Raw genomic sequence first — 57671 nt, 5'->3', positions numbered from 1 at the left:
CCGCGCAAAATCCACGCGGCTGCGCCAATAGAATTTCTACATCAGGCCGCATAATGGACATCACATCGTCAAAGAAAAAAATTTACTGTTAACACGTTCAGAGGATTCCAATAATTTGCACTTCAAATACAATCCTCTGACCAGCTAGTGGATGGTTGAAATCAAGCAAGCACGCTGTCTCACCAAATTCTCGCAAAATCCCAGTATATCTTACACCATTAGTGGCATTAAACTCCACGAGATCACCAACCGTACAATCCTCCAAAAAATTCCCATTGTCATTGTATTTCAACGCCTTCAACGATACCCATTGCAACAACTTCGGATTGCGCATGCCAAACGCAGCATCTGGCTCTAATTCGAAATGCACCGGCTCAGGGTAAATTGACAACCCCAACAACATTTTTTCAAGTGTCCATATCAATTGTCCAGTTCCAAGTTGGAGCGTCGCAGGTCTCCCTCCGAAGGTATTCACAATATCAGAACCATCAAATGTAGCGATCCGATAATGAAGTGTTAAATAAGAATTTTCTTGAATTATCGAGTTAACAATGGAATACATGAGATTCTCGCAACAGACCGAACTTAACATTGTAATGTAGGGTGCGTTCCTCTGCCTGAATACTCAATTCATACTCACTTCTAAATTTAAACGATTTAATATAACCTTATACAAACATTTAGTAACTAATGTCATAATGAATGAAAGTACATTTTCATACTATAATTTTGCTGGATAGATTCAGATAGTGCCGAATTAAGAAAAAAAGTTGATTTTCTTTTTTATTCCATTATAATTTCAGTTTATTTATTTGTTTGATTAAATTTTTTCAGACAGAATTCTGCGTTAGGAGTGCTTCATGGCACGCGTATGTCAAGTGACCGGTAAAGCGCCGATGGTCGGCAATAACGTTTCCCACGCCAATAATAAAACAAAGCGTCGTTTTCTTCCAAACTTGCAAAATCGCCGGTTCTGGGTTGAGAGCGAAAATCGCTGGGTGCGGCTACGCATCTCGAATGCAGGATTACGCCTTATCGACAAAGTTGGTATGGACTCAGTCCTTATCAACCTACGCGAACGCGGCGAGATCTAAGGGGAGCTATCATGGCAAAAGGCGCACGCGATAAAATTAAGTTGGAATCGACTGCAGGCACGGGTCATTTCTATACAACTACGAAAAACAAGCGTACCAAACCGGAAAAGATAGAAATGATGAAGTTCGATCCAGTTGCTCGAAAACACGTTTCATACAAAGAAACTAAGATTAAATGAAATTTTCTTCAGAAAATTTCATTCTCATAACCCTGCTTCGGTGGGGTTTTCCTTCTGAAAGGCTGCATCAACTGGTAACACGCCATAAAATCTCTATGCACTTTAGATAGTATAAATATCAGTGCTTATCATGCAGATATCACACCGATACATCCATAGCGTATTAACGCTTGGATATTAATAAAAAGATAATTGCCATTCTTAACTATGGTAAGCCAAGACCCCTCACTGAAACAAGCGCATCATGAATTTTGACGTTGTGATCGTAGGTAGCGGTTTGGCTGGTCAATCAGTAGCCCTGCATCTCGCTGACAGATGTCGTGTTGCTCTCATCGCCAAAAGACAGATCCAAGAAGGCGCAAGCAATTGGGCCCAAGGGGGCATCGCTGCAGTGCTCGATCCAACGGATAGTCATTCTCAACATATCACCGACACCCTGCTCGCCGGCGCAGGCCTGTGTGATGAGAGTAACTCACGATACATTATTGAGCATAGCCGAGATGTCATCGAATGGTTAATTAAACAGGGTGTCTCTTTTACGAGAGATTCTTCCTCAGAACTCGGCTTCCATCTGACACGTGAAGGAGGACACACACATCGCCGCATAATTCATGCAGCCGACGCAACCGGCCATGCAGTTATCACAACACTATCAGAACGGGTACGAAACCATCCAAATATTACTGTACTCGAAAATTACTTTGCGATTGATCTAATTATATCAAATCAATCGCAAAGTTTATCAAATACAGAATGTTATTGCCAAGGGTTATATGTACAAAATATCGAAAGCAGTCAAATACACGTGATTACAGCAAAGCAAACAGTATTGGCAACTGGTGGCGCAGGAAAAGTCTATCTTTACACGACCAATCCAGACACATCGACCGGTGACGGTATTGCAATGGCATGGCGTATTGGCTGTCGGATCGCGAATATGGAGTTCATCCAGTTTCATCCAACGTGTCTATATCATCCTTATGCTAAGTCTTTCTTGATCTCCGAAGCTGTCCGTGGTGAAGGAGGAGTTTTATTATTACCTGACGGCACACGCTTCATGCCTCTACATGATCCACGCGCAGAACTTGCACCTCGCGACATCGTAGCACGTGCCATCGATTTTGAAATGAAAAAGCATGGGTTAGATTGTGTTTATCTGGATATCAGTCATCAGTCATCCTCATTTCTAAATGAACACTTCCCCACGATCCTCTCTCGCTGTCATGAACTTGGTATCGACATCACAAAGCAAGGTATTCCGGTAGTGCCAGCTGCACACTACACATGCGGTGGCATCGTCACCGACATAAATGGTCGCACAGATCTGTCTAGATTATATGCAATTGGCGAAACTGCTTACACTGGTTTGCATGGCGCAAATCGTCTAGCAAGTAACTCTTTACTCGAGTGTCTAGTGCTCGGAAAAGCTACTGCGGAAGACATCCTTCGACAAAATAGCTTGAAAACAACCATTAAAATCAATGCACCCGAATGGGACGAAAGTCGCGTCTGTGATCCTGACGAAGAGGTGGTTGTTGCACACAACTGGGATGAACTTCGCCGTATGATGTGGAATTATGTCGGCATTGTCCGTACAACGAAACGACTAGAACGCGCACAACATCGTATACATCTACTGCGCGAAGAGATTGCAGAGTATTATGCCAATTTTCGTGTTAGCCGTGATTTATTGGAATTGCGTAACCTAGTCGATGTAGCTTCTCTCATAATTGAAAGTGCTTTGTCTCGCCGTGAAAGCCGAGGACTACACTTCTCGCGTGATTTTCCAAATACTCTGCCCAAAGCGCTACCAACGGTACTTTCTCCCAAAAAGCACCGTGAAAAAAACAAACCACGTTTGTAGCCTTTGATTGAGTAAATTTACATATATATAGGCTTTACATACAGCAAGGGCCGTCCATCCAGCGTAATTTACTTCATCGTATATATCTTTCTAAAATACGCATAGAGAAATCTATCGCACGAATGTTTTTAGTCAAGCTACCGATCGAAATACGATCAACTCCTGTCTCAGCAATCACCTTCACCATTTTTAAATTAATGTTACCAGATACCTCAAGCAAGGCTCGCCCCGCAGTTATGTGTACTGCTTCCTGCATCATTTCTAACGTAAAGTTATCGAGCAGCACTGACTTTGCTCCCGCAGCCAATGCTTCGTTAAGCTGACTCAAAGATTCGACTTCAATCTGCACAGATATACCAGTACCAACTACAGCGTTGACGACCTCCATCACCGCTCCTACACCTCCTGCAGCAGCAATATGATTCTCCTTAATCAAAATACCATCGTAGAGCCCAAACCGTTGATTTTCTCCCCCACCGACACGAACCGCATACTTTTGCGCGAGCCTCAACCCTGGCAAGGTCTTGCGTGTATCTAGCACTTTCGCACGGGTTCCTTCAACATTATTGGAATAATCGCGTACCGACGTAGCAACACCCGATAACGTTTGCAAGAAATTCATTGCAGTCCGCTCTGCTGTAAGCAAAGCACGTGCAGATCCCCAAAGATCTACAACAGACGTAGTCGCTTCCATGGATTCACCCTCACGGCGATGCCATTCAATACGGATTGATGGGCTGATGGCATGCATCGATGCTTCAAACCAGGCAATGCCACACAGAATTGCATTCTCGCGTACAATGACCCGCGCTTGCACTTCTTGATCATCAGGAACAAGTTCACTTGTCAAATCACCGTTGCCAATATCTTCCGCTAACGCTACTCGTACGTTATCGATCACTGCCTTACGCAAGGGCTGTCCAAAAATAGAAAAAAATGGGGAAATATTCGGATGCGTCATGCCGGGCCTATTCCTGAAAAGAGAGCTGCGTCGTTAACCAAATTACCACTTGCACGAAAAACCTGCTTACGAACTTCAGCAAACGCTAACATACGCTCAATACACACATGTGCCGCATGACCAATTTCTAAGTCAACATTGACCTCATTAACCCCAGTTTCTAGAACTTCAGCTAAATTTCTCAAACTATTCATCGCCATCCATGGGCAGTGCGCACAGCTCTTGCAGGTTGCGCTATTGCCCGCTGTCGGAGCTTCTATAAAACTTTTTCCAGGTGCCAAAGTGCGCATCTTGTGCAAAATTCCCTTGTCCGTCGCAACAATAAATTCCATCGCATCCAAAGTCTGTACAGACTCGATCATTTTCGAGGTAGAACCAACGACATCCGCTAGCTCAACAACCGATGCCGGAGACTCAGGATGTACAAGCACTTTGGCATTTGGATACTCCTTTTTCAATAATTCAAGTTCCAATCCTTTAAACTCGTCATGGACCAAACAAGCGCCTTGCCAAAGCAACATGTCGGCTCCAGTCTGCTTTTGGATGTAACTGCCTAAATGACGATCAGGCGCCCACAGAATTTTCTTACCTTGCTCGTGCAGATGAGCCACGATATCCAACCCGATAGATGAGGTCACCATCCAGTCAGCACGTGCTTTAACTGCCGCGCTAGTATTAGCATAGACAACGACAATACGATCTGGATGGGAATCACAAAAAGCACGGAACTCATCAGCAGGACATCCCAAATCGAGTGAACAGGTCGCCTCAATATCAGGCATCAACACTCGTTTTTCAGGGCTAAGAATCTTTGATGTTTCTCCCATAAAACGGACTCCTGCAACCACCAATGTCTTAGCAGGATGTGCACGCCCGAAACGAGCCATTTCTAATGAATCTGCAACACAGCCTCCTGTTTCTTCAGCTAGGTCCTGAATATCAGAATCAACATAATAGTGAGCGACGAGTACCGCATCACGCTCCACAAGTAAACGTTTAATATGGATTTTGAGTTCGGCACGCTCTGCTTTTGATAAGGCTCTAGGCACACGTGCCCAAGCCTGTTTAACACATGTAGTCTCTGAGAATGTAGGAAGTTCGAATTCGACGGATTTGAGTGAGGCATCAACCATAATCGTGGTAACTGCTCTAACTAGTAAGAATCAAAAAATGACAGTAATCGCATTACGCAATTTCGCCATCATAAAAAAACACGAAACCCCGCTACTGCGGGGTTTCGATTATGCGACAAAACTGAAATCTTAGCTGAGTCGCGATTACGCGTAACGGCACAAGCATAGAGCAAAATCTTTCAACGCATGAATACCACTTTGCTCTGCACGATAGCACCAATTCTGCAATTGTAAAAGCAGCTGTTCACGTGATGCATTCGAACGCTCCCAAATCACCTCTAACTCTTGACGCATATGATAATAAGTACTTACTGAGTGACTATGCGCAAAAATCTGGCCCAATTGCTGTTTTTGTTGATCTTTCAAAGAACTCTTATGTTCATACAACCATTTTCGCGCACCATGGAACAATTGATATTCCCCATACTGACGCTTCTCCTTCAACATAGCCAATTCAGCGCTGTAGGCACGCTTAAAGCTCTTAATATAAAGCGCCATTACTTCATAGCGATTAGACAATACAGCCTGGAGCGTAGCGTCATCACAAGCTTTCTTACTCTTCGCTAACTTAAGCATAGGAGCAATTTTCTTTACCTTAGCTAATCCAAGGATTGAAAATAAGGAAATATACATCCAGCCGATGTCAAACTCATACCATTTATTTGATAACTTAGCCGACGTAGCATACGTATGGTGGTTGTTATGTAACTCCTCACCGCCGATTATGATACCCAAAGGAAATAGATTGGTCGACGCATCGCTGCAGTTAAAATTCCGGTAACCCCAGTAATGACCTAAACCATTAACAACACCCGCTGCCCAAAATGGAATCCAAACCATCTGTACTGCCCAAACGGTTAATCCAATTGCACCGAATAGCATGATGTTGATTATCAACATCATGCTAACACCAAGGATTTGAAAACGCTTATAGAGATGGTTTTCAATCCAATCGTTAGGAGTCCCGTGGCTGAACCTACGAAGAGTTTCTAAATTCTTAGCTTCGGTACGATACAACTCAGCACCTTCTAGCAAAACCTTCAGTAAGCCTCGCGTTTGAGGGCTATGTGGATCTTCCGGTGTTTCACACTTGGCATGGTGTTTTCGATGAATGGCTGCCCACTCACTTGTGATCATACCTGTGGTCATCCACAACCAAAAACGGAAGAAATGTGAGACAATCGGATGCAAATCCAGCGCACGATGCGCTTGGCAACGATGCAAATAAATAGTTACGCCGGCAATGGTTACATGCGTAACAATCAAGGTAAAGAGTATGATTTTCCAAACACTCCAACCAAGAAGGCCTGCAGAAAGGAATCCTAAAAAGCTATCCAAAAAAAATCCCTCCAATTCAAAGAAGATCAAATTCGAAGTGAGAAATTAATAAAAATCTCAAAGAAGCTTTCTCTGAAAAAAGCAATCGAATGGCGATTTTTTCATTTTCTATAATTCGTTTTCCCCAACAAAAAGCGGCACTTGACCATTTTATAACTCTTCTTCGTTCTTCTCAAAGCTCATGAAAAAATCAAGTGCACTGATTAATATCATTCAAGATGAGTATCCACGCTGGACACATGGAATTTCAATTTGATGATCACGAAAACTGCGTAAAATACCTAAATTGATAGAAGAATTAATGCCCTTTGTACCTTCGGCTGGATTTTTAACCCAGAAATCCATCTCCAAATCTATTCCATACACACCAAAATTCAACAGCAATAAAGACGGAGGAGGATCCTGTAAAACACGCTCAATGCCTTCTGTCGCTCTCTTCATCAAAGCCATAGCCTTTTCGACGTCTGTACCATAAGCCACCTGAACACTTACCTTAGCACGACCAATTTTTGAACCCAAAGAATAATTTTGCACAACATCTGAGATGAGTTTCTCATTAGGCACCAGCACCTCCACACCATCGAAACCCGTGACAGTAGTATAACGCATATTTATCTGAGAAACAGTGCCGTGATAAGAGTTGACTGTCACGAGATCACCTATACGCAATGACCTATCAAGCAAAATAATAAATCCCGAAACGTAATTACTTGCCATTTTTTGCAAGCCAAATCCTAGACCAACACCTAGCGCACCCCCAAACACACCTAACACGGTGATATCTATACCAACAAATGATAACCCACCTAGTACAGCAATTAGAGTCAGTAAGGTTTTCACCACACGCGACATCACAACCTTCAAATTGTCGTCTAGCGTCTCCGAGCGCATAATGCGACCTTCCAGCAATGCCCCGAAACATAGTGCCAACAATACGGTCACACCGACCCATAACGTGCCATTCAACATTTTATAAAGCGATAATTCACTCTGTCCAACGGTAAACCGCACGCTGTTCAAGGAACGGAAGATATGACCCTCAACACCCAAGACATACATGACCATGCTCAGACCAGCCAACACCATGACAACACGCTCAACCATTTGAAGCAATCCGCTCGCCTGAGGTGAATTTGAAAAAAGACGCCGAGCAACGTAGAACACCAAGAAAATTAGGGTACTACCAAATAACGGAACTTGAGCTAAGCGTAACAATGATGTATGCATCCAATTATCAAGAACAAAGCGCACAATGCTAAGTATGATCCACCCAAGCAACGTAAAAATCGCGCGATGCAAACTTGGTGCCCAATCAAGATTGGTAGGTTGAGCGTCAGAAGAGGTAGGTTGAGCGTCAGAAGAGGTAGGTTGAGCGTCAGAAGAGCCTTTTTTTACACGAAAAAGTACACGGCGAGAAATGAAAAACGCCATCAGTAACGTCCCAGCTAACGCCAAAAATTGCCAAAAAATATGTGGGTCGCGAAAATCGTGCACAAGATCATGCACCATGTGAGCAAAAACTTGATTGTTTTCCATCAAAGTCCTCCACAATCCGGCTTTTTATAATGTGTCTACTGCCCTAAAAAACGAATGGTCATGCAGAGCTTTTCATCGTCATCTGCTCGTAGTCTGTCCCCTTACTTCACTTCTCTATCTAGAATCATTTGTTAATCTACGACGCTCGAACACCGCGGCAAAGAAACCATCTGTGCCATGTCGATGCGGATTTAGCTCTAAATATTTTCCTGTATCTAGATTAATTTTCTGAGCAGAAAGCACCATGTTAACCGGAATTTCCACGAAATCAAGATGAGTCGTTAAAAATGACTTCACAATCTCTTGATTCTCATCATGAAGAATGCTGCATGTTGCATAAACCAAACGACCGCCCAGCTTTACAAGACGGGAAGCGGAGGCAAGAATTGAAATCTGCTTTCCCGTCAATTCATCGACAGTTTCTGGAGATTGGCGCCATTTCATATCAGGATTACGGCGTAGCGTGCCAAGCCCACTACACGGCACATCTACCAATACACGGTCAATCTTACCCACCAAGCGCTCGATTTTAGTATCGTATTCGCTATCGATTACGACCGGATAAACATTCGACAAACCGCTACGCAATAAGCGCGGCTTAAGTTTGGACAAACGCTTCTCAGAAACATCGAAGGCATATAACCGGCCAGTCGAACGCATTGCCGCACCAATGGCAAGGGTCTTGCCACCAGCACCAGCACAAAAATCGACAATTATCTCACCGCGACGGGGAGCAACTAGTTGACATAGCAATTGACTGCCTTCGTCCTGTATTTCAAAAGCACCAGCAATAAACAATGAATGCTTTTGTAATTCTGGTTTTTCTACCAAACGGATACCATTCGGTGAAAAAGGAGTAGGTTTAGCCAAATAACCACACTTACACAGCGCTGCAAGTGTATCGTCTCTGTTCGCTTTCATCAGGTTAACACGACAATCAAGCGGCGCCGATTGGTTCATTGATGCCGCAAGCGCTTCTGTCTCAAGCTCACCCAAATGAGCTATCAATCGCTGATAAATCCAACTCGGCAAGTTGCTACGCACTCTTGGTGCAAGGCTTACTGGATCGATTTGCAGAATCTGTTCGAGCCAGGCCATCTCATCTGGCGTAGTCACGAGTTGAACCGACTTTAAACCTCTCGTGAAAACTAAACCCAAAAGTACTAGATTACGCTCCAATGAGCCTTGGGCACTTTGGGCATAGTGACCAAATTCAAGTTTTCGGCGCACAATAGAAAAAATTGTATCCAGAAGCACAGAGCGCTCACGCCGTCTAAACCGTCCATGCTCAAGGAAATATGTACCCACAATGACATTCACTGGACTGAGGAACGTTAGCACATCAACCAACAATTTTTGAGCATGCTCAAACAACGCCGGGGATAAACTCTCGCCACACATCTTTGGCAAACCGATATGACAAACTTGTAAATTCCCATTCCGTTCTCCAACGATGAGCTTATCTGGAAAGATAGGAATCTTACTACAGCAGACATTACAATCACTATTGTATCCGTACTCAGTCTGTCTTATTGTCATGCATTTGCACCAAAGAACCACTGAGGCTCGTTCATCCCATTGATATCAGGCGCCAAGGATACATATAAGTCATCCACATACAACCGATCCTCCACGAACCAACGAACGGCACGAGGATAAATAACATGCTCGACTGCCAAAATTCGATCAGATAAGGTTTCCGGCGTGTCATCCACCTTAATCGGGACCGCAGCCTGTAACACGATCGGCCCATGATCGAGCACTGAAGTGACGAAATGAACTGTTGCCCCCGAAAGTTTGCAGCCTGCCTCGATAGCAGACGCATGTGTATGCAATCCAGGGAAAGCAGGCAAAAGCGAAGGATGAATATTCATTAAACGACCCGCATAATGCAAGGTGAAGTCTGACGTCAAGACACGCATGAATCCGGCCAGCACTACAAGATTAGGGGAAAAAGCATCTATGACCACAGCTAATTCGGATTCGAATAACTCGCGGGTCTTGCCACGACTCTCGACCACAAGAGTAGGGATGCCTTGAGCTTGAGCAAAAGCCAGTCCAAAGGCATCATGGCAATTGGCAATGACGGCTACGACACGTGCAGACCAGTGCTCATCAGCGCAAGCACGCACAATAGCTTGCATATTACTGCCACGTCCGGAAATCAGTATAACAATATTCTTCATATTCTATATATTATCATTAGTTCAACACGGTTACGATTCCATTGTTTTCATCATCAATTTAGCGAAACGTTTATAATCTTCTGTCCTGCGATGTCTTATTTTTTTTGAGATCTTAAAAATCAATATAAGAAATCACAGACATTGAACAGCATAAGCAAATTATTCTTCACCATTTAGATATCGTGCGAGTCTTTCGGGGTCTACCCAACCAAAAAAACAAAACACCGTGTGTGCTCACTATCGGCAATTTCGATGGAGTCCACCTTGGACATCAAGCCTTATTAGCACGTCTACGCGCTGCTGCGGTAGCTCGCAGCCTTCCACTCTGTGTGATGACATTCGAGCCTCACCCGCGCGAGTATTTTTCCACACAACAAGTTCCCTCACGCATTTCAAATTTAAGAGATAAAATAGGGGCACTGTGCGCACATGGTGTAGATCGCATTGTGATTCAGCATTTCAATGCACATTTTGCCGCGCAATCACCAGAAGATTTCTTGCGAAATCTCATTCAAGATGGGCTGCACACCCGCTTGCTACTCGTCGGTGACGATTTTCGTTTCGGGGCCAAACGATCCGCTGATTTCGCTTATCTAAAAGAAGCAGGTCAACGCTATGACTTTGTCGTGGAACAGATGCCAACTATCATGGAGCATACTGGAACGCGTATCTCTAGTTCAGAGGTGCGAAGTGCATTAGCCAGCGGTCATTTTGATCATGTAAACTCATTACTTGGCCGTCCCTATACTATTTCAGGCCACGTCATTCATGGAATGAAACTTGGCCGTCAACTCGGTTTTCCGACACTAAATCTACGCATTACACACCGTTACCCAGCACTCATGGGAATTTTTGTAGTGCAAGTACACGGTATATCTAAGAATCCATTACCTGCTGTTGCCAGCCTTGGTCTGCGTCCCACCATTAACAACTCTGGTCGCATACTACTAGAGGTACATCTCCTCGATTACGTCGGGGAAGCTTATGGCATGCTTGTACATGTAGAATTTCTAAAAAAACTTCGAGAAGAGAAAAAATTCAATAGTCTTAAACAATTGCAGTGTGCTATCGCACAAGACACGCAAAAAGCACACGCTTATTTTTCAAAAAAAACTACGTCGCTTAACAATTCACAATCTCAGCGCGACTTCGCAACTTCAGCAACCGATCGAATTAGATGACCATGCATCCATGGACGCCCAACATTAGGGTATCCAGTGTTGTAACTTTACGACACAACATGTCTCATCTGACATATCTGATCCGGTAACACCATGACATCACGATTTCGTAAACGACGTATTATGAACCATAAAAAATCCCAAAGTAAGTATCCTATCAATCTGCTAGACACTCCCTTCCCAATGCGCGCTGATCTACCCAATCGAGAACCGCTATGGATAAAACAATGGCAGAAAGAAAAAATCTATCAAAAAGTGCGCAAGGCCAGAGCTGGCTGCACAAAATTCATCCTGCATGATGGTCCACCATATGCCAATGGTGAGATCCACATTGGCCACGCGGTCAACAAGATTCTTAAAGATATAGTCATAAAAAGTCGCACGCTCTCTGGCTTTGATGCTGTCTACGTACCAGGTTGGGATTGCCACGGCATGCCCATAGAAATTCAACTTGAGAAACAGTTCGGCAAGAATCTTCCAGTATCTGTAGTGCAGGAAAAAGCACGCGCTTACGCCAATGTTCAAATCGAACGTCAAAAGCTCGATTTCGAGCGTCTTGGTATCCTCGGCGACTGGCATCATCCTTACACAACCATGAATTTTGCAAATGAGGCTGGCGAAATGCGTGCGCTAGCGAAGATCCTCAAAACTGGTTACGTGTTCCGTGGTTTAAAGCCGGTAAATTGGTGCTTCGATTGTGGTTCAGCACTCGCTGAAGCCGAAGTAGAATATAAAGACAAGACAGACCTCGCCATCGACGTGGGATTCCCGTTTGTGGAGCCTGATCGAATCGCAGCAGCATTCAACCTGGCGACTCTACCACAATCAGAAGGCTATATAGTAATATGGACTACCACTCCGTGGACTATCCCCTCCAACCAAGCGCTGAATCTTCACCCGGAGATTGAATATGCCTTAGTTGACACAGAGCGTGGCTTACTCATCCTGGCGCAAAAGCGCATCAACGATTGCCTGAAAACCTACAACTTAAAAGGTAAGGTCATTGCGACAACCCCTGGCAGAAAACTCAAAGGTATCCGTTTCCATCATCCACTTGCCAAACTCAACACCGGTTATGCACGAACCTCACCTGTTTACATCAGCGAATACGTAACCATCGATGCGGGCACAGGAATCGTTCATTCTGCTCCAGCTTACGGCATGGAGGATTTTTTATCATGCAAAGCTCACGGCATGCATGATAACGAGATCCAAATGCCCGTACTCGGCGATGGCCGCTACCAAGACAAACTTCCATTGTTTGGAGGACAAATTATCTGGAATGCTAACTCAAACATCGTTGAGGCCTTACTGAAGGCTGGTACGCTGTTTCACTCGTTCAAATACACACATAACTACATGCATTGCTGGCGTCACAAGTCACCGATCATCTATCGAGCAACAAAACAGTGGTTCGTCGGAATGGACATAATTCCGAGTGAAAATTCACCAAGTCAGGGTAAAACATTACGCGAAACAGCTCTAGCTGGCATCGAAGCCACAGCGTTTTTTCCATCCTGGGGTAAACAACGTTTGTATGACATGATTGCTAATCGCCCGAACTGGACTCTCTCCCGTCAGCGACAATGGGGTGTGCCAATGGCTTTTTTTGTCCACAAAGAAACCGATGCACTACACCCACGCACCCCCGAACTCCTAGAAGCTATTGCTCAACGTGTAGAAAAAGGAGGGATCGAAGCCTGGCAAGCACTTGACCCAGCCGAGCTGTTAGGTGAGGAAAGCTCACAATATGAAAAAAATCACGATACACTTGACGTTTGGTTCGATTCGGGAACTACACATTGGCATGTGATCCGCGGCTCACATAAAGATGATCTACAATTCCCGGCAGATCTCTACCTTGAAGGTTCAGACCAACATCGTGGCTGGTTCCATTCTTCCTTGTTAACCGCATCAATGCTAGATGGTCGCCCACCATACAAAGCATTGCTCACACATGGTTTCACTGTGGACGGGCAAGGTCGCAAAATGTCAAAATCGATTGGCAACACCGTCGCACCGCAAGAAATTGCTGGCAAGCTTGGGGCAGAAATTATCCGTCTTTGGGTTGCGTCAACCGATTACTCAGGTGAGTTATCCATTTCTGACGAAATTCTTAAGCGTGTGGTAGAAAGTTATCGACGAATCCGTAATACGCTCCGGTTCTTGCTCGCGAATTTGGCAGACTACGATCATGCGAAGCAGGCCCTGCCTCCCGATCAATGGCTCGAAATCGACCGTTATGTAATCGCACTGATGCATTCACTTCAAAAAGAAGTACTTAATCATTACGATCGCTATGAATTCCATCCGGTTGTAACCAAGCTACAAACGTTCTGCTCTGAGGATCTTGGGGGCTTTTATTTGGATATCCTCAAGGACCGTTTGTACACCAGCGCACCTAATTCTCAAGCACGCCGTGCTGCGCAGAATGCCCTGTATCACATCACCCATGGGTTACTCAAGCTAATGTCGCCCTTCCTTTCATTCACCGCAGAAGAAGCTTGGCAGATCTTCATGCCAGGCAATAGTACAATTTTCACGGAAACTTACTACGCGTATCCAGAGATCCCTGAAGCACCTCGATTGCTGGAAATATGGCATTTAGTGCGCACAGTCCGCTGTGAGGTTGCCAAAGCACTAGAAGCTGCTCGAGTAGCTGAAGCTATAGGTTCATCGTTACAAGCTGAAGTCGAGTTACACGCATCAAAACGTAAGTATGAGGTGCTAAAAAGTCTCGGAGACGATTTGCATTTCGTGATGATCACCTCGGCGGCCACAGTGACAGAAGTTGCAACGGAAGATGAAGAAAAAGTGATCGTGACAGCGTCGGGACACGTCAAATGCGAACGCTGTTGGCACTACCGCGCAGAGGTCGGCAAAGATAAAAAACATCCAATGCTGTGCAGACGCTGCATCTCGAATTTATTCGACACTGACCAACACCTCCACAAAGCATAATGGCCAAAAAAAACAGAGCGCCTCGCAGCGCGGAGTCTCTCGACACTGATAGAATATCCCTCGGCTCGTGGCTGAGCATTGCCATTGCTGTGATCTTACTAGATCAAATCACGAAGATAACAGCTCTCAAAACACTCCAGTACGGCGAATTTTGTCCGGTAACTGCATTCTTCAATCTAGTCTTAGTCTATAACGAAGGTGCTGCATTCAACTTCCTAGCCAACGCTGGAGGTTGGCAACGCTGGTTCTTAATATTACTAGGCATAAGCGCGGGGGTATTCATTGTTTCAATACTCAAGCATCACAACAGTCAACGTATATTCTCTCTATCGTTGGTACTAATCCTCGGCGGTACGCTCGGCAATGTGATCGACCGCATTGTTTACGGTCACGTTGTCGATTTTCTCGATTTTCATCTCGCCGAGTGGCACTGGCCAGCCTTTAATGTATCGGACATGTGTATAGTTGTAGGAGTAATCTTGCTTATCTTGGACGAAGTGTGTCGCGCCAAACGCGGGAAATAACATTAACGATAAATCAGTTTCTCAAGCACATTCGTTTAAACAAAACGATCGTACGTTGGACTAGAATTACGCGTAAAGGGGATGTCCACATGGAACTCGCGGGTAAGACCATCATACTCGGACTCACCGGCGGTATCAGCTGCTATAAATCAGCTGAACTGACTCGTTTACTAACCAAAGCAAGTGCCTCCGTGCAGGTGGTGATGACAGATTCAGCCACACAATTTATAACACCACTGACAATGCAAGCCCTCTCTGGGCGACCTGTCTTCACGAGTCAATGGGATACACGCATCGGGAATAATATGGCACACATTGACCTCTCTCGAAAAGCCGATGCAATTTTAATTGCTCCCGCCTCGACCAATTTTATCGCCAAACTAGCTAACGGTCTGTGTGATGATCTTCTCTCGACGCTATGCATTGCACGCGACGGACCATTACTAATCGCACCAGCTATGAATCTACAGATGTGGAGTCATCCCGCGACACAACGTAATGTGTCGCAGTTACGCTCCGATGGAGTGAGCATTATTGGTCCCGCTAACGGTGCACAAGCATGTGGTGAAATTGGTGATGGACGGATGCTAGAACCCGAAGATCTTTACGAAGCATTAGTGGGATTTTTCCAACAAAAGCTGTTGTCGGGGCGCCGTGTTCTTCTAACTGCAGGGCCGACCTTTGAACCTATCGATCCAGTACGAGGCCTGACCAATCTTTCGTCTGGCAAAATGGGGTTTGCATTAGCTCGTGCCGCACAACAAGCTGGTGCAGAAGTACATCTCATCTCTGGTCCAAGCGCACTGGCAACTCCATACGGTGTCAAGCGTTCAGATGTGCAAACTGCCCAGCAAATGTATGACTGCGCCATGGAAAATGTGGGGAACCAAGATCTTTTTATCGCCGTCGCCGCTGTGTCAGATTGGCGTGTATCTAATATTGCACGCCATAAAATCAAAAAAAAACACGATACAGATGTTCCTCAATTCTCATTCGTCCAAAATCCAGACATCCTTGCATCGATTGCAGCTTTACCACAGGCCCCATTCTGCATAGGATTTGCCGCGGAAAGTGATGATTTGGAGAAACATGCCGACGCCAAACGACGTCGAAAGAAAATTCCGCTATTGGTTGCCAATCTTGGTCCCACTACGTTCGGTCAGGATAATAACGAAGTTATCTTATTCGATGACACCGGTCAGCAACATTTCGCGCGCACTGATAAAGTGACGCTCGCGCGATTGCTGATTGCAGAAATAACGAAGCGCCTGCCCACGCAATCCAAAAAATAACATCGAAGTATTATGTGATATGGCAACATTCAAGAGAATATCATGCTCATTAAACGTTCAACGTCTAGAGCCCTTGAAATATTGAACGTTTAATGGATCTTAGATATCCCAGACCATTGATTCGTGAGCCGAGTATGAATGCGCTTATACACTTGCTCCACCTAGTCTAATGGATATCAAACAACACAGTCTACTCGGGCACTTTTTTTATTACGTAAAAACCATACTACATAAACCTTTGCTATGAAACTTGACGTTAAGATTCTAGATGCTCGCCTACGTGAGCAATTGCCAAAATATGCCACGCTCGGTAGCGCAGGTCTTGATCTACATGCTTGCATTGATACACCACTCACTATTAAAGATGGTCAAACCATATTAGTACCAACTGGCTTAGCGATACATCTCTCAAATCCAGAGTATGCTGGACTGATCCTGCCGCGGTCTGGCCTAGGGCACAATCACGGTATTGTGTTGGGTAATTTGATTGGATTAATAGATTCTGACTATCAAGGTGAATTAATGATTTCGGCATGGAATCGCAGCCAAAAATCCTTCATACTCAACCCCTTCGAACGCCTTGCTCAACTTGTGATTGTTCCAGTCATCCAGGCTCAACTCAATATTGTTAATGAATTCCCTAACAGTAAACGCGGCACAAAGGGTTTCGGCAGCACCGGAAAATAATAAATACTTAAAGAAAAGTCTGCTTAAGAATTCAAATATAGCAGCATCAACACACTTTAGCAGTCGCGGTGATCATGAAATCATATTTTGTTACACTTTTTTCCGCATCAGGATCAGAAGAGTCTCCTAGTGGGGCACAAACCGAGTCAATAATGTCGAAATGTCGAGGTTCGCGCAATAAGGCAGTAAATCACACTCGTGACCTACTGTTTTACTCTACATCGACTAGAATGATTTCATCCATTTTTTGCATCTAGATTTGTTAATAAGCCACATGTCTCGCCATTTCAGCACATTGCTCATCGTAAATGACTCAGCGTTTGCGATTTTCAGCATACTGCTCGCCATTCTACCGCTGCACGCAGCAGGAGAAACGAATATATACAGCGCTCTCCCCGTCATTCAGTTGTCTGCTGATTTTTTTCTCATTAGAACAGAAGTGGCTGCAAATAAGAGCGCTCGTGAACAAGGTCTGATGCATCGGACCATCCTACCAGAGAATCAAGGTATGCTCTTTATTTTCGAAAAACGTAATTATCACTGTTTCTGGATGAAGAATACCATGCTGCCACTATCTATCGGATTTCTTGATGATGATGGCACCATCCTCAACATCGAGGAAATGATCCCCAAAACGCAAAACACTCACTGCCCCCATAAACCAATCCTTTATGCCCTCGAAATGAACCAGGGCTGGTTCAGGAATAAAGGTATCCACCCAGGCAAAAAAATTACAGGCTTACCCGCTCATGCGATAAAAACACATGCATCAAAAACTCATGTGTACCCCTAAAAGAAAGAGGAGAATAAATCAAAATGACAGCCTCTAGTCCTGCAATACCATTTGCCCCCACAGCCTGTGCCAAGGATCAAAACGAACCGATAAATGAGGACTGGAATAGCATTGAAATGCTCAATGAGATAACAATCTTCTATCTAATTAGGTGCGAACAAATATAGAGAATCGATCAACGTGTGCCCTCATCACACTCATGCCCGGCGAATACCCTCTGTCGCAAGGGAACCCACGTAAGTAGGACAACGAAGAAAGTGTAGGAATCATCGTCTCCTACTCAGTGGCAGTACACGCATTACTATTTTCTAAAGGTCAAATTTCCTGGTTCCCCCTAGTAAGGGATCTACTGGTGTAAGAATTTTCATACATCATTCAAGATTACCGCAAAGACTAACAACTGCTAGAGCCGTTAAATGGTAAAGTGACTTTTTTGGCAGTTTCACTTCCTATGCTGGGTTTTGTAGCTTGATTTTTTCTGTTAAATTAAAAGTAAGTAGTGCCATTGTAAGTTGCAATGCTGGAACAAAAATTACCCGAAAGACCGTCACAAAGCAATCATGGAAACTTTCCATAGAAAAAAATATTAAGAAAAATTCTTCTCAGCAAATTCCCAATTAGCTAGCTTCCAGAAAGATTCGACAAACTTTGCCCGAACATTACGGTAATCAATGTAGTATGCATGCTCCCATACATCAATCGTCAAGAGTGGTCTATCTAAACCCGTCAATGGTGTGTCAGCATTGCTAGTATTGAGAATATCAACTGAACCGTCCATCTTCTTGACCAACCACGTCCAACCTGAGCCGAAGTTCCCCAAAGCTGACTTTGAAAAAGCATCCTTAAAGGAGTCGAACGATCCCCACCTTGCGTTGATCTCATCAGCCAAAGCACCCGTTGGAGTTTGATCAAACTTCGGCGACAAACTATGCCAAAAAAAGTTGTGATTCCAAACCTGGGCTGCATTGTTAAAAATGCTCCCTGACAAGTTCTTAATGACCTCCTCCAAACTCGCTTTTTCGAACTCCGTACCCTTAATAAGATTATTTAGGTTCGTCACATAAGTTTGATGGTGCTTACCATAATGAAATTCAAGCGTCTCTTGCGAGATGTATGGTTGAAGTGCATCTAGTGAATATGGCAGTTGAGGAAGCATATGTTCCATAGCATTTGTCCTTTTTGCTCTTGGAAAAAACCGACTTATATTCTTCGGAATGGGTGGATTCTAGACTGTTAGCCAAAACCTCGCAAATCACATGACCATTTGAATCCACTAGATACATACACAAAACGTATTTCGAAGAACACAATCATCGCCCGTCAATAACACGTGTTGAGAACATATTTAACGATATCAGCATACACGTGCTTCCTTCTTCAAAAAATATCGTCACACCTAACCTGAACCTCAGCAATCTCAATGTCGGCCGCCCCATCCGCCAATAGCAAAGTCACCTTCTGTCTACGTGTCAAACGATTTGGGTCACGTACAGGGTGTCCTTTCGAATCCAGAACAGCAGCATAACCACGCTGCAATGTGCGGCGCGGATTCAGCAACTCAAGCCGTACCGACAAATCATTCAAGTGTTTCATGTCACGATCAAATCGGTGCGAAACACTGCGTTTAGTACGGTGCAGGAGCCCCATGAGATCCATATGGTATGGAACAGTGTCTGGCGTAACTCGTGAAAGTCGAAGATGCAAAATATCGAATACGCTACACCATTTTGCGAATCGGCGTGTCAAGGTATGACGAATACAATCGCCAAAATGTAAAAGCGAACTACGGTGAATAGATAATCGCTCACGCGGGTTAACAAGTCTACGAGATAAATTATCTAGCTGCTGCGCTCGCTGTTCCAAGTTGCGTTCGATCGCACGCAATATACATCTTCGATCACGATCAAGTAGATGCAAATAAGAGTCACGAACCAAACTGACCATCTCCGCTGCTGCCGTCGGGGTCGGCGCGCGAACATCTGCAACAAAATCAGCAATTGTAAAATCTGTTTCGTGTCCAATGCCCGAAACAACTGGCAATACACTACGTATAATGGCCTGCGCAACAATTTCCTCATTAAAAGGCCATAAATCTTCGATTGAGCCACCACCCCGGCACAAAATTATTACATCAACTTCTTTACGAGCGTTGACCTTATCAAGGGTCATTGCTAACTTCAAAGCCGCATCAGCTCCTTGTACGGGAGTGGGATAAACAAACACCTGCACATGCGGTGCACGACGGGATAACGTCGTCAAGACATCACGCAGTGCAGCCGCTTGTAAAGAACTGACGACTCCAACTCGCCGGACAAAGCCGGGTAATGGACGCTTACGTTCAACATCGAATAACCCGGCACCCGCAAGCTTCTCTTTGAGCCGCAAGAATGCTTCATACAGATTACCCCTACCAGCACGTCTTATCGCCTGCACATTGAGCTGAACAGCACCGCGTGATACATACATCGACAGTAAAGCCCTCACCTCAACGAACTCCCCCTCACGCGGCGAATAATCCACGTACTGCGCGCGGCTACGGAACATAACACAACACATCTGTGCTGTAGCATCCTTGATCGAGAAATACCAATGCCCACTCGCTGCATGTATAACATTTGAAATTTCACCACTTACCCACGACAGCGGGAAATTTCGTTCTAGCACATCAGCAATTGTCTTGTTCAATTCCGAAACAGTAAATACTCGGTCACTAGTTCCAGTGCTACGGCTATCATCTAAAGAAAAATTCATAGAAATTCATTGTGAAATACACATGATCCTTTCAATCTATTTTTTAAAAAGTACATTTTTGAATCACCTAAATCGAAATTCATAAGTTATGATTTCAGATTAAAATACCATGAAAAAATAAAGCGTTTGCAAATGGCATTGCTTCATCACGTATCCCTCACATGCATGAAGCCAAATAATGATGAATAAATACCATCAGAGTCGCGGAAAAGCCATCGTACCTCGTCTATCGAGCTCAATCGTGCATAAAATGACCGCACAGTGGCAACGACATAGTTGGATAACTTGGCTACTTTTGCCGTTATCATGGATCTTTTTCACCATCTCCTCAATGCGGCGACTGTGCTTTCGTCTCGGATGTTATCGATCCAAACGATTGTCAGTTCCAACAGTAGTAGTCGGAAACCTAACCGTTGGTGGTACTGGGAAAACACCTGTTGTGATTGCCTTGATTGAAGTACTACGCAATGCAGGTTTTACCCCAGGAGTACTATCACGTGGTTATGGCGCCAGATTAACAGAACCACGGAGCGTCAAAGAGAACGATGTGGCAACCGATGTCGGTGACGAACCATTGCTGATCTATCATCGTACTGGAGCTCCTATCGTGGTCTGGCCATCACGAGTCGAGGGAGGTAAAAGCCTATTAGCAGAACATCCCGAATGTAATGTAATCATTTGCGATGATGGCTTACAGCACTACAAACTTGCACGTGATATAGAAATCGCCGTCTTTGACCACCGATTGGCTGGTAATGGTTTTCATCTCCCTGCTGGACCATTACGTGAACCATTGTCTAGACCGCGAGATGCCAATCTCGTTAACGATCCCTACGACACTCCTTTACCTCCATGGCCAAACACATGGCGACTGAACATTTCTCTCGGTGAAGCCTGGTGCGTGAGTCAACCCACACTACGCAGACCCCTCTCTTATTTTACAAACAATGAAGTCCTCGCCGCAGCTGGCATCGGTGCTCCAGAGCGCTTTTTCTTCTCACTACGGAATGCTGGCCTCACACTCCAAACGATGGCATTGGCCGATCATTTCGATTTTGCATACAATCCCTTTAAAACAGTCACGGCAAATACCATATTAATCACCGAAAAGGATGCAGTAAAATGTTTGTCTTGGTCGGATCCAAGATTGTGGGCAGTGTCTGCTTTTGCAGTACTCGATACACGCCTGGTATCCCTAGTTCTGGAGAAATTGAGTGGACACTCGACTGTTTGAAATTCTCGTTTGCCCGTTATGCAAAGGATCCTTGTTATATGATAAGAAATCACAGGAACTGATCTGCAACGTCGACAAACTCGCCTATCCAATTCGTGATCGTATTCCAGTTATGCTTGTCGATGAAGCACGTCAATTGGAAGAAGGTATAGTTGATTTATCATTAGCCAATAATTCTTGCAAGTGAATACACCACCACGTCTTCCCAACAGATCTAAAACAAATTTTGTCGCGGTCATTCCCGCACGACTTGCTTCGACACGTCTACCAAATAAACCACTTGCTAAACTAGCAGGAAAACCTATGGTAGTACACACCGCTCAAAGGGTATGCGAATCAGGCGCACAACGGGTAGTAATCGCCACAGACGCACAAAGTATAATTGACGCAGTCGCTCCTTATGGGTTTGAGGTACGCTTAACAAGCGTCAATCATACAAATGGAACAGACCGGGTCGCCGAAATCGTGGAACAATTCAATTGGTCTGATGAAACCATCGTTGTTAACGTACAAGGCGACGAGCCACTAATTAATCCATCGCTCATACACGATGTTGCTGCACATCTCGCAACCTATTCCGACTGTGCCTTAGCCACAGCAGCACATTCCATTGATAAAACCAGCGATATTTTCAACCCAAACGTTGTCAAAGTCGTACTAGATGCACATAATCGCGCTTTATATTTCTCACGTGCCCCAATTCCATGGGAACGTGATGCTTGGCAAACCGCTTTTTCGCAAATCTCTTACTTGTCTCTACCTAGCCTACCAGTATATCGACACATCGGCCTCTACGCCTACCGAGTATCATTTTTACGACGCTATCGAAATCTATCCAAAGCACCCATCGAAATTGCTGAATCCCTCGAACAGCTCCGTCCCATATGGCATGGAGAGCGGATTGCCGTTCTCCTCACAGAGAATGCACCGCCCACTAGTGTTGATACACCAGATGATTTAGTTCGTGTGCAGGCATTGCTAGAAGCGTAATTTGCGAGATCCTACATTGTCATCCAAACATTAATCACAATGAGCACCCCACTATGCTGTGACAACTCATCGACTAACAGTCATTCTAATTATGTGCGTCTGCCATTTTTTCTACAACTCACGCTCCAAATTCGTGAGCCAGCGAGTACAACGTGGCATAATCTCGAAGGTTATTATCTATCATCACACGCAGATTCCGGTGGAACGCCAAAAGATGGCGGAACGGGTACCATCACTAGCATTGTCAACCGGTTTCCCATACCCGCCGCAAATACAGCATTCACAAATCACACAAACTTCAGGAGTCATCAATGCGTTTGATTTTGTTGGGAGCACCCGGGGCAGGTAAGGGTACCCAAGCCAGTTTTATCAAAGAGAAATTCAATATTCCTCAAATCTCAACCGGTGAAATGTTGCGTGCTGCAATCAAAGCAGGCACTGCACTAGGCTTAGAAGCAAAGCAGTTCATGGACGCAGGTGACCTCGTACCTGATCAAGTCGTCATTGGCATGGTAAAGGAACGTTTGACACAAGCTGACTGCCAAAACGGCTACTTATTCGATGGCTTCCCGCGTACGATTCCGCAAGCACAAGCGCTTAAATATGCAGGAGTTACAATCGATTTTGTGCTAGAAATAGATGTCCCTTTCAATGAAATTATTGAACGTATGAGCGGTCGTCGCATGCATCCGGCATCGGGTCGCACCTACCACATCAAATTCAATCCTCCGAAGATCGATGGCTTAGACAATGTGACGGGTGAACCATTAGTTCAGAGAGATGACGACAAGGAAGAAACCGTTAAAAAACGGCTTGACATCTATGAGTCACAAACCAAACCACTAGTAGCCTACTATTCAGCCTGGGCACAAGATAATGAAAGTGACACCAATGTAGCTGTCCCACAATATCGAAAAATTTCTGGCCTCGGAAGCGTCGACGACATTCGATTACGAGTGTTCCAAGCATTGAAATAACTCAATCATCTCTCATCCATCTTATACAAAATCCGCTGCCCACCAGGAAAAATGAACAGGCAAATAGACGCCTCTAAAAATTTAGGATAATCAGATGTTGGAAACATGAAACACCTGAATTAAATATAGAAGTAGATACTTTCATCAGAAAATAAAACTATTTTCTGATGAAAGTAGGAATTTTATCAATAAGGCAAACGCATGCAACACTTTTTTAGTGACAAATTTATTACATCGAAGCCAAGTTAACCAACCGGAAGGTCGTGCATGCAAACCTCGCAGAACGAATGTTGTTCTGCGAGCGCCGCTATTAGTACTATAGCAATCTCATGAAAGACTACTCTAGAAGATAGCAAATGCGTACGATGTTTTTCTTTTCCTAGATGTCCCGCTAGTAACTATGAGCAACCTTCTTTTATTTAGTTCATACTCACCGAGTAGTACAAACAACATCACATGATCGCAATAAAAATTTGGGGAAGAAAAAATCTCTCAAAACCGCAATCTGCCATACTGATCAATCTCTTCTGCAATAGCAGTTCTAGGATATGAAGATGGTGCGGAGTCGAAAAAATACTATGTGTAAGTAGCTTTCATCCTACCTAACAGAGGAAAAGAAATGGCAGAAAATTATGATTTTTACAATGCTCATAACATCCATTGGCGACCTCAAAAATTCGAAAAAATTGATGTGAAAATCAACTTGATTTTCACATCAAAAAAATCTGTATCAATATTTAATCAATCGAAGCAAATCAAGCTACATCCCTCCGAAAAAATGAAAAATTAAAGCCCATAACAAACAGTGCCAAAAAATATATGACACCGCATAGCAAAAGACTCCCACTTAACAATGCAACACGCATAAATGGGTGCTGACCCAAAGCGATCCAATCAAAACTTTGTGCAAACCATAGCAACATCCCCGATAGCAAAAGACAAGCAGCCAACAATTGTGCAAAAAAAAGCCGCCAACCAGAAGCAGGACGGTAAATACCTCTCCGATAAAGTCCAACAAATAGTAAAGCTGCATTCATGCAAGCACCAACGCCAATAGAAAGGGTCAATCCCGCATGCGCAAACCAACGTACAAATAATAGATTAGCCAATTGTGTCGCGATTAACACCAACACCGCAATTTTGACCGGAGTCTTAATATCTCGCTTGGCGTAGAAAGCAGATGCAAGAATCTTAATTAGAATTAATCCAACAAGCCCAATGCCATAAGCCGTAAGCGCATGTGCAGTCATCAATACGTCATGGGCATCAAAATGACCATACTGATAAATCGTCGCAGTCAACGGTTCAGCATAAATGAATAAACTAACAGCACTGGGAGTAGCCAATAAAAAAGTTAGTCGCAACCCCCAATCTAATAGTGACGAATAGGTATTGGGATCACCATCCGCATGGGCAGTGGAAAGATTCGGCAGAAGAATTGTACCTAATGCTACGCCTAACAATGCCGTTGGAAACTCCATTAAGCGATCTGCATACGCAAGCCACGACACACTGCCCTGCGTCAAACGCGAGGCAATATTAGTGTTAATCATCAAACTAACCTGCGCAATAGACACAGCAAGGGTTGCTGGAAGCATCTGTGACATCACACGCTTCACCCCTTGATGACTCCAAGCTGCACGAATATCAAATGAAATACGCGGGATCATTCCGATATTAGAGAGTGCGGGCAGCTGAATCGATAGCTGTAAGATACCTCCTGCTATCACACCATAGGCCAAAGCGTAAACTGGTGTCTCTAGATGCGGTGCCACCCACAAAGATGCAAAGATTGAACTCACATTCAAAAGTACTGGTGCAAAAGCAGGCAAGGAAAACTGACGCCAAGCATTTAAGACACCAGCTCCCAATGTTGTTAAGGAAATTAATACAATGTATGAAAACATCACACGTGTCATGAAAATAGCAGCATCAAAAATCCCTTCTTCGCGTGATAAACCTGTAGCCACCACATAAACCACACCAGTAGCGCCTAGAACACCAGTGAAAGTCAAAAGCAATAGAATCCAGAAAAGAATTGTAGCAACCGCATCAATAAAACGCTTGGTTTCATTCTGGCCTTGCTGTGTCTTATACTCAGCCAAAATCGGTAAAAAAGCCTGTGAAAAAGCACCTTCCGCAGATAAACGACGCAACAAATTAGGGATACGGAAGGCAACATTGTAAGCATCTGTCATCGGACCGGCCCCAAACATTCGGGCAATCAAAATTTCACGAAATAAACCAGTGATGCGTGATAGCATCGTAAACCCGCTGACCATAGCGAAAGCTTTGAGTAAATTCATATCTTTCGGTTACATTATTGAAAATCTTGGATCTAGCAAAAGAATTTCTAGTAAATTTCTCTATTTTTAGATAGACGAATCAAGGAAGATAACTTTCATTGAAGCCTGCGTTCCAGGAGCAGTGAGTTCAAAAATCAATTTAAGAGAATTCCGCGTTCATTCGGTCGCCCTCGTCCCTATCAAAACTTCTTGAACTATCAACCCACCCCGTAACAGATAAGTAAGAGAAAGAAAAAACCCGCAATTGCGGGTTTTTTCTTTCTCTTACTAGGTCGAGGTACTTATACAACAACAGTCATTCTTTTGACCGCGGAGGATAGACGGCTCTTTTGACGTGCTGCGGTATTCTTATGCACAATCTTCTTATCAGCAATAATGTCAATCGTCTTAGTTGACACACGCAAGATCTGTCTAGCCGCAGCTTGATCACCAGCTGCTATAGCTTTACGCACAGCCTTAATAGCTGTACGCAAACGCGAGCGTAATGCCGAATTATGTGCGTTTATCCTGACAGTTTGACGAGCGCGCTTACGTGCTTGAACGGTATTTGCCATGTTCTTAAATTCCTTGAATTTCTCCGCCTTATGCGGTTATGCGGCCTATGCAGTGTTATCTGAAATTGACGCGGCTTCCCGGAAAAATAGGATATGGACCAGGAAGCAATCCGCTGATGCACAGCTTTTCATTATAGCTCAAATATTTAAAAACCGGCAATAATCAATAATGATTGAATAATTTTTTTGATAATGGATGACTTTACTATATGGGAAAGCTTCTTTTAGAAGTACTCTGGATTACTGCTGCACATTACTTAATACACAAAGAATCAACAGACACTCACCAGTCCAGGCTATCCCAACATTGAGGCTTGATCAGCCAAACTACACTCAGAATACGACGTCCTTGAACTCCATTGAAGTCTTATGTCAATGCGAAATAACCACTCAAAATCGCTCAACATTTACAATTTATCCAATAACATTACCCTATATCCAAACCTCACATCGCTATATGACAAAAAAATACAACAAAACACAACCTGCCCCATCCGTTGAATCGCCTTTCACCAATACAATACAGTTGCCCTCAGCACCAACCCAGTAAGCATACTCAATCCACAAAAAGCATGTCACCAGACCCATAATATCTGACAACCAAATTAGAGAATATCACTCTTCACCAATTTTTCTTGCTTCACAGCCAACAGCAAATCACTGAGACTCAGATCATAAAATCTGCTTCCCCACCCACCAAGCAATCCCCGAGATAAAGGCTGATGCTGGAATCGTCAGAATCCAAGCCCAAACTATATTGCCGGCAACACCCCAACGTACAGCAGCAAGTCTACGCGTAGCTCCCACACCAACGATAGCACCAGTAATCGTATGTGTCGTCGAGACGGGGACACCTAGCCAAGATGCAAAAAATAGTGTGAATGCACCCCCAGCCTCAGCACAGAATCCACCTACTGGCTTAAGCTTGGTTATCTTCTGCCCCATGGTGTGAACAATGCGCCAACCGCCAAACATCGTACCGAAACCAATCGCCAGATGACAGGAGACAATAACCCATACCGGAGGTTCTATCTCTGACTGTGGCCATAGACCAGCAGTGATCAAAAGCATCCAGATAATACCAATAGTCTTCTGAGCATCGTTACCCCCATGCCCCAGACTGTATAAACCTGCAGAAACCAGTTGCAAACGACGGAACCAACCCTCCACCTTGGATGGTGGAGTACGAAAAAATGGCCACGACACCAACAACATGCAGAATGAACCCAATACGAACCCAAGTAGCGGTGATAGAAAAATAAATGTCACAGTCTGAAGCAAACCCTTCGCCACCAATGAACCCGTTCCCGCTTTAGCTACCGCAGCACCCAACAACCCACCGATCAAAGCATGTGAAGAACTCGACGGAATACAGTAATACCAAGTGATAATATTCCATACAATAGCCCCGATCAATGCACCAAAAATTACATAATGATCAACAACCTCAGGATGCACTGTACCCTTGCCAACAGTAGCTGCAACCTTCAAATGAAATACAAAAAGAGCAAGTATATTAAAAAACGCCGCAAAAGCGACGGCCTGATGAGGTTTCATCACACCTGTCGAAATTACTGTTGCAATCGAATTAGCAGCGTCATGAAAACCATTCATAAAATCGAAAATGATCGCCAGCGCAATAAGCAATCCAACTGACCATAAACTGATGTGGAGCGTTGCCATTTATTTTTCTCCACTCATGCATTTTCGAGCACAATGCCCTCAATAATATTAGCAACATCCTCACACTTATCAGTCATCGATTCAAGCAATTCTGATACTGCTTTTAGCTTTATTAAGTTCTTGACGTCATTTTCTTCACGGAAAAGTTTTGACAAAGCTGTCCTCAATAAACGATCAGCCTCAGATTCAAGGAGGTCAATGTCTTCACAACATTTAAGGATCTCCGGTGCCCGATCAAGATCATGCAATAGTGCGACGGCGTTTTGCACCTGTTCACAGCAAATTACACAGATATTACCGAGATCCTTCGCGTCCTGTGTCAAGCCATTAATGGCATACATCGAAATAGCAGTAGCGACGTCCTCCATGAGATCGAGGATATCATCCATCGTACTGATAAGTTTATGTATTTCATCACGATCAAACGGTGTGATAAATGTCTTGTGCATCAAGTCAATAGTTTCGTGCGTAATGCGGTCTGCCCTTTTTTCATAATTTTGCACAGCGGCAATGTGTGGTCCAGCATTCGGTAAATCACTGATCATTGCGGCTAGCTCACGGCTGGCTGAAACCATGCACTCAGCATGCTGGTTGAATAGGTCAAAAAACTTTCCTTCAGTAGGCATGAAGCGACCGAACATTCTGGAAAACTCCGAATAATTAGAGATAGACACATCTATGCGACAAAAAAGTCGCCATATTGTACTCTGTTAAAATCAAATAGATCAGATAGATGCTTTACGAAAAAGACTATTAATCCGATCTACCCACATTATAAGCACTCGCAAAATTATCAAATCTTGTATACGCTCCAATGAAGGTCAAACGCACCGTACCAATGGGACCGTTACGCTGTTTGCCTATAATGATCTCAGCACTACCCTTGTCAAGAGAATCAGGGTTATAAACTTCATCGCGATAGATGAAAAAAATAATGTCTGCATCCTGTTCGATAGCTCCTGACTCTCGCAAATCAGACATGACTGGACGCTTATTTGGACGTTGCTCAAGACTGCGGTTGAGTTGTGATAACGCAATAACTGGAACATTCAATTCCTTAGCCAAAGCTTTCAACGAACGCGAAATTTCGGAAATTTCAGTTGCCCGGTTTTCTCCGACACCCGAGCCACTCATTAGCTGCAAATAATCGATGATTATCAGTCCGAGTCTGCCACACTGCCTGGCCAAACGACGTGCGCGAGCACGCAACTCTATCGGAGTTAATGCGGGTGTTTCATCAACAAACAATTGTGTTTCACTCATTTTTTGCATTGCATGCGTCAACTTTGGCCAGTCCTCATCTGCCAGCTTGCCAGTACGCAAGCGATGCTGATCAAGACGTCCAACTGAACCTAGCATACGCATTGCAAGCTGAGTACCCGGCATTTCCATCGAGAATACTGCCACAGGCAATCCTTCTTCAACAGCAATATGTTCCCCAATATTCATTGAAAAGGTTGTTTTTCCCATTGATGGACGACCAGCTACAACCACCAAGTCACCTCCATGCAAACCAGAGGTCATCTTGTCGATGTCAATGAAACCTGTGGGAATACCTGTAATATCGCTAACACCGTCGCGATGATAAAGATCATCGATACGCTCGACTACTTGCGTAAGTAACGACTGCAATTCCGAGAAACCTTTTGTACCACGCGCGCCCTCTTCAGCAATCGCGAACACTTTAGATTCGGCCTCATCAAGCATCTGTCTTACTTCCTTACCTTGTGGGTTAAAAGCATCAGAAGCAATTTCATCTGCGATCGTCACAAGCTTACGAAGCACTGCGCGATCGCGGACTATTTCGGCATATCGACGAATATTGGCTGCACTGGGCGTATTTTGTGCAAGCGCATTGAGATAGACAATTCCACCAACATCCTCAGCTTTGCCAACGGTCATCAGAGACTCAAAGACAGTGATGACATCAACAGGCCTGTCGCGAGCAATAAGGCGACCAATATGATTGTAAATCAGGCGGTGATCGTATCGATAAAAATCAGATTCACTAAGAAAATCACCAATCCTATCCCAGGCTGAGTTATCGAGCAAAAGTCCTCCAAGGACGGACTGCTCAGCCTCAACAGAGTGAGGCGGAATCTTAAGTGATTCGAGCTGTGGATCAGGAACGTTCATGCCCGTCATTATATATTGAGGTCCATTACGGTCAGATATCTTCTGAACGAAGACAGCATACTTTCGCACCTACCTCCCATAATAAATAAGAAAGAAAAATAAATAACAAACATAAAAAAACGGAAGCCAACTGTATGGCTCCCGTTTCGGGGCAATAAAAACCACCTTAGGCATTTTGACCCAATACTGCCACTGTTACATCAACTGTAACGTCCGTGTGTAAAACTACTTGTACTGAGAAGTCACCCACGGTCTTCAAAAGACCATTTGGAAGACGAACTTGCGCCTTCTCGATATGAACAACATCCTGAGCACTTATCGCCTCAGCTATATCGGCATTCGTAACGGAACCGAATAGACGACCATCAACACCAGCCTTCTTCAAAATTTGCACAGTCATGCCAGCAAACTTCTCACCAACCGCTTTTGCAGCACTCAATTTCTCAGCAGCAACCTTTTCGAGTTCAGCACGTCGAACTTGAAATTCAGTAATAGTGTCCTTCGTGGCACGACGTGCTTTCTTTTTCGGAATAAGGAAGTTACGAGCAAACCCATCCTTTACCTTAACGATATCGCCAAGACCACCTAAATTGATGACTTTTTCTAACAGAATCACTTGCATTTTCTATACTCCTTCGTCAAGCGCTTATGCTTAAGCAGCATGCAGATCAGTATACGGTATGAGTGCGAGGAAACGTGCGCGTTTGATCGCAGTATCGAGTTGGCGCTGATAATGCGCCTTCGTACCGGTCAAACGAGCAGGTGTGATCTTGCCGTTCTCACCAATAAAGTCTCTTAGCATTTCAACGTCTTTATAATCAATTTTATCCACACCTGCCACTGTGAAACGACAGAATTTCTTCCGCTTAAACAACAGATTTTGCTGTTGGCGACGACGATCAAACTTTTTATTTTTACCATTAGGACGTGGCATATTCAATCCTTCTCAATCTCTTGTAATGCTGTAATGTGAAACAAAAAAATGGAGCTATTCCGATGTTTTTTCGCCAAAAAACCCAACCAGAGAACTCGCCTATCGAGTCCAAGGTCAATAATTTTTTCGCTGATTGGACCAATAGCAACGGCCGGCATCGAGAACTCAACATGACGAGGCATCCCCGCCTCTTTAACTGCTCCTGCATAACTCAAGGTAATATCAATGACAGGGAATCCAATCGGTGTGTAGCGAATCACACCAATTTCGAGAATACTCGCTTCGATTCTTAGGTGGTTCACCCATCAATATCCCGTTGTCAATCACTAGCTTGATGTCATCTATTTCCAATTACAAAACCGAAGTTTCAGTTGCAGGAACGATAACTGCTTTCTTGGATTCTTCGCGAATGACTTCCTTCATCATTGGTGACGGAGCAGTTTCAGCTTGCTTCATACGCACAACGAGGTGACGCAAAACAGCATCGTTGAACTTAAAAGCATGCTCAAGTTCAACCAGAGTCTCTTGATCACACTCGATATTCAAGCACACATAATGAGCCTTCGCCAGCTTCTCGATCATATACGCCAATTGGCGACGTCCCCAATCTTCAACACGGTGGACCTTCCCTTCACGAGCAGTCACCATGCCACGATAACGTGTAATCATAGAAGTAACTTGCTCGCTTTGATCGGGGTGAACAATAAATACGACTTCATAATGGCGCATATGATCTCCTTATGGAAAAAGCCGCCTGAACGCCAAAATCAGTACGGCAAGGTTTCGGTTTCAAAAAACTTTCATTCTAATTTCCTTAATCACTCCTATCAAGGACTTTGATCAACCTTCCCAAAACATTCAATTAAGCATTTCAAATACAGAAGATAAAAGTTTGAGGATCTCTCTTGCATCGTCCATCTCGTTCAAAATGATTGGAAAACACCTCGAATCAATAGTCCAAAACATTGAGATTGAAAAAATATTAGAAAAAGGTTCAGTTTTAAATAATCGCAAACAAGTCGCGAGGCTTTATGACGCCATAACTAGCGCAATAGCGCTTGGCGACATTTTAAATCAATTAGCAGAAAAATATCCCAAGAAAAATCGAATCGTCTGTGAGCATTTCTTGAACTGAGATACTGATGCAAAGTATATCGACTCCAACGGACCAAGAAATATTTATTTAAACTTTAATTTTACACTCAGAGTCAACACATCATGACAGAGACCCTACCTGAATACCAATATTTTCCTAGTAAGTCAGATGACATATCTGCGCTAGGTATTCAAATCTTACTCAGTCATCATCGACCAAAATCTAGAAATATATCATCAGTTCCCAGATACAAAAAATTTCCGCAGTCGCTTTAGAATAAGGCTAGTAACGATCAAATAGCGATTGTAAACGGACATGTGGAATACCTGCCTGCAAAGCAAGCATCAAAAGTACTCGAGCTTTGTAAGGAGGCAGGTTACCTGAACTAATAAAGTCATACTGATCATCTAACGCAGCTGCATTTCGCATCACATGACCACTTCCAACACGAGAAGAGCGTACGACAGCAACACCACGCTGAACTGCTGCCGACAAAGCCTGTTGCAAGACACTGTGCAAAGAACCGTTGCCCGTACCAGCAACAACAAGACCACGGACACCTGCTTCAACCAAGGAATCAACGGGAATCCGGGAAACCCCAGCATAGCTCGAAACGACCTCAACCATGGGCAGTTCTCCCATCGCCCCTATGAATTCGCTCTCAATTGAGTGAAACCGCAAGGGCATCCGCTGAAAAGCCACACGGTTATCTTGTACCCACCCCAACAGACCGACCTCAGGCGAATAAAATGCATCGACAGCATATGTGCTGGTCTTAACAACATCGCGCGCGCAATGAATCTGATTGTTCATAGCCACTAACACTCCCCGCCCACTGGAAATCGGATTCGCCGCCACACAAACCGCATTGAGTAAATTAAGCGGACCATCTGAGGACAAAGCCGTCGCAGGACGCATCGCTGCTGTGATGACAACAGGTTTATGGCTATTTAATGTGAGATGGAGATAATATGCTGTCTCTTCTAAAGTGTCTGTGCCATGCGTAATGACAGCACCTGCAATATCAGGCTGAGCAAGAACTGCATTAAGCCGAAATGCAATTTTCTGCCACAAAGTGCACGTCATATCTTTACTATCCATCTGAGCAACTTGCTCAGCTTGAATTTTCGCGACCTGCTCTAACTGCGGCAAAGAAAATAACAAATCCTGCACGCCGAGAGCACCTGCTTGATAACCAGTGGTGCGTGTTGCATCTGGAGAGCTACCAGCGATTGTACCGCCCGTTGCAAGAATGGCAATCCGCGGCAATTCAGCTGTCGATGCTGGGAAATGCGTCTGAGGGTTTGTAATGGTCAGTGTCATGGGAGTATTGTAACGAATACAGTACCCTACAGTACATAGGTTAGATGACGCCAATCCCCTCTTTCAAAAACACTAAAGACAAGTAATTAAGTTGTAAATGCCAACTATTCAATCAATTGACTGAAAATATATTGGATTCTCAATCTCGATCTTAAAAAATCAACGATCCATGAAAAATTTCAATACCTCCCCAACAATGTCGTAATGTCGTTTGCTCTAACTAGAATAGTGATAATCGTTGAACATAAATTTCTCAACATGTTTTTCGATACAAAATAGAAATTCCAATACTACAAAAAGCAGTCTACGGCTAGACAAGTAGAAATTACTATGCAACAATGAGGCTTGGAAATAAAAAAAGATAGAGAATCGGAAAATTCTGCTCTTCTAGAAGAAAAACGCTGAACGATAGAGGGATAGTCCTCCAAAATAAGTAAAATGCTTCTTCATTACTAGAAGTACTTCATCATATCGATATCGTATCATAGCCTATAATGATGAATTCATATCCTTTGACTTGGCTCCTCTTTATCTCATCGTGACACGAACACTTTCCTTAGCAAATCTTCGCAAAAATTACAGACTCGACTCTCTATCTGAAGACGAGGTGGCGTCAAACCCATTTCTCCAGTTTCAAAACTGGTTCGCTCAAGCCATCGATTCAAAATTACCTGAACCAAATGCAATGACCCTTGCGACCGTCGACACAAATGGTCGACCTGATGCACGCATCGTGTTGATTAAAGGCATCGACTCACAAGGCTTTACTTTCTTCACTAATTACGAAAGCCGAAAAGGCAGAGAGTTAGCCTCCAATAATTTCGCTTGTCTCTTGTTTCACTGGTCCGGACTTGAAAGACAAGTACGCATTGAAGGGCAAGTTATGAAAGTTTCTGAAGAAGAAAGTGATGAATACTACCAATCTCGTCCCATTGCATCGAAACTCGGTGCGTGGGCATCAGAGCAGAGTGTCGAAGTTAAAGATCGTAGCACCATCGAGGCACGCGAAGCGAAATTCCGAAAAAAATTCGGCGACACCCCTCCACGACCAGCACATTGGGGTGGGTATCGGCTTGTGCCCGATGCCATAGAATTCTGGCAAGGACGTCCATCACGCCTACATGATCGCATTAAATATTTCCGACTTTCAGATCACCATTGGCGCATAGCACGTCTGTGCCCATAAATTAAATAAAAATTAATAACACTGTCAGAAAATAAGAAGCCATTTTCGCAAATCATCTCAATTGTTAGTCTTCATCCAACAATTCTGCACAAGCTACATCTGTCATTTTCATGCCGTTGATACGAGGCTAAAGAAAGATTTGACTAACTGGAAACGCTGTACCACTCGTTTTTCCAATGATCACACTCTCATTCTCTGACCTATTTGCTATAATAGACAATGATGTTTGACCTTCATTTTGAGAGAAGATAGTGAACGAAAATCGTGCTGCTACACCCGACTTCGGTAGTCACGAGTTTCGTCAAGCACTTGCGCAATTTGCCACAGGCGTCACTATCATTACTACGCTCGCGGAAAATGGCGGGATGCTTGGAATCACGGCCAGTTCATTCAACTCCGTCTCACTGAAACCACCATTAATTCTTTGGAGTCTCGCCAACTGCGCCAGCAGCATGTCAACTTTTTGTAGAAATTCGCGTTATATAGTGAACATTTTGGCCACTGATCAACTCGAATTATGTAGACGTTTTTCGATCTCCAAGGGCAATCGCTTCGCAGGAGTTTCTTACACATTATCGGCATCAGGTATCCCTATCCTTGATGGAGTATTAGCGTGGTTTGAATGTCATAATCGCAACCGCTATGACGGAGGTGATCACGTCATTTTCGTTGGAGAAGTGGAGCGATGTGGTATAAACCGGACCAGTCATCTACAGATGCCATTAATTTTTCATGGTGGCGGTTTTCATAAGCCACAGTCGCTAGGTTAAGGAAACATTCAAAAAGATTCTCACATACCGGTGGAATAATTCCACTCAACTCTAGCAAATCAATTTGATCCTCCCTGGGTTCGGTAAAATTAGAAGACCTTTGATCTAGACTGAATAATCATCATACCTTTATTAGAAAAAGCACAAAAAATTCACTGCAGCGTTTGGTTAAAATTTTGAGAAGATGCCAGAGATCGAAAATCTTTACTTTATCTATCTGAATTATAAAAATACAAATTTTTTATAATTCAGATTCAGCTAACGAAACCTTTGTGTGCATCAAAAGCGTGAACCAATAGTGGAACATTCCATTTCATGGAATACACACTGCTCTCTAAAAAATGAACAATATTTTTTTATTGTATGAGTAAAAAATATTGTTCCCTAGTAAAAATACTAAGGGTCATATATACTAAAGTTGTATTTTTTAGATACGACTTTCTAACATAAAATGATCTTGGTGCAACATCGAATAGAAAGGAGGCATCAATGACGGACATAAAAACTGTATTGGCTGATGCAGAAGAGTTGCTCAAACAAGCAGCGAGCACGACAGAAGAACGTGCTTCAGAATTGAGCGAAAAAGCGCTATCACTTCTGAAACAAGCAAAAGAAAAAGCCTCAGATGCTCAGGTCGTTGTCGTTGAGAGGAGCAAGCAAGCAGCACGAGTGACTGATGATTACGTACATGATCATCCATGGAAGGCTGTTGGCATTGCAACGGGCATTGGTTTGGTGATCGGCTTACTGCTGAATCGCAAGTAAATTCATCGTCTGTGGCTTTCACCAACTATACCTATAAAAGTTACCAAAAAGCCACAGACGAGCCATAGACTAAACAAACCATGACAGAGAATAATCGAACCTCTCCGCCTCTATCATCTGTCCGAAAAATCGGCAAATCGGTGCTTGAAATCGCAAAATCACGTATCGAACTCATTGGGATTGAACTGACGCAAGAAAAAGAACGCCTGCTAGAGATCGCACTTCTCAGTTTATCTGCCATGTTATTCGGTTTTCTAGGCCTCGTAGTGTTAACTGCACTAATTATGGTTCTATTTTGGGAAACGTGGCGCTGGCAAGCAATGATCGTAATTCTCGTGGTTTATCTGCTACTAGCGTTATTCTGTGCGGCTTTTGCGCGCAAAATTTTGCGCGATGCTCCTTTGCCTTTCGAAGGAACTATAGCCGAGTTCGAGAAGGACTACATCACACTGCACTCAGACTAAGGGAGGTTGCATCGTGGCAAACAATCCCAATCCCGCGAATCGCTCTCGCACCTCGCGCCGTGAGTTGTTAGCGATTCGAAAAGAAATTCTATTGACGCGGATCGCTATCGAACGAGCGGAACTCGTATTAGACGCTTGCAATACATGCAACCGGCTACGCGGCTTCCGTTGGTTGAAACTACTGTTACCACGCCACTTCAGCCCACTAGCATCGTTGGCGCTCACGGGATTGTCGCGAAAAACACCGTTGGGGACTACTTTCCAAAAACTTGTTAAATGGAGCAGTCTTGTTTTCCTAGCTTGGCAAGCAGTTCAATTCTGGCAGAAAACGGTTACGAAAAATTCTACAAAAAAATAGTATATTCACTAAATTTTCCGTTCTTTCATAAGCTCCTCTAGTACTGATAGAAATTAGAAAGATTTTAAAAATCAGCTTTCCATTTCACGTGGTCAGTCACTTTTCAAGACGATAATCAGTAACTATAAAGAAAATAACCTGGTGCGTATTTCATGGTTTTTTGCAATACACTGTACCGTGCTATTCCCGCAAAGGAAAGTCGTAAGGCTTAGTGAGGCGAAGGATTCTTTGGAAGCGCAGTATACTCTTCCCATCCACCGCCAAGTGCCTTATACAAACCAACGAGATTTATCCAATACGCCAGACGCATGCCAATCAAACCCTGTTGAGCACTATATAATCTGCGTTGCGCTACAAGCATATCCAATAAACGATCCACGCCATGATGATATCGAAGATCAGATAAACGATAAACATCACTACTTGCCTTAACTATGGACTCTTGTGCAACAAGCTGTTGATTGAGAGTACGACGCGCGGCCAAGGCATCAGCCACTTCACGAAATGCTGATTGAATAGCTTTCTCGTAATTGGCGATCTCAATACGCTTTTGCAGTTTTGCTAGATCAAGTCCGACAATCAAAGAATCTCGGGAGAAGATTGGAAGGTTAATGGATGGTGAAAACATCCATACTCCTTGTCTTCCATTAAACAATCGACCAAGCGATGCACTCGCCAATCCCGCCGATGAGGTCAGCGAGATACTTGGAAAGAACGCGGCTCTCGCTACGCCAATGTTAGCATTAGCAGCTTTGAGCTGATGTTCTGCCAAAGTAATATCAGGGCGTCGCAACAGCAAATCGGAGGGCAACCCAGATGGAAGATCAGTTAGTAGTAATTGATTATCGAGAGTACGACCCGGTGGCAAATTAACGGGTAGCTCAGATCCAATTAACAATGTAAGTATATTTACGTCCTCATCCACTTGACGAGTGTATTGTGCCAATCTGCTACGAGCAATCTCCAAGCCAGTTTGTGCATCACTCAAATCCAATCCAGAAATTGCACCGACCTCAAAACTTCGTTTGCTCAATGCGTACGATGTTTGTTGACTCAACAATATTTCATTTGCCATATGCAATAACCGTTGATCAGCCAACCACGTCATATAAGCGGTCGCTACTTCCGCAACCAAAGTGATCTGAGCACTCCGTCGCGAATCTTCAGTTGCCAGATATTGCTCAAGAGCTTGATTTTTCAGATTCTGAACACGCCCGAAAAAATCGAGCTCATACGAAGCAAATCCCAAACCTACCGAGTACTGGCGATTAATGCGGGAACTAGTTTCCACTGAAAAATCTACAGGCAAATGCTGAATAGTAGCCTGACCGGTAGTGCGCACCAATGGCAAAAGCTCAGAACGTTGAATCTGATACTGTGCGCGTGCGGCCTCGATATTGAGTGCTGATAGACGTAAATCACGGTTATTAACCAACGCAATTTCAATCAATTTCTGTAAACGCAGATCAGGGAAAAAATTTCGCCAGCCAATATCAGCCGCCATCACATGGGCTTTCTGATCAATAGTACTGTTTGGGTTAGCCAACTCTAATGTCTTTTCAACCGTCCCCATTGGAAAGGTTGCCGACACCGGCAAGGCCGGTGTCTCATAGCGTGGTGCCAACGTGCAAGCAACCAGCAATGTCACGGGCAAAGACATCGGCAATACTTTCACTAACATATAAATTCCCTTCTTACTTAGTAGGGATATCCCCTGCTGATGCAGAGGATATACTAAGTATTTCAGAATATCCCCCTGTATTGAGTCGACTACTACTTGACATTTTTTCGTACCAACACGAAAAAGATAGGTACATAGTAGATCGCAAGAAATGTTGCCGAAAGCATACCACCGATTACACCCGTTCCAATGGCATTCTGGCCAGCGGAGCCTGGACCATTAGCAATCACCAGTGGTAACACACCAAGCACAAACGCCATCGAGGTCATGATGATTGGTCGTAAACGCAAACGCACCGCCTCCAACGTCGCATCAAAGACGGACCATCCTCGCTTTTGCAAACCATTTGCAAATTCGACAATCAAAATTGCATTCTTGGCAGATAAACCTACGGTCGTCAATAACCCAACCTGGAAATAAACGTCATTCGACAAACCACGCAAGGATGCGGCCAACAATGCACCAAGCACTCCCAAAGGCACCACAAGAATAACAGCAAATGGAATCGACCAACTTTCATACAATGCAGCCAAACACAAGAACACCAATAAAATTGAGAGTACGTACAGTGCTGGCGCTTGTGCTCTCGACAAACGCTCCTCAAACGATAAACCGGTCCACTCCAAACCAATCCCAGCAGGCAAATTCTTAGCAATTTCCTCGATACTCTTCATTGCATCCCCCGAGCTCTTGCCTGGCGCAGGCATACCCTGAATCTCCAGCGCTGGTACACCGTTATAACGCTCCAAGCGCGGTGATCCTTGAACCCAGTGTGCAGACGCAAAACTAGAAAATGGAACCATCTCTCCTTTCGTGTTGCGTACATACAGTGCGTTAATATCTTGTGGTAACATCCGCGACTTCGCATCTGCCTGTAGATAAACTCTTTTCACTCGGCCATGATCAATAAAGTCATTAATGTAAAAAGAACCATAGGAGGCGGACAGTGTTGTATAAATTTCCGACAACGCCACACCAAGCGCAAGTGCTCTTTCATTGTCAATATCAACCTTATACTGCGCACTATCGTCTAAACCATTTGGACGCACTTGCGATAAATTTGGGTTTTTCGCCGCTGCACTGATCATTTGATCACGTGCTGCCATCAAGATTCCATGACCCAGACCAGCACGATCTTGCAATTCAAAGTTAACACCGCCAGCATTGCCTAGCTCTGGTACGGATGGTGGGTTGACCGCGAATATCATAGCTTCCTTCACGGCAGCAAAAGCTTGATAAGAACGAAGAATCACGGATTGTACTTTCAAATCTCTCGACTTACGTTGATCCCAAGGACGCATCATCGCAAATGCCAAACCTACGTTCTGCCCACGACCATTAAAACCAAAACCAGTCACTGTAAAGATGGAGTGGACTGCATCCCTCTCACTTTCAAGATAATGTGTCTCAACGCCCTTCATCACTTCAAGTGTACGCTCTTGCGTCGCACCTGGCGGTAATTGAACTAGATTAAAGAAGTAGCCCTGATCTTCGTCTGGGAGAAACGCCGTCGACATACGAACAAAAAGCAATCCAACTACCCCAATAATGGCTATGTAGCTAATAACATAAGGTGTCGAGCGTGTGATAAGCCTACTTATTTGCCCTTGATAAGCGCGACTGCTACGCTCAAACATGTTGTTAAACCAACCAAAAAAACCACGATTCTCATCAAACGAGTCTCTCTTAATCGGCTTTAGAATGGTGGCACACATAGCAGGTGTCAACACAATAGCCACTAAAACCGATAAGCCCATCGCCGCAACTATCGTCAGCGAAAATTGACGATAGATAGCACCCGTCGAACCACCGAAAAACGCCATTGGCACAAATACTGCAGACAATACCAGAGCTACCCCCAACAAGGCCCCTATAATCTGCCCCATTGCCTTCTTCGTAGCTTCTTTTGGTGACAATCCCTCCGTACACATGACACGCTCAACGTTTTCCACCACAACAATAGCATCGTCGACTAGCAGTCCAATGGCAAGTACCAACCCGAACATAGACAGTGTATTGATTGAGAAATTAGCGGCATTCATAATGCCAATCGTGCCCAATAGAACGACGGGGACTGCAATCGTTGGAATGATTGTGGCACGAATATTCTGCAAAAACAGATACATTACTAAAAAAACGAGAATAATGCCTTCGATCAAAGTTTTGATTACTTTCTCAATCGAGATTTTCACAAACGGCGTCGTGTCGTAAGGAAATTCGACCTTCATACTGGCAGGGAAATATTGTTCCAACTCAGCAACTTGCTTTTTGACCGCTTTGGCTGTTTGCAAGACATTCGCACCAGTAGCCAGCTTAACAGCAAGACCAGCAGCAGGCTTCCCGTTATAACGGGCCACGACCTGATAGCTTTCGCCACCCAACTCGATCCGACCGACATCACCCAAACACACTTGCGAGCCGTCTGTATTAACACGTAACAAAATCTTGCGAAACTGTTCCGGCGTCTGTAAACGACTCTGAACCATGATAGGAGCATTAAGCTGCTGACCTTTCACTGCCGGCACGCCACCGATCTCACCTGCCGAAATCTGTACGTTCTGAGCTTTAATTGCATTGATCGCATCGATTATTGTCAGGTTATAGCTCGTGAGCTTTTCAGGATCGATCCAAATGCGCATGGCATACTGCGAACCAAATAATTGTACTTGACCCACCCCGTTTACCCGACTGATCGAGTCCTGCATATTAGCGGCAATATAGTTCGCCAGATCAATGTCGCTCATACTTCCATCGTCTGAGTAAACGCCGACGACCAATAAAAAATTCTTGGTTGCCTTTGCTACCTTAATCCCTTGCTGCTGTACCTCCTGTGGAAGCAAAGGCGTGGCCAATTGCAACTTGTTTTGCACCTGCATCTGAGCAATATCAGGGTTTGTCCCTTGCGAAAACGTTAGGGTGATCCCAACCGCTCCCGAACTATCAGATGTTGAAGACATGTACTCAAGATTGTCGATCCCGTTCATCTGCTGCTCGATCACCTGTGTGACTGTATCCTGTACCGTTTGTGCCGATGCACCTGGATATATCGCAGAAATCTGTACAGAAGGCGGTGCGATCGAAGGATATTGGGAAACCGGTAGTTTCAAAATCGAAAGTGCACCAGTAAGCATAATGACGATAGCGATCACCCATGCAAAAATAGGGCGATCGATAAAAAACTTTGCCATGAAAAAGGCTCCGCGTTATTGCACTTTCGTGTTTAAAATTTCTAATGGGGCAGCACCTGCAGATGCTAGACGAACACTAGATAAAATGCCGATCGAATCGATGATTTCTAACCCCTACTATAATCGCATGGAAGTAGTCGCTGGTTATTTCAATGTTTCTATCGGCAAATTAATTTCTACTGGTTTAGCCAATGAGCCCATCCGCAATTTCTGAAATCCTGTGACAATCACTTTATCCCCAGAAGCAAGTCCCGACGTCACCAACCACTTATCACCGATCGCACGGTCAGTTATCAGTTTCCGGGTTTCAACTTTACCATCAGCATTCACAATCATTGCGATCGCATTCCCCTTTTGATCACGCATCACGGCTTGTTGTGGGACAAGTAATGCCTTTTCACTCACACCTTCTTCTAAACTTGCATGGACAAACATGCCAGGCAACAATTCCCTTCTGGGATTTTGAAAAATAGCACGCGCGGTAATTGAACCTGTGGTCGAATCAACGGTGATATCGGAGAATTGTAATTTTCCAGCCAACGGATATTCCGTACCATCTTCGAGCGTCAAGGTCACTTTAGCGACATTCGGATCTGTATTCTTCAGTCTACCTTCTGCAAATTCACGCCGTAACCGCAGTACATCCGTCGTTGATTGCGACACGTTCACATAGACCGGATCAATCTGCTGAATTGTGGTCATCAGCGTAGCGGTAGAAGCTTGCACATAGGCACCTTCTGTGATTTTCGACAGTCCTGTACAGCCAGAAATCGGAGCAGGCACATCCGTGTAATTTAAATTAATGCGTGTGGTTTCTACGGCAGCACGGGCTGCCGCAACATCAGCTTCAGCTTGTAAATTCGATGCTACAGCATTGGCATATTCTTGTTTTGAGACAGCCTCAACAGCAACAAGCTCTTTGTAACGCTGTTCGAGCAAGCGAGTCGAAGCGGCGTTTGCTTCTGCCTTTGCAAGCAATGCTTTAGCGCTATTATAAGCCACCTGATACGTCGCAGGATCTATTTTATATAGGCGCTGCCCCTGCTTCACATCACTACCTTCAATGAAATCGCGCTTAAGCACAGTGCCACTTACACGTGCACGAACATCTGCTACACGAAATGGCAAAATACGGCCCGGCAAATTTGTTCTCAACATCACACTTTCCGACTGCAGGGTCACAACACCAACTTCCGGAGGCAACGTCGTCTGTCGACTCATTTCGGATTTCTTGCCGCAAGCAACAAATGTAATTGTTACCAATGCAGCAACAATCCATGACAAGGATGAACTTTTCTTCGCATGCATACACGCCTCCGAATAATGGGATGCGATAATACGATAAAACCAATACGTACAGTCCACTTAAGTCTCACGCGAAAAACCTAGGCCTGCGCTCATCAGCATGTATTTCGGACGCTCCAGCTACGCAAGGAATCACTGCAGATATCTTCTCGAATTAATGTTAGAAGACACTAACACACCTCACGTCCAAACAAAATATATCTAGATGGTTTTTCATAAAACCTGAAGCCAGTGTCTGTATTAAAAACATAGATAACTCTTTTAAAAATTCTCAGACCTTTCTTTATGCGCAGAGAAAAGATTCGTCCATCAAATTTCCATTCATCAGAACAAATATATTAGATCAAAACACTCACAGGCAATTTACGAAAAAAACCTGGGGAAGTAAATGCCGCATTACATAAATTACGACAAGACATCCTCAAAAGTCGAGCATAACATGAAGAAAGTCATGTAATAACGTTTAGCACGACAACTGCTCTTCATAATGGAATTTGCCCAATAACAAAATACCAGATAGTGTAAAAAAATCACAAGCAATACCTGGATAAATACAATATTTCGATAATAGACCTAATTGCTAAGAATGGCTCAGACATTAAGCATGCAATGATGCATATACAAACACCGCCAACATCACCGTTCTTTTTACATAAGATGGATAAAGCACTGCTCAGCCACTGATTACATTAATATCGATCACTATTGCCAATGAAACAGGCATAATTCTACGCAATCGTATAGCTTTTTAAAATTCCAAGCTACGAAAGTTTCGTCGATGCTTTCTTTCGTAGGAAAAATAAAATATGTATCAACGTATGATGTTATCTTTCGCGATCAAATGAAGAGGCTCAATATTAAGAAACGTCGCCGCTGCACGTCTCAGTCGATCATTAATAGCAGCCCAATCCGAGATATCTGGCAATGCCTCAAATAAAATACAGGACATATCCATATGATCAAGACGACGCAGCAGTGCATAAAGCTGATTTGCGAGCATCGTTGGTGTATGCGGCAATGCTACAGAGAAAATATCAGCAGGCAATACCGACACTTTTGACAAGGTCGCAGGAAAAGCAACAACAGCCATGGGAGCGTTAGCTGGATGTACGGAAAGTACCGAAAGTATCTCTTCAGCATTCAACAAGAACAAAGGTGTACGTGGCGAATAATGTGCTTTTAGCATACCAGACGCACGTGGAACATTACCAATCTCTTGCCCAGGCAATTGGGGTATTTCCCCAAGTACATTCGCCACTTCCTCCAGTGTCACATGACCTGGTCGCAACAATGCAGGGAACCCACGTGACAAATCGATAATCGTCGATTCAATGCCAATACTACATGCACCCCCATCGAGCACATGAATGGTAACGCCTGTCATGCCGTGAAATTCATCACGCACGTGTTGTGCAGAAGTTGGACTCACGCGCCCGAAGCGATTGGCAGATGGAGCAGCCACACCAGCTTGACCACCTTTCAGACGAACAAAATCACGTAGCAATGCCTGTGCAACAGGATGCGATGGGCAACGCAAGCCCACTGAATCTTGGCCTCCAGAAATTGCCATAGAAATGTGTGGCGCACGCTTGACGATCAATGTCAGTGGTCCCGGCCAAAATGCATCGATCAACCGGCGAGCAGAAGGCAGAAGATAATCCGTCCAATAAGCCGGATCACCCTCAGGAGAGAGATGTACGATGACTGGATGGTCAGTCGGACGCCCTTTAGCTGCATAGATAGCAGCCACTGCAGAAGGACACTCAGCATCACCACCAAGCCCATAGACTGTTTCCGTCGAAAACGCCACCAGTTCACCTGCGACCAACCGTGTCGCAGCATATTCAATATCCACTTTCGTCAACATAAGCAAAGGAAAAGCATCTCAGGATACGATATCATGCTGGCTTATCAGTCATTACATCTATTTGTAGATGTAGACACTTCGCTGTCGCCACAAGCGCATCACGTGCCTCTTGTAACGTACTTGCAGCAAACGTAATGTGGCCCATCTTCCGACCAACGCGAGCCTCTTCTTTACCGTACAAGTGAAGGCGAGCGCAAGGTACCGCTACAACTGAAGCCCAATCAGGTGACAGTTGACGATTTTCACCCCTTTCCAAAAACCATAAATCACCCAGCAAATTCAACATAACGGCCGACGAATGTTGGCGTGTTTCGCCCAACGGCAACCCAGTCATCGTACGAACTTGCTGTTCAAACTGACTCACCACACAAGCATCGATTGTATAGTGCCCACTGTTATGGGGACGCGGTGCTATTTCGTTAACAATCAAAGATCCATTCTTTAAAATGAAAAATTCAACACATAGTACGCCGACATAATTCATTTGGGTTGCAAGCATTTCGGCCGCTGCACATGCAGATGCGTGTAGTTCAGGTGAAGCATCTGGCGATGGTGCTATAGTTGTTGCTAGAATACCCCTGATATGAAGGTTCTGTACAAGGGGATAGGTTTTGACGTTACCATCTGCACCACGAGCACTCAAAACAGATACTTCGTAGGCCAAGTCAAGCTGCTTCTCTAAAACACACGCCACATTCCCCAATAGGGCATGAGCATTACGTACTTCGATTGGTGTAGCAACACGCACCTGCCCCTTGCCATCGTAACCTAAGCGTGCCGTTTTTAAAATACCTGGCAAAACAGCCAACAATGAGTCATTGTCAATTGTCGCCATTACATCGCCCGATTCTATAACAACATGGGGAGCCACAGGGACACCGCAGCTTTTGATAAAAAGCTTCTCAGCAATACGATCTTGAGCAATCGAAACGCAACGTGCCGCCGGAGTGACGTTTGTCGTCATCGACAAGAAATTTAAAGATCGCGCAGGGACATTCTCAAATTCAATTGAAATCGCCGAACACAGTGATGCGAGTTCAGCCAGTCTTTCCTCATCCAAATAATCAGCAGTAATCAATCGATCCGCTACACCACTAGCTGGACAGGAAGGATCTGGATCGAAAACACACACTTTATAGCCCATCGATTGAGCAGCAAAGCAAAACATGCGCCCCAATTGGCCACCGCCCAACATACCAAGCCAGTTACCGGGAAGAATCAATGCAGTATTCATCATTTATTATGAGAAGGGATGACCGATAACGCATGGGCTAATAGCTCGAAAATCATTCCAGACCCGTGAGCATCAACTCATTAATATAAAAATGACACAAGGCAATATTAGTCATTTGGCAAAATCATCAAGCGTGCTGCGTCTCTTTGCTTTACGCGAAAAGTCGTGAGCTTATGGGACAATATCGCGTCATCTATTGACAACATCGCGACAGCAAATAGCGCTGCATTTGCAGCACCTGCTTCACCGATAGCAAATGTTCCCACCGGGATGCCCTTAGGCATTTGCACAATAGAATGGAGTGAATCTTGACCACGTAGATATTTGGTCGGTATCGGAACACCAAGTACTGGAACAATTGTCTTGGCAGAGATCATACCCGGCAAGTGTGCAGCACCCCCCGCACCAGCAATGATCACAACCAAGCCACGCTCACGGGCTGTTTCAGCATAATGAAACATGTCATCAGGCATCCGATGCGCTGAAAGTACTTGGGATTCAAAGCCCACGTCAAACTCACGGAGGATCTCCACAGCATGCCGCATCACATGCCAATCCGAGTCAGACCCCATCACAACCCCCACTTGCACAACCTGTTGCAACTGATCATCTTTCATCATTTTTCACCGACTATGACATCCACCTACCCTGTGAGCCGCTCAAGCGCCTCACGATATTTGTCCGCTGTTTTCTGGATCACCTCATCTGGCAACATTGGAGCAGGTGGTGTTTTGTCCCACACTTGAGTCTCGAGCCAATCACGTACAAACTGCTTATCAAACGAAGGGGGATTAGTACCAACAGCATACAAATCAGCAGCCCAGAAACGTGACGAATCAGCCGTCAAGACTTCATCCATAAGATGGAGTGCTCCATTGTCATCCAAACCAAATTCGAATTTGGTATCAGCAACAATAATTCCACGCCTAGCAGCAAAATCAGCTGCTTCCTCATACAAGCAGATACTAATGTCACGAATACGTTCAGCCAATTTAGGACCAATTCGTTCACACATCTCTTCAAACGAGATATTCTCGTCATGCTGTCCGAGCTCAGCTTTGGCTGCTGGAGTAAAAATTGGTGCCTTCAATTTTTGCGCGTTCCGCAGACCACCTGGCAGAAGTATCCCACATACAGAGCTCGTTAATAGATAATCGTTCCACCCGCTACCTGCTAGATAACCGCGAACTACAGCTTCTACAAGAATAGGTTTTAAACGCTTTACTACAACTCCACGGCCCACCACCTGCATGACTTCATCCTCAGAAACCACTGATTCCGGCACCAGTTCTGTCAAGTGATTCGGCACCACATGCGCAAGTTTATTAAACCAAAAGTTAGACATTTGATTGAGTACGCAACCCTTGCCGGGAATCGGCACATCCATAATGACGTCAAACGCCGACAGTCGATCTGTCGTCAAGATCAAAAGTTTGTCATCGCCGACAGCATAGTTGTCACGCACCTTACCGCGCGAGAGCAACGGCAAACTTTTGAGAGAAGATTCGTACAAAGTAGGGAGTGCATACGAAAGGATAGTCACAGTCAAACTCGTCGATATAGGCCTAAACATCGGATTATACGCTTGTGAACCAAGGCACTACACACAAAAAAAAGTCTCTCCGAAAACACTTCAGTGGTGTTAGCAAGAATCATCCAAAGCAAGTATGCTATTAACGTAAAATAGCAAAAAGTACCGTCGACACACTAATATATAAAACTCTCAAAAAAAGCAAGTGCATAGCTTACTGAACAACTTGGGACAATTCACTCTTCTTATATTTCTCAGCAATCTTTTCCAACGATATTGGCTTAATTTTCTCTGCCTGCCCTTCGCAGCCAAACGCTAAATAACGTGTCCGGCAGACTTGCTTAGCAGCTTCACGAGCTGGCTTCATATAATCACGCGGGTCAAACTTACTCGGATTTTCAAACAAGTAGCGACGGATTGCAGCAGTCATCGCCAAACGGATGTCCGTATCGATGTTGATCTTTCGGACTCCATACTTAATACCTTCCTGAATTTCTTCAACTGGAACCCCATAAGTTTCCTTCATATCACCACCAAAGTGGCGAATTTCTTCCAATAGCTCTTGAGGCACGGAAGATGAACCATGCATCACCAAATGCGTATTCGGAATCCGACGATGGATTTCCTTAATGCGCTCAATAGCAAGAATGTCACCCGTCGGTTTACGGCTAAATTTATAAGCGCCATGCGAGGTGCCAATAGCAATAGCCAATGCATCGCATTGAGTCAGTTTTACAAAGTCAGCCGCCTGATCTGGATCCGTAAGCAATTGCTCTCGCGTCATCTTGCCATCAGCACCATGCCCATCCTCCTTATCACCCGTCATCGTTTCCAGCGAGCCCAGAATACCTAGTTCCGCTTCAACAGTCACACCAATAGCATGCGAAAACTCGACCACTTTCTGCGAAACCGCGACGTTATACTCATAACTAGCCACGGATTTACCATCTTCTTTCAGGGAACCATCCATCATGACACTGGTAAAACCGCTCTTGATACCTGCCATACACACAGCTGGTGATTGCCCATGATCTTGGTGCATCACCACCGGAATATGAGGATAGGCTTCGACAGCCGCTTCAATTAAATGGCGTAGAAAGGCTTCCCCAGCATATTTACGTGCACCAGCTGATGCCTGCATAATAACGGGCGCACCTACTTCCTCTGCTGCAGACATAATCGCCGACACCTGCTCCAGGTTATTGACGTTAAAAGCTGGCAAGCCGTAGCCATTTTCAGCTGCATGGTCCAGCAACTGTCGCATCGATACTAAGGGCATATCGTTCTCCTCTGAGTTAATTAAAACATTTTATAAAAAATAGACCATCCCACATTCTAAAGTGCAGAGCTCAGATCAGGGGCAGAAGTATCACCACACCCCCTGGACGTTCCGTCAGGCCAGTCAGATCACTTAGATAATTTTGAATATGTTGGCGGCGGTGATCTAGGAATCCACGACAGGTAGTCGATAATATTTATACTTCTACAAGTAACAATTAATTCAGTCTTGTTTAGGTATTTTTCTTTCAGCATAACTAAAAAATCTAGATGTGTATCTATCGTACTTCACGTTTGAGTACACCTCCATTTTTCGACTTATAGGCAAAAATGCCATGAAGAAAATACTATACAAAAGATAATCGTTTCATAAAAATACTTAAAATTATATCTACCCATATTTCATTTTACAGATGGACTTCTAAACATCGATTTGATGTTTTTCCATTCAGAGATATGGATAGGGGATCCTTTGGGGAGTGAGAAAATGATCGATTCTCTCCACGCAATGACACAGTATTAGGACAATGCAATAGCTGAGAATCGGATAAGTTCGTATTTATATAAATCAACGATCTCAATGCTGTAAATAACAGCGACCAACCAATAAAAAATTCTTGATTTCAAGAAGCAAAAAGATTCATGCCAACCCATACAGTATTTTGGTCTACTATATTAGTTCGACGCAGCTCTTATCCAAAAACTTAATAAGAGCGACTCTTTCTTGCCTTAAAAATTCAAATAACCTCTGTATGTCAGGAGAAAACATCGTCGCTCGGTGCTAAATGGGAAATTTAGCCAGCTAAAGGAGTTCAATTTCTTATTTATTTGACCGTGCTTCTCTGTAAAATATAACCTCGTTGCAAAAAACCAGACGATACAAAGTTCCCCCGGCAACATTCTACCATCACAAGGCTTACAACATCTCTCAATTAACTTTCACTTTGCGATAAAAGACATACCACTAAAGTCTTATTTTCGGCAACCATTCTCTTTAATAGGCATATCGATCTTGACTTGCTTCAAAATACACGCCAACCTATTCATTGAAAAATAACTACATTACATTCTCTGAACAACATGTTGTTGAAAAAACATGTAATAAAAAATTAGTACGCACGCTGCTCTAATATTTGGACAGCAGGAAGCTTTTTACCTTCCAGAAATTCCAAGAAAGCACCCCCCCCCGTTGAAATATAGTTCACCCGATCAGCTATGCCGTACTTTGAAATTGCAGACAAAGTATCACCACCACCTGCAATCGAAAATGCTTTTGTAGATACAATTGCACGAGCTAAAGCCTGCGTTCCATGGCCAAATTGATCAAATTCGAAAACGCCCACTGGACCATTCCAAACAATCGTACCAGCCTGCTCCAATTGATTCGCCAGCTTCGCCGCTGTTTCGGGCCCAATGTCGAGGATCATATCGTCTTCAGCAACATCATTGGTGGCTTTGACAACCGCGTCTGCTGTTGGGCTGATTTTTTTTGCACACACGACATCAACTGGAATTGGTATCGAAGCACCACGAACTTCCATGGCATGAATAATAGCCTTCGCATCCTCTACAAGATTTACTTCGACCAAAGACCTACCAATCGGCAAACCTGCTGCCAACATAAATGTGTTGGCGATCCCGCCACCAACAATCAACTGATCTACCTTATCAGCTAATGATTTAAGGACCGTCAGTTTGGTTGATATTTTTGATCCCCCAACGATAGCAATCAACGGCCGCACAGGCTGTCCTATAGTTTTACCCAGCGCGTCAAGCTCAGCCATCAGTAACGGTCCTGCACAAGCTATCGGTGCATACTTGGCGATGCCATGCGTCGTCGCTTCAGCGCGATGTGCGGTACCAAAAGCATCATTGACATAAACATCGCACAATCCACTAATTTTCCTGGCCAATACATCATCGTTTCTCTTTTCTCCAGGATTCAAGCGACAGTTCTCAAGCAGCACCACGTCACCAAGTGCCACCTCAAAACCTCCGTCGACCCAACGGGAAATCAACCTAACTTCTCGCCCGAGATATTCGGATAGCTGAACCGCCACCTGAATTAGAGAATCGACTAGATTTACCTCACCTTCAGTCTCAGTTGGACGACCTAAATGTGATGCAACCATCACAGCAGCGCCTGCCTTCAAGCACATATTAATAGCCGGAAGCGAAGCACGAATACGTGTAGCTTCCATAATAAGTCCTTGATCGTCTTGTGGCACATTCAAATCAGCACGAATAAAAACTCGTTTGCCTGCGATCTTACCTTGAGCAATCAAATCAGCGAGAGAGATAATGGAAGCCATTAATATCCGGGGAAGAAAGTTTTGAATAATGCTATTCTAACTTATCAAGTGTAACAAAACATTTTTTCCCATCGGGGAAAATTCACCTTTATCTCAGAAAACTTAGAAAAATCTTCAAACGTATAAAAGCATGATCCCCACATGAAAAATATAACCTAGAATATACAAAACCCAATTGAAAGATAAAACCCGTCAAAAGGATAATTTAAAAACATCTCATTACTTCACACTCGCTCTAGTAGTAACCTCTCTAATGCTATTTTCAGAAATGTATGAAATCATCCAGCTCAACCAAATTCATTCTAAGATCGTATAGGACAGAACTCCGAGATAGAGACGATTGATTTACAATAGAAGCTTTTTAGGCATTCGCCACGCTTCTGGAGAAAATTATGTCAATGGCTGATCACGACGGAAAAATTTGGATGGATGGAAAATTTATTGAATGGCGAGAAGCTAACATCCACGTCCTGACTCATACATTGCACTATGGAATGGGCGTCTTCGAAGGAGTCCGTGCCTATGAAGAGGACAAGGGCGAAACCGCAATTTTCCGACTAGAGGAGCACACCCAGCGCTTACTAAATTCAGCCAAAATTTTTCAGATGGAAGTACCTTTCAATGCTGAGACACTGTTAAACGCACAATGCGAAGTAGTGCGCAGAAACCATCTTAAATCCTGCTATATTCGTCCAATCATTTGGATCGGTAGCAAAAAACTTGGCATATCAGCTAAAGGCAATAAAATCCATGTAGCGATTGCCGCCTGGCCATGGGGGGCATACTTAGGTGAAGAGGGAATAACCCGTGGTATCCGCGTAAAAACCTCTTCATTTACACGTCACCATGTCAACGTTTCGATGGTGAGGGCGAAAGCATCCGGCTGGTACGTGAACTCAATCTTAGCTAACCGAGAAGCCACCACGGATGGGTACGACGAAGCTCTACTTCTGGACGTCGATGGCTATGTTTCAGAGGGCTCTGGTGAAAACTTCTTCTTGGTCAATAAGAACAGATTATACACCCCTGATTTATCATCATGTCTCGATGGAATTACGCGAGACACCGTAATTACACTCGCAAAAGATGCCGGTATCGAAGTGGTTGAAAAACGTATTACACGAGACGAAGTTTATACCGCCGACGAAGCCTTTTTCACTGGTACCGCCGCTGAAGTAACACCAATCCGCGAGCTTGACAACCGCATCATTGGCACAGGACAACGTGGCGAGATTACCGAAAAACTACAAACCGAATTTTTCAATGTTGTCTCCGGAAAAAACAAGAAATATCAGCGATGGCTCACAAAAGTATAGGCCATAAACAACACCCTACCCGCCTATGTCATTTTGGCAAACCTAGATGGAAGGAAGTCTTTTCTATTTTTTGAGAACCTCATGAACGAAGTGAGCACTTTTTTACCTGTAGTGGAAATCAGCATCGAAGATTTACCTGTGTATTGCTCGAATCCCAAAACAGAAACGTGGGGTGGTCATCCTCGCGTATTTATTGACATCACACATGGAGAGGCCTCCTGCCCATATTGCGGCACCCGATATCGTCTTAAAGAAGGCTCCATTTTGAAACATCAACATTGATATTTGGTTGTGAATATCGAAAATAACACCTGTTTTTAAAATTTTTTAATAAAATGTATAAAATTCCAGTACAGTTGCGTCGGGAATGAGCTCGGGATATACCACTGCTTACCCACACCACCAAAGTATCTCGATCTGGGACTAGTCATCGACACAATCATACATACTAAGCTTGGTTTTTTATTTCCTAGAACATATATCCATAAACATTACTCCATCGATATAGAATCCCATAAATGGCGTAAGATTTTCTCAAGAATTAGTTACCAAGCTGAGAGAAGTCTCTGTAGCTTGCTGGGTATTAGAAATACCGATTAAAGCATGTTGCAGTTAGTCTCAAAAAACAAAGAATATCTTACGCTTTACTCTTGATTTAGACCTACTACCCGTAGCATTTCTTCTCACCACGAAATTCAAACCTATAGGCAAACGACATCAAGTCATTTTGCCGCACTTACACAATTAGTCGCTCCTTTACTGATACACAAACCACCATCAAAATATTAAAGAAAACTCACAATATCTTGATGACCTGATGCTAAAGATCACTCCATGCTTTTTAGATCATTCAACAACTCAAATAAAAACACTCTTTGTTTTAACTCTCACCAATTAATCGAGGCATCCTCTCCTCTCTCATTGAGACACTCGACAGGACACTTACGATCATGAATGTAGTAGAGCTTCCCTCATCAAAAGTCCCTAATTACTGTCCACCATGCTGGCTACCAGACGGACATAGCCAAACAATCTACCCCGCCTTATTCGGACACCGACCCTCTATCGATTTTCTACGTGAATCATGGGAAACACCCGATGGTGATGTAATTGCTGTAGATTGGCTTATAAGGCCTAGCAATTATGTAGACAATCAAATGTCACCCATATTATTGCCGAAAAACTCATACCCAGAACCGGTACACAATACATCGAGAATACAAATTAAGTTCGAATTAAAAACCCCATTGGTCGTAATGTTTCACGGTCTCGAAGGCAGCTCCAGCAGTCATTACGCTCGCACGCTAATGCAGGCCGTGATAGCACGTGGTTGGAACGGTGTAATTCCACACTTCCGGGGTTGTGGTGGAACTTTAAATCGCTCGCCACGATTTTATCACTCTGGCGATAGTGCCGAAGCCAATTGGATCTTACAGCGCCTGCACACACAAACTAAAGGCCCGATCTTAGCATCAGGTATATCACTAGGCGGCAATCTTTTATTACGCTGGCTTGGAGAACGTCAAAATGATGCCGCAAAGATCGTCCAAGCCGCTTGTGCGATTTCAGCACCACTTGATCTTCTCGCAGTTGGCCATGCATTATCTCGTGGCTTTAATATGCTCTATACACACAACTTCCTCAAGACCCTTAAGAAAAAATCGCTTGCGAAGCTGATGCAATATCCCAATCTTTTCGACCGTTATGCCATGCTTTCAGCGCGCAATCTAAGTGAATTCGATAATGTGGTGACCGCTCCGCTACACGGTTTTAAAGATGCATTAGATTATTATAAAAAAGCATCGAGTAAATCAGTCTTGGGCGAAATTACGGTGCCAACACTCCTACTAAATGCACGCAATGATCCATTTCAACCGGCGACAGCCCTACCTGAACCTCGCGAGGTAGGGAATCATGTGACGCTGCTCCAGCCAAAACAAGGTGGACATGTTGGATTTATGACCAGTCCCTTTCCTGGAGATATGACATGGATGCCAGAGACTGTACTAACCTATTTTGATAACTTTCTATCTAATGCATGAAATCATGTGACAAGCATATAACCAAATTCAAATGAGCAGTATTGCAGAGGTAGCGCAGTGTATGTAATAGGACCTCTAGGGAGATTTTCAGAAAATATACGATGGCGCATGTAGGCTATTAATTCTATTGTCGTTCTTCTTACTTTCTTGAATTTTTTTATATTTTATAGCGTTTACTCATAGCAGACTAATATTCTTCTTTGATACAACACGATCTCTTCAATTGATCTTTACAGCGAAAAAACGGCAAAATTGCCGAAAAGCAAGATTGCCGTTTTTTTTGGCACCGGGAACGTTTTAAACGGTCCCGGGATAGAAAAGAGTCTTTTAAAAGACAGCTTACATATCCATGCCCATACCGCCCATACCACCCATACCGCCCATGCCACCACCCATGCCACCAGGCATCGGCGCTTCTTCCTTCGGCATTTCAGTCACAGCGGCATCCGTAGTCAGTAACAAACCAGCTACCGATGCAGCATTTTGTAACGCTGTACGAGTCACTTTGGTTGGATCGACAACTCCCATTTCTACTAAATCACCATACGCACTGGTCGCTGCGTTATAACCGAAGTTACCTTTGCCATCTGCAATAACTTTATTGACGACAACACTAGCCTCTTCACCACCATTGGCAACGATTTGACGCAGTGGTTCCTCCATCGCACGCACGACGATCTTCACACCAGCATCTTGGTCAGCGTTAGCTGTTTTAACAGAAGCAATGGCCGCACGAGCACGAACTAGCGCAACACCACCACCCGGAACAATACCTTCCTCAACAGCAGCACGAGTAGCATGCAAAGCATCCTCCACACGTGCCTTCTTTTCCTTCATTTCAACTTCAGTAGCAGCTCCAACCTTGATCACAGCAACACCACCGGCCAACTTAGCCACGCGCTCTTGCAACTTCTCACGGTCGTAGTCGCTCGTTGCTTCTTCGATCTGTGCACGAATTTGCTTGACACGTCCTTCGATACTCGAAGCCTTGCCAGCACCATCGATAATAATAGTATTTTCCTTACCTACCTCGATACGTTTGGCTTGACCGAGTTCTTCAAGAGTTGCTTTTTCCAATGTCAAACCAACTTCCTCAGCAATAACTTGGCCTCCTGTCAAAATAGCAATGTCTTCCAACATAGCCTTACGTCTGTCACCAAAACCCGGTGCTTTAACTGCACAAGCTTTCAAAATACCACGAATGTTATTAACCACAAGCGTAGCTAAAGCCTCTCCTTCGATATCTTCTGCAATAATCAAGAGAGGACGGCTAGCCTTCGCGACTTGTTCTAGAACTGGCAGAAGATCTCGAATATTTGAGATCTTCTTGTCGAATAATAGAACAAACGGGTTTTCCAGAATCGCAACTTGCTTTTCCGGAGTATTTATAAAGTACGGCGATAAATATCCACGATCGAACTGCATGCCTTCCACAATGTCAAGTTCGTCTTCGAGTGATTTTCCGTCTTCCACGGTGATCACGCCTTCCTTACCAACCTTATCCATGGCTTCAGCAATACGGTCACCAATCGAGGCATCGCTGTTGGCCGAAATAGCACCAACTTGTGCAATTTCCTTATTAGTTGTACACGGCTTACTAATCTTACGAAGTTCTTCAACAGCCGCTAAAACTGCCTTATCAATACCGCGCTTGAGATCCATTGGATTCATGCCCGAGGCCACATACTTCATCCCTTCACGAACAATCGACTGAGCCAAGACTGTTGCTGTCGTGGTTCCATCGCCAGCGTTATCGCTAGTCTTGGAAGCAACTTCCTTAACCATTTGGGCGCCCATGTTTTGAAGCTTATCCTTCAGTTCAATTTCCTTAGCGACAGATACACCATCCTTAGTCACGGTTGGACCACCAAAGCTACGCTCAAGCACAACATTACGACCCTTCGGGCCCAAAGTTACCTTAACTGCATTAGCGAGGATGTTAACACCCTCAACCATTTTGGCGCGAGCGGAATCGCCAAACACGACTTCTTTAGCTGCCATTACTTAACCCCTTAAATATTTTTACGGAATATTGAAGAATAACAAGATTTACTTATTGACAACAGCCATGATGTCTTCTTCACGCATTACCAGCAATTCCTTTCCATCAATTTTTACAGCTTGACCAGCATATTTACCAAATAAAACACGATCGCCAATCTTAACGTCGACAGCAATGTTTTTTCCTTGATCATCTTTCTTCCCTGGACCAACAGCCAGAATTTCACCTTGATCAGGCTTTTCAGCAGCAGCATCAGGAATCACAATACCGGAAGCGGTTTTCGTTTCTTGGTCCAAACGCTTGACGATCACGCGATCATGCAAGGGACGAAGGTTCATTACAAACTCCTTTTTCTCTCAATAAGATAGCCAAAACGAAAATGTACGAATATCGTACACTCGCTAAATTCAGAGGGTGTTAGCACTCTGTGCTGCCAACCAAGGATAATTATATGGACGCAAGATAGGTATTTCAAGACTGAGCACCTATACTTATTTTTCAAATTATTTTATTTTTTGCCCGCCTTTAAAGACGGTTTCAGCTACGCGATATGCTTTAAAACAAAAAACCCCTCGCCACATAAGTAGCAAGGGGTTTAAATTGGTGCCTGACGATTACCTACTTTCACACGGGAATCCGCACTATCATCGGCGTAGAAT

General features: G+C 44.1%; 53 protein-coding genes (1 of these 53 running past the window's edge). 22 read left to right on the top strand and 31 right to left on the bottom strand.

Annotated features, from left to right (window positions below; translation table 11 throughout):
- Both ispH and BZL35_RS00260 read right to left on the bottom strand, forming a co-directional pair.
- A protein-coding gene (gene ispH, locus BZL35_RS00265; RefSeq protein ID WP_106181718.1) for a 4-hydroxy-3-methylbut-2-enyl diphosphate reductase crosses the window boundary here: on the bottom strand, window positions 1-61 show its 5' portion. 881 nt of this gene lie to the left of the window's left edge; only the first 61 of its 942 coding nucleotides appear in the window; its start codon is at window positions 59-61; its stop codon lies off the left edge, out of view.
- Window positions 62-97: 36 nt separating this feature from the next.
- Entirely contained in the window at window positions 98-562 is a 465-nt protein-coding gene (locus BZL35_RS00260) for an FKBP-type peptidyl-prolyl cis-trans isomerase (protein WP_106181716.1), read from the bottom strand.
- A 298-nt stretch (window positions 563-860) separates the two neighbouring features.
- On the opposite strand from BZL35_RS00260, the gene rpmB reads away from it, so the two are divergent.
- From rpmB to nadB, 3 genes are all read left to right on the top strand, one after another.
- A complete protein-coding gene (rpmB, locus tag BZL35_RS00255) occupies window positions 861-1094 on the top strand; it encodes a 50S ribosomal protein L28 (protein ID WP_106181713.1) in 234 nt (77 codons plus the stop codon).
- A gap of 11 nt (window positions 1095-1105) precedes the next feature.
- Entirely contained in the window at window positions 1106-1273 is a 168-nt protein-coding gene (gene rpmG / locus BZL35_RS00250; protein WP_106181711.1) for a 50S ribosomal protein L33, read from the top strand.
- Between the two features lie 244 nt (window positions 1274-1517).
- A complete protein-coding gene (gene nadB, locus BZL35_RS00245; RefSeq protein ID WP_106181709.1) occupies window positions 1518-3137 on the top strand; it encodes an L-aspartate oxidase in 1620 nt (539 codons plus the stop codon).
- 73 nt (window positions 3138-3210) lie between these two features.
- Here the strand turns inward: nadB and nadC are convergent, their stop codons facing one another.
- The 6 genes from nadC to purN form a co-directional block, all read right to left on the bottom strand.
- Window positions 3211-4098 carry a carboxylating nicotinate-nucleotide diphosphorylase gene (gene nadC / locus BZL35_RS00240; protein ID WP_106181706.1) on the bottom strand — a complete coding sequence of 296 codons (888 nt, stop codon included), beginning with the start codon at window positions 4096-4098 and terminating at the stop codon, window positions 3211-3213.
- Window positions 4095-5231 (bottom strand): quinolinate synthase NadA, encoded by a 1137-nt coding sequence (gene nadA / locus BZL35_RS00235; protein WP_106181704.1) that lies wholly within the window; start codon window positions 5229-5231, stop codon window positions 4095-4097. The genes nadC and nadA overlap by 4 nt, the downstream gene beginning before the upstream one ends.
- A gap of 144 nt (window positions 5232-5375) precedes the next feature.
- Window positions 5376-6569, bottom strand: a complete 1194-nt coding sequence (locus tag BZL35_RS00230; protein ID WP_106182798.1) for a DesA family fatty acid desaturase — start codon at window positions 6567-6569, stop codon at window positions 5376-5378.
- A gap of 213 nt (window positions 6570-6782) precedes the next feature.
- Entirely contained in the window at window positions 6783-8105 is a 1323-nt protein-coding gene (locus BZL35_RS00225; protein ID WP_106181702.1) for a mechanosensitive ion channel family protein, read from the bottom strand.
- A 114-nt stretch (window positions 8106-8219) separates the two neighbouring features.
- Window positions 8220-9506 carry an RsmB/NOP family class I SAM-dependent RNA methyltransferase gene (locus BZL35_RS00220; RefSeq protein WP_106182797.1) on the bottom strand — a complete coding sequence of 429 codons (1287 nt, stop codon included), beginning with the start codon at window positions 9504-9506 and terminating at the stop codon, window positions 8220-8222.
- Window positions 9507-9640: 134 nt separating this feature from the next.
- Entirely contained in the window at window positions 9641-10291 is a 651-nt protein-coding gene (purN, locus tag BZL35_RS00215) for a phosphoribosylglycinamide formyltransferase (RefSeq protein ID WP_106181700.1), read from the bottom strand.
- Window positions 10292-10473: 182 nt separating this feature from the next.
- Between purN and BZL35_RS00210 the strand changes: the two genes are divergently transcribed.
- The 6 genes from BZL35_RS00210 to BZL35_RS00185 all read left to right on the top strand — a co-directional run bounded on the left by BZL35_RS00210 (window position 10474) and on the right by BZL35_RS00185 (window position 17729).
- A complete protein-coding gene (locus BZL35_RS00210; protein WP_106181698.1) occupies window positions 10474-11472 on the top strand; it encodes a bifunctional riboflavin kinase/FAD synthetase in 999 nt (332 codons plus the stop codon).
- 123 nt (window positions 11473-11595) lie between these two features.
- Entirely contained in the window at window positions 11596-14433 is a 2838-nt protein-coding gene (gene ileS, locus BZL35_RS00205) for an isoleucine--tRNA ligase (RefSeq protein WP_106182796.1), read from the top strand.
- Window positions 14433-14957, top strand: a complete 525-nt coding sequence (gene lspA / locus BZL35_RS00200; protein WP_106181696.1) for a signal peptidase II — start codon at window positions 14433-14435, stop codon at window positions 14955-14957. The genes ileS and lspA overlap by 1 nt, the downstream gene beginning before the upstream one ends.
- 89 nt (window positions 14958-15046) lie before the next feature.
- Window positions 15047-16249, top strand: coding sequence for a bifunctional phosphopantothenoylcysteine decarboxylase/phosphopantothenate--cysteine ligase CoaBC (coaBC, locus tag BZL35_RS00195; protein WP_106181692.1), 1203 nt, complete (start codon window positions 15047-15049; stop codon window positions 16247-16249).
- A 243-nt stretch (window positions 16250-16492) separates the two neighbouring features.
- Window positions 16493-16936, top strand: a complete 444-nt coding sequence (dut, locus tag BZL35_RS00190) for a dUTP diphosphatase (protein ID WP_106181689.1) — start codon at window positions 16493-16495, stop codon at window positions 16934-16936.
- 274 nt (window positions 16937-17210) lie between these two features.
- Window positions 17211-17729 (top strand): DUF192 domain-containing protein, encoded by a 519-nt coding sequence (locus BZL35_RS00185; RefSeq protein ID WP_106181687.1) that lies wholly within the window; start codon window positions 17211-17213, stop codon window positions 17727-17729.
- A 586-nt stretch (window positions 17730-18315) separates the two neighbouring features.
- On the opposite strand, the gene BZL35_RS00180 is transcribed toward BZL35_RS00185, so the two are convergent.
- Together BZL35_RS00180 and xseA are read right to left on the bottom strand one after the other, a co-directional pair.
- Complete coding sequence (locus BZL35_RS00180) at window positions 18316-18894, bottom strand: superoxide dismutase (RefSeq protein WP_106181685.1); 579 nt, start codon at window positions 18892-18894, stop codon at window positions 18316-18318.
- A 212-nt stretch (window positions 18895-19106) separates the two neighbouring features.
- Window positions 19107-20480, bottom strand: a complete 1374-nt coding sequence (gene xseA / locus BZL35_RS00175; RefSeq protein ID WP_106181682.1) for an exodeoxyribonuclease VII large subunit — start codon at window positions 20478-20480, stop codon at window positions 19107-19109.
- 250 nt (window positions 20481-20730) lie between these two features.
- On the opposite strand from xseA, the gene lpxK reads away from it, so the two are divergent.
- From lpxK to adk, 5 genes are read left to right on the top strand one after another with little or no spacing between them, the layout of a single operon-like run.
- The gene (gene lpxK / locus BZL35_RS00170) at window positions 20731-21714 is read left to right on the top strand and encodes a tetraacyldisaccharide 4'-kinase (protein WP_245916328.1); all 984 of its coding nucleotides are present in this window, start codon (window positions 20731-20733) and stop codon (window positions 21712-21714) included.
- A complete protein-coding gene (locus BZL35_RS00165) occupies window positions 21695-21901 on the top strand; it encodes a Trm112 family protein (RefSeq protein WP_106181680.1) in 207 nt (68 codons plus the stop codon). The genes lpxK and BZL35_RS00165 overlap by 20 nt, the downstream gene beginning before the upstream one ends.
- Complete coding sequence (kdsB, locus tag BZL35_RS00160) at window positions 21898-22704, top strand: 3-deoxy-manno-octulosonate cytidylyltransferase (RefSeq protein WP_106182794.1); 807 nt, start codon at window positions 21898-21900, stop codon at window positions 22702-22704. The genes BZL35_RS00165 and kdsB overlap by 4 nt, the downstream gene beginning before the upstream one ends.
- 39 nt (window positions 22705-22743) lie before the next feature.
- The gene (locus tag BZL35_RS04980; protein WP_146128566.1) at window positions 22744-23025 is read left to right on the top strand and encodes a hypothetical protein; all 282 of its coding nucleotides are present in this window, start codon (window positions 22744-22746) and stop codon (window positions 23023-23025) included.
- Window positions 23016-23681, top strand: a complete 666-nt coding sequence (gene adk, locus BZL35_RS00155) for an adenylate kinase (RefSeq protein ID WP_106181678.1) — start codon at window positions 23016-23018, stop codon at window positions 23679-23681. The genes BZL35_RS04980 and adk overlap by 10 nt, the downstream gene beginning before the upstream one ends.
- A 755-nt stretch (window positions 23682-24436) precedes the next feature.
- Here the strand turns inward: adk and murJ are convergent.
- The 10 genes from murJ to BZL35_RS00100 form a co-directional block, all read right to left on the bottom strand.
- A complete protein-coding gene (gene murJ, locus BZL35_RS00150) occupies window positions 24437-25987 on the bottom strand; it encodes a murein biosynthesis integral membrane protein MurJ (RefSeq protein WP_106181675.1) in 1551 nt (516 codons plus the stop codon).
- A 281-nt stretch (window positions 25988-26268) separates the two neighbouring features.
- Entirely contained in the window at window positions 26269-26541 is a 273-nt protein-coding gene (rpsT, locus tag BZL35_RS00145) for a 30S ribosomal protein S20 (protein ID WP_106181673.1), read from the bottom strand.
- 672 nt (window positions 26542-27213) lie between these two features.
- Window positions 27214-28224, bottom strand: a complete 1011-nt coding sequence (locus BZL35_RS00140) for an inorganic phosphate transporter (protein WP_106181671.1) — start codon at window positions 28222-28224, stop codon at window positions 27214-27216.
- Window positions 28225-28238: 14 nt separating this feature from the next.
- On the bottom strand, window positions 28239-28865 hold the full coding sequence (locus BZL35_RS00135; RefSeq protein ID WP_106181668.1) for a DUF47 domain-containing protein: 627 nt from the start codon (window positions 28863-28865) through the stop codon (window positions 28239-28241).
- 112 nt (window positions 28866-28977) lie between these two features.
- Window positions 28978-30360, bottom strand: coding sequence for a replicative DNA helicase (locus tag BZL35_RS00130; RefSeq protein WP_106182793.1), 1383 nt, complete (start codon window positions 30358-30360; stop codon window positions 28978-28980).
- Window positions 30361-30526: 166 nt separating this feature from the next.
- Window positions 30527-30982 (bottom strand): 50S ribosomal protein L9, encoded by a 456-nt coding sequence (gene rplI, locus BZL35_RS00125; RefSeq protein ID WP_106181666.1) that lies wholly within the window; start codon window positions 30980-30982, stop codon window positions 30527-30529.
- Between the two features lie 30 nt (window positions 30983-31012).
- Window positions 31013-31294 carry a 30S ribosomal protein S18 gene (rpsR, locus tag BZL35_RS00120; RefSeq protein ID WP_106181663.1) on the bottom strand — a complete coding sequence of 94 codons (282 nt, stop codon included), beginning with the start codon at window positions 31292-31294 and terminating at the stop codon, window positions 31013-31015.
- Between the two features lie 2 nt (window positions 31295-31296).
- A complete protein-coding gene (gene priB / locus BZL35_RS00115; protein WP_106181661.1) occupies window positions 31297-31596 on the bottom strand; it encodes a primosomal replication protein N in 300 nt (99 codons plus the stop codon).
- 49 nt (window positions 31597-31645) lie between these two features.
- On the bottom strand, window positions 31646-32023 hold the full coding sequence (rpsF, locus tag BZL35_RS00110; protein ID WP_106181658.1) for a 30S ribosomal protein S6: 378 nt from the start codon (window positions 32021-32023) through the stop codon (window positions 31646-31648).
- A gap of 649 nt (window positions 32024-32672) precedes the next feature.
- Complete coding sequence (locus BZL35_RS00100; protein WP_106181653.1) at window positions 32673-33713, bottom strand: asparaginase; 1041 nt, start codon at window positions 33711-33713, stop codon at window positions 32673-32675.
- A gap of 538 nt (window positions 33714-34251) precedes the next feature.
- On the opposite strand from BZL35_RS00100, the gene pdxH reads away from it, so the two are divergent.
- The 5 genes from pdxH (at window position 34252) to BZL35_RS00075 (ending at window position 37256) form a co-directional block, all read left to right on the top strand.
- Window positions 34252-34899, top strand: a complete 648-nt coding sequence (pdxH, locus tag BZL35_RS00095) for a pyridoxamine 5'-phosphate oxidase (RefSeq protein ID WP_106181651.1) — start codon at window positions 34252-34254, stop codon at window positions 34897-34899.
- A 251-nt stretch (window positions 34900-35150) separates the two neighbouring features.
- On the top strand, window positions 35151-35669 hold the full coding sequence (locus BZL35_RS00090; RefSeq protein ID WP_106181649.1) for a flavin reductase family protein: 519 nt from the start codon (window positions 35151-35153) through the stop codon (window positions 35667-35669).
- Between the two features lie 489 nt (window positions 35670-36158).
- Window positions 36159-36434, top strand: coding sequence for an ElaB/YgaM/YqjD family protein (locus BZL35_RS00085; RefSeq protein ID WP_106181647.1), 276 nt, complete (start codon window positions 36159-36161; stop codon window positions 36432-36434).
- Window positions 36435-36514: 80 nt separating this feature from the next.
- A complete protein-coding gene (locus BZL35_RS00080; protein WP_106181645.1) occupies window positions 36515-36898 on the top strand; it encodes a phage holin family protein in 384 nt (127 codons plus the stop codon).
- Between the two features lie 13 nt (window positions 36899-36911).
- Window positions 36912-37256: a hypothetical protein gene (locus tag BZL35_RS00075; RefSeq protein WP_106181642.1), complete on the top strand. Its 345-nt coding sequence runs from the start codon at window positions 36912-36914 to the stop codon at window positions 37254-37256.
- A gap of 208 nt (window positions 37257-37464) precedes the next feature.
- Here the strand turns inward: BZL35_RS00075 and BZL35_RS00070 are convergent, their stop codons facing one another.
- The 9 genes from BZL35_RS00070 to BZL35_RS00030 form a co-directional block, all read right to left on the bottom strand.
- Window positions 37465-38937 (bottom strand): efflux transporter outer membrane subunit, encoded by a 1473-nt coding sequence (locus BZL35_RS00070; RefSeq protein WP_106181640.1) that lies wholly within the window; start codon window positions 38935-38937, stop codon window positions 37465-37467.
- A 92-nt stretch (window positions 38938-39029) separates the two neighbouring features.
- Entirely contained in the window at window positions 39030-42125 is a 3096-nt protein-coding gene (locus BZL35_RS00065; RefSeq protein ID WP_106181637.1) for an efflux RND transporter permease subunit, read from the bottom strand.
- A 144-nt stretch (window positions 42126-42269) separates the two neighbouring features.
- Window positions 42270-43433 (bottom strand): efflux RND transporter periplasmic adaptor subunit, encoded by a 1164-nt coding sequence (locus tag BZL35_RS00060; RefSeq protein ID WP_181276519.1) that lies wholly within the window; start codon window positions 43431-43433, stop codon window positions 42270-42272.
- Between the two features lie 808 nt (window positions 43434-44241).
- On the bottom strand, window positions 44242-45297 hold the full coding sequence (locus BZL35_RS00055; RefSeq protein ID WP_106181635.1) for an L-threonylcarbamoyladenylate synthase: 1056 nt from the start codon (window positions 45295-45297) through the stop codon (window positions 44242-44244).
- Between the two features lie 31 nt (window positions 45298-45328).
- A complete protein-coding gene (locus BZL35_RS00050) occupies window positions 45329-46534 on the bottom strand; it encodes a 5-(carboxyamino)imidazole ribonucleotide synthase (protein WP_106181632.1) in 1206 nt (401 codons plus the stop codon).
- Window positions 46535-46638: 104 nt separating this feature from the next.
- Entirely contained in the window at window positions 46639-47151 is a 513-nt protein-coding gene (purE, locus tag BZL35_RS00045; RefSeq protein ID WP_245916298.1) for a 5-(carboxyamino)imidazole ribonucleotide mutase, read from the bottom strand.
- 23 nt (window positions 47152-47174) lie between these two features.
- Window positions 47175-48104: a phosphoribosylaminoimidazolesuccinocarboxamide synthase gene (locus BZL35_RS00040; protein ID WP_106181629.1), complete on the bottom strand. Its 930-nt coding sequence runs from the start codon at window positions 48102-48104 to the stop codon at window positions 47175-47177.
- Between the two features lie 172 nt (window positions 48105-48276).
- Window positions 48277-49341 carry a class II fructose-bisphosphate aldolase gene (gene fba, locus BZL35_RS00035; protein ID WP_106181627.1) on the bottom strand — a complete coding sequence of 355 codons (1065 nt, stop codon included), beginning with the start codon at window positions 49339-49341 and terminating at the stop codon, window positions 48277-48279.
- A gap of 1108 nt (window positions 49342-50449) precedes the next feature.
- Window positions 50450-51652, bottom strand: a complete 1203-nt coding sequence (locus BZL35_RS00030; RefSeq protein ID WP_106181624.1) for a phosphoglycerate kinase — start codon at window positions 51650-51652, stop codon at window positions 50450-50452.
- Window positions 51653-52044: 392 nt separating this feature from the next.
- Between BZL35_RS00030 and BZL35_RS00025 the strand changes: the two genes are divergently transcribed.
- The 3 genes from BZL35_RS00025 to BZL35_RS00015 all read left to right on the top strand — a co-directional run bounded on the left by BZL35_RS00025 (window position 52045) and on the right by BZL35_RS00015 (window position 55010).
- Window positions 52045-52968: a branched-chain amino acid transaminase gene (locus BZL35_RS00025; RefSeq protein ID WP_106181622.1), complete on the top strand. Its 924-nt coding sequence runs from the start codon at window positions 52045-52047 to the stop codon at window positions 52966-52968.
- A gap of 81 nt (window positions 52969-53049) precedes the next feature.
- Window positions 53050-53250: a zinc-finger domain-containing protein gene (locus BZL35_RS00020; RefSeq protein WP_106181619.1), complete on the top strand. Its 201-nt coding sequence runs from the start codon at window positions 53050-53052 to the stop codon at window positions 53248-53250.
- A gap of 668 nt (window positions 53251-53918) precedes the next feature.
- Entirely contained in the window at window positions 53919-55010 is a 1092-nt protein-coding gene (locus BZL35_RS00015) for a YheT family hydrolase (protein WP_106181617.1), read from the top strand.
- 339 nt (window positions 55011-55349) lie between these two features.
- On the opposite strand, the gene groL is transcribed toward BZL35_RS00015, so the two are convergent.
- Together groL and groES are read right to left on the bottom strand one after the other, a co-directional pair.
- Complete coding sequence (gene groL, locus BZL35_RS00010) at window positions 55350-57011, bottom strand: chaperonin GroEL (protein WP_106181613.1); 1662 nt, start codon at window positions 57009-57011, stop codon at window positions 55350-55352.
- Between the two features lie 48 nt (window positions 57012-57059).
- A complete protein-coding gene (groES, locus tag BZL35_RS00005) occupies window positions 57060-57350 on the bottom strand; it encodes a co-chaperone GroES (protein WP_106181611.1) in 291 nt (96 codons plus the stop codon).
- Between the last annotated feature and the right edge of the window lie 321 nt (window positions 57351-57671).

It is taken from the genome of Candidatus Pandoraea novymonadis (assembly GCF_003004665.1).
GTDB classification, from domain to species: domain Bacteria; phylum Pseudomonadota; class Gammaproteobacteria; order Burkholderiales; family Burkholderiaceae; genus Pandoraea; species Pandoraea novymonadis.
The sequence above is the reverse complement of the archived record's forward strand: the minus strand, read 5'-3'. Positions and strand labels throughout refer to the sequence as shown.

Bases quoted from the DNA above. Each gene is read 5' to 3' on its own strand.
- BZL35_RS00260 (WP_106181716.1), bottom strand. From the start codon at position 562: ATGTATTCCATTGTTAACTCGATAATTCAAGAAAATTCTTATTTAACA.
- rpmB (WP_106181713.1), top strand. From the start codon at position 861: ATGGCACGCGTATGTCAAGTGACCGGTAAAGCGCCGATGGTCGGCAAT.
- rpmG (WP_106181711.1), top strand. From the start codon at position 1,106: ATGGCAAAAGGCGCACGCGATAAAATTAAGTTGGAATCGACTGCAGGC.
- nadB (WP_106181709.1), top strand. From the start codon at position 1,518: ATGAATTTTGACGTTGTGATCGTAGGTAGCGGTTTGGCTGGTCAATCA.
- nadC (WP_106181706.1), bottom strand. From the start codon at position 4,098: ATGACGCATCCGAATATTTCCCCATTTTTTTCTATTTTTGGACAGCCC.
- nadA (WP_106181704.1), bottom strand. From the start codon at position 5,231: ATGGTTGATGCCTCACTCAAATCCGTCGAATTCGAACTTCCTACATTC.
- BZL35_RS00225 (WP_106181702.1), bottom strand. From the start codon at position 8,105: ATGGAAAACAATCAAGTTTTTGCTCACATGGTGCATGATCTTGTGCAC.
- BZL35_RS00220 (WP_106182797.1), bottom strand. From the start codon at position 9,506: ATGTGTGGCGAGAGTTTATCCCCGGCGTTGTTTGAGCATGCTCAAAAA.
- purN (WP_106181700.1), bottom strand. From the start codon at position 10,291: ATGAAGAATATTGTTATACTGATTTCCGGACGTGGCAGTAATATGCAA.
- ileS (WP_106182796.1), top strand. From the start codon at position 11,596: ATGAACCATAAAAAATCCCAAAGTAAGTATCCTATCAATCTGCTAGAC.
- lspA (WP_106181696.1), top strand. From the start codon at position 14,433: ATGGCCAAAAAAAACAGAGCGCCTCGCAGCGCGGAGTCTCTCGACACT.
- coaBC (WP_106181692.1), top strand. From the start codon at position 15,047: ATGGAACTCGCGGGTAAGACCATCATACTCGGACTCACCGGCGGTATC.
- dut (WP_106181689.1), top strand. From the start codon at position 16,493: ATGAAACTTGACGTTAAGATTCTAGATGCTCGCCTACGTGAGCAATTG.
- BZL35_RS00185 (WP_106181687.1), top strand. From the start codon at position 17,211: ATGTCTCGCCATTTCAGCACATTGCTCATCGTAAATGACTCAGCGTTT.
- BZL35_RS00180 (WP_106181685.1), bottom strand. From the start codon at position 18,894: ATGGAACATATGCTTCCTCAACTGCCATATTCACTAGATGCACTTCAA.
- xseA (WP_106181682.1), bottom strand. From the start codon at position 20,480: ATGAATTTTTCTTTAGATGATAGCCGTAGCACTGGAACTAGTGACCGA.
- lpxK (WP_245916328.1), top strand. From the start codon at position 20,731: ATGACCGCACAGTGGCAACGACATAGTTGGATAACTTGGCTACTTTTG.
- BZL35_RS04980 (WP_146128566.1), top strand. From the start codon at position 22,744: ATGAGCACCCCACTATGCTGTGACAACTCATCGACTAACAGTCATTCT.
- adk (WP_106181678.1), top strand. From the start codon at position 23,016: ATGCGTTTGATTTTGTTGGGAGCACCCGGGGCAGGTAAGGGTACCCAA.
- murJ (WP_106181675.1), bottom strand. From the start codon at position 25,987: ATGAATTTACTCAAAGCTTTCGCTATGGTCAGCGGGTTTACGATGCTA.
- rpsT (WP_106181673.1), bottom strand. From the start codon at position 26,541: ATGGCAAATACCGTTCAAGCACGTAAGCGCGCTCGTCAAACTGTCAGG.
- BZL35_RS00140 (WP_106181671.1), bottom strand. From the start codon at position 28,224: ATGGCAACGCTCCACATCAGTTTATGGTCAGTTGGATTGCTTATTGCG.
- BZL35_RS00135 (WP_106181668.1), bottom strand. From the start codon at position 28,865: ATGTTCGGTCGCTTCATGCCTACTGAAGGAAAGTTTTTTGACCTATTC.
- BZL35_RS00130 (WP_106182793.1), bottom strand. From the start codon at position 30,360: ATGAACGTTCCTGATCCACAGCTCGAATCACTTAAGATTCCGCCTCAC.
- rplI (WP_106181666.1), bottom strand. From the start codon at position 30,982: ATGCAAGTGATTCTGTTAGAAAAAGTCATCAATTTAGGTGGTCTTGGC.
- rpsR (WP_106181663.1), bottom strand. From the start codon at position 31,294: ATGCCACGTCCTAATGGTAAAAATAAAAAGTTTGATCGTCGTCGCCAA.
- rpsF (WP_106181658.1), bottom strand. From the start codon at position 32,023: ATGCGCCATTATGAAGTCGTATTTATTGTTCACCCCGATCAAAGCGAG.
- BZL35_RS00100 (WP_106181653.1), bottom strand. From the start codon at position 33,713: ATGACACTGACCATTACAAACCCTCAGACGCATTTCCCAGCATCGACA.
- BZL35_RS00085 (WP_106181647.1), top strand. From the start codon at position 36,159: ATGACGGACATAAAAACTGTATTGGCTGATGCAGAAGAGTTGCTCAAA.
- BZL35_RS00080 (WP_106181645.1), top strand. From the start codon at position 36,515: ATGACAGAGAATAATCGAACCTCTCCGCCTCTATCATCTGTCCGAAAA.
- BZL35_RS00070 (WP_106181640.1), bottom strand. From the start codon at position 38,937: ATGTTAGTGAAAGTATTGCCGATGTCTTTGCCCGTGACATTGCTGGTT.
- BZL35_RS00065 (WP_106181637.1), bottom strand. From the start codon at position 42,125: ATGGCAAAGTTTTTTATCGATCGCCCTATTTTTGCATGGGTGATCGCT.
- BZL35_RS00060 (WP_181276519.1), bottom strand. From the start codon at position 43,433: ATGCATGCGAAGAAAAGTTCATCCTTGTCATGGATTGTTGCTGCATTG.
- BZL35_RS00055 (WP_106181635.1), bottom strand. From the start codon at position 45,297: ATGTTGACGAAAGTGGATATTGAATATGCTGCGACACGGTTGGTCGCA.
- BZL35_RS00050 (WP_106181632.1), bottom strand. From the start codon at position 46,534: ATGATGAATACTGCATTGATTCTTCCCGGTAACTGGCTTGGTATGTTG.
- purE (WP_245916298.1), bottom strand. From the start codon at position 47,151: ATGATGAAAGATGATCAGTTGCAACAGGTTGTGCAAGTGGGGGTTGTG.
- BZL35_RS00040 (WP_106181629.1), bottom strand. From the start codon at position 48,104: ATGTTTAGGCCTATATCGACGAGTTTGACTGTGACTATCCTTTCGTAT.
- fba (WP_106181627.1), bottom strand. From the start codon at position 49,341: ATGCCCTTAGTATCGATGCGACAGTTGCTGGACCATGCAGCTGAAAAT.
- BZL35_RS00030 (WP_106181624.1), bottom strand. From the start codon at position 51,652: ATGGCTTCCATTATCTCTCTCGCTGATTTGATTGCTCAAGGTAAGATC.
- BZL35_RS00025 (WP_106181622.1), top strand. From the start codon at position 52,045: ATGTCAATGGCTGATCACGACGGAAAAATTTGGATGGATGGAAAATTT.
- BZL35_RS00020 (WP_106181619.1), top strand. From the start codon at position 53,050: ATGAACGAAGTGAGCACTTTTTTACCTGTAGTGGAAATCAGCATCGAA.
- BZL35_RS00015 (WP_106181617.1), top strand. From the start codon at position 53,919: ATGAATGTAGTAGAGCTTCCCTCATCAAAAGTCCCTAATTACTGTCCA.
- groL (WP_106181613.1), bottom strand. From the start codon at position 57,011: ATGGCAGCTAAAGAAGTCGTGTTTGGCGATTCCGCTCGCGCCAAAATG.
- groES (WP_106181611.1), bottom strand. From the start codon at position 57,350: ATGAACCTTCGTCCCTTGCATGATCGCGTGATCGTCAAGCGTTTGGAC.